At 72.2% G+C, this 57,671-nt stretch carries 43 protein-coding genes and 2 pseudogenes (2 of these 45 only partly in view); 16 read left to right on the forward strand and 29 right to left on the reverse strand.

What is annotated here, in order from left to right; translation table 11 throughout:
• The 4 genes from GA0070607_RS30755 to GA0070607_RS30770 all read right to left on the reverse strand — a co-directional run.
• A protein-coding gene (locus GA0070607_RS30755; RefSeq protein ID WP_089022212.1) for a phosphotransferase enzyme family protein crosses the window boundary here: on the reverse strand, nt 1-789 show its 5' portion. 228 nt of this gene lie to the left of the window's left edge; the window shows 789 of its 1,017 coding nt (coding positions 1-789); it begins with the start codon at nt 787-789; its stop codon lies off the left edge, out of view.
• A 33-nt stretch (nt 790-822) separates the two neighbouring features.
• Entirely contained in the window at nt 823-1,296 is a 474-nt protein-coding gene (locus GA0070607_RS30760) for an SRPBCC family protein (protein ID WP_089021328.1), read from the reverse strand.
• Nucleotides 1,280-1,624 carry an ArsR/SmtB family transcription factor gene (locus GA0070607_RS30765; RefSeq protein WP_089021329.1) on the reverse strand — a complete coding sequence of 115 codons (345 nt, stop codon included), beginning with the start codon at nt 1,622-1,624 and terminating at the stop codon, nt 1,280-1,282. Before GA0070607_RS30765 ends, GA0070607_RS30760 begins: the two co-directional genes overlap by 17 nt.
• A 95-nt stretch (nt 1,625-1,719) precedes the next feature.
• Entirely contained in the window at nt 1,720-2,211 is a 492-nt protein-coding gene (locus GA0070607_RS30770) for a type II toxin-antitoxin system PemK/MazF family toxin (RefSeq protein WP_089021330.1), read from the reverse strand.
• A gap of 95 nt (nt 2,212-2,306) precedes the next feature.
• Between GA0070607_RS30770 and GA0070607_RS30775 the strand changes: the two genes are divergently transcribed.
• From GA0070607_RS30775 to GA0070607_RS30785, 3 genes are read left to right on the forward strand one after another with little or no spacing between them, the layout of a single operon-like run.
• Nucleotides 2,307-2,744 (forward strand): OsmC family protein, encoded by a 438-nt coding sequence (locus GA0070607_RS30775; RefSeq protein WP_089022213.1) that lies wholly within the window; start codon nt 2,307-2,309, stop codon nt 2,742-2,744.
• Complete coding sequence (locus tag GA0070607_RS30780) at nt 2,737-3,252, forward strand: NUDIX hydrolase (protein ID WP_172899135.1); 516 nt, start codon at nt 2,737-2,739, stop codon at nt 3,250-3,252. Before GA0070607_RS30775 ends, GA0070607_RS30780 begins: the two co-directional genes overlap by 8 nt.
• Before the next feature lie 49 nt (nt 3,253-3,301).
• Nucleotides 3,302-4,546, forward strand: a complete 1,245-nt coding sequence (locus GA0070607_RS30785; RefSeq protein WP_089021331.1) for a serpin family protein — start codon at nt 3,302-3,304, stop codon at nt 4,544-4,546.
• Between the two features lie 20 nt (nt 4,547-4,566).
• On the opposite strand, the gene GA0070607_RS30790 is transcribed toward GA0070607_RS30785, so the two are convergent.
• Nucleotides 4,567-5,304, reverse strand: coding sequence for a VOC family protein (locus GA0070607_RS30790; RefSeq protein WP_089022215.1), 738 nt, complete (start codon nt 5,302-5,304; stop codon nt 4,567-4,569).
• Between the two features lie 209 nt (nt 5,305-5,513).
• On the reverse strand, nt 5,514-6,470 hold the full coding sequence (locus tag GA0070607_RS30795; protein WP_089021332.1) for an EamA family transporter: 957 nt from the start codon (nt 6,468-6,470) through the stop codon (nt 5,514-5,516).
• A gap of 79 nt (nt 6,471-6,549) precedes the next feature.
• On the opposite strand from GA0070607_RS30795, the gene GA0070607_RS30800 reads away from it, so the two are divergent.
• The 3 genes and pseudogenes from GA0070607_RS30800 to GA0070607_RS34240 form a co-directional block, all read left to right on the forward strand.
• On the forward strand, nt 6,550-7,455 hold the full coding sequence (locus GA0070607_RS30800) for a LysR family transcriptional regulator (RefSeq protein ID WP_089021333.1): 906 nt from the start codon (nt 6,550-6,552) through the stop codon (nt 7,453-7,455).
• Nucleotides 7,456-7,590: 135 nt separating this feature from the next.
• Entirely contained in the window at nt 7,591-8,157 is a 567-nt protein-coding gene (locus GA0070607_RS30805; RefSeq protein ID WP_089021334.1) for a GNAT family N-acetyltransferase, read from the forward strand.
• Between the two features lie 188 nt (nt 8,158-8,345).
• Nucleotides 8,346-8,576: pseudogene (locus tag GA0070607_RS34240) on the forward strand (DUF3558 family protein); the annotation flags it as partial.
• A 133-nt stretch (nt 8,577-8,709) separates the two neighbouring features.
• Here the strand turns inward: GA0070607_RS34240 and GA0070607_RS33690 are convergent.
• Together GA0070607_RS33690 and GA0070607_RS30820 are read right to left on the reverse strand one after the other, a co-directional pair.
• The gene (locus tag GA0070607_RS33690; protein WP_231930570.1) at nt 8,710-9,402 is read right to left on the reverse strand and encodes a hypothetical protein; all 693 of its coding nucleotides are present in this window, start codon (nt 9,400-9,402) and stop codon (nt 8,710-8,712) included.
• A gap of 92 nt (nt 9,403-9,494) precedes the next feature.
• Nucleotides 9,495-10,451, reverse strand: a complete 957-nt coding sequence (locus GA0070607_RS30820) for a sulfotransferase family protein (protein ID WP_172899136.1) — start codon at nt 10,449-10,451, stop codon at nt 9,495-9,497.
• 299 nt (nt 10,452-10,750) lie between these two features.
• Here GA0070607_RS30820 and GA0070607_RS30825 point away from each other — a divergent pair, with 299 nt between their 5' ends.
• Nucleotides 10,751-11,551 carry a maleylpyruvate isomerase N-terminal domain-containing protein gene (locus tag GA0070607_RS30825; RefSeq protein ID WP_089021338.1) on the forward strand — a complete coding sequence of 267 codons (801 nt, stop codon included), beginning with the start codon at nt 10,751-10,753 and terminating at the stop codon, nt 11,549-11,551.
• A 12-nt stretch (nt 11,552-11,563) separates the two neighbouring features.
• Here the strand turns inward: GA0070607_RS30825 and GA0070607_RS32640 are convergent.
• The 3 genes and pseudogenes from GA0070607_RS32640 to GA0070607_RS30835 all read right to left on the reverse strand — a co-directional run.
• A pseudogene (locus GA0070607_RS32640) lies at nt 11,564-11,689 on the reverse strand (IS5/IS1182 family transposase); the annotation flags it as partial.
• 35 nt (nt 11,690-11,724) lie between these two features.
• A complete protein-coding gene (locus tag GA0070607_RS30830; protein WP_089021339.1) occupies nt 11,725-12,375 on the reverse strand; it encodes a Type 1 glutamine amidotransferase-like domain-containing protein in 651 nt (216 codons plus the stop codon).
• A 204-nt stretch (nt 12,376-12,579) separates the two neighbouring features.
• The gene (locus GA0070607_RS30835; RefSeq protein ID WP_231930573.1) at nt 12,580-13,191 is read right to left on the reverse strand and encodes an alpha/beta hydrolase; all 612 of its coding nucleotides are present in this window, start codon (nt 13,189-13,191) and stop codon (nt 12,580-12,582) included.
• 361 nt (nt 13,192-13,552) lie between these two features.
• Between GA0070607_RS30835 and GA0070607_RS30840 the strand changes: the two genes are divergently transcribed.
• Together GA0070607_RS30840 and lepB are read left to right on the forward strand one after the other, a co-directional pair.
• Nucleotides 13,553-14,905 carry an IS110 family RNA-guided transposase gene (locus tag GA0070607_RS30840; RefSeq protein WP_157743323.1) on the forward strand — a complete coding sequence of 451 codons (1,353 nt, stop codon included), beginning with the start codon at nt 13,553-13,555 and terminating at the stop codon, nt 14,903-14,905.
• Between the two features lie 82 nt (nt 14,906-14,987).
• Entirely contained in the window at nt 14,988-15,731 is a 744-nt protein-coding gene (gene lepB / locus GA0070607_RS30845) for a signal peptidase I (protein ID WP_157743324.1), read from the forward strand.
• Nucleotides 15,732-15,810: 79 nt separating this feature from the next.
• On the opposite strand, the gene GA0070607_RS30850 is transcribed toward lepB, so the two are convergent.
• Complete coding sequence (locus GA0070607_RS30850) at nt 15,811-16,188, reverse strand: hypothetical protein (protein WP_089021343.1); 378 nt, start codon at nt 16,186-16,188, stop codon at nt 15,811-15,813.
• Nucleotides 16,189-16,634: 446 nt separating this feature from the next.
• On the opposite strand from GA0070607_RS30850, the gene GA0070607_RS30855 reads away from it, so the two are divergent.
• From GA0070607_RS30855 to GA0070607_RS30865, 3 genes are all read left to right on the forward strand, one after another.
• Nucleotides 16,635-17,779 (forward strand): IS3 family transposase gene (locus GA0070607_RS30855; protein WP_089021344.1). Its coding sequence is split into 2 segments (ribosomal slippage): nt 16,635-16,908 and nt 16,908-17,779, totalling 1,146 coding nucleotides; the frame shifts between segments, so codons are not numbered across the junction.
• 46 nt (nt 17,780-17,825) lie between these two features.
• Nucleotides 17,826-18,644: a hypothetical protein gene (locus tag GA0070607_RS30860; RefSeq protein ID WP_089021345.1), complete on the forward strand. Its 819-nt coding sequence runs from the start codon at nt 17,826-17,828 to the stop codon at nt 18,642-18,644.
• Nucleotides 18,645-18,862: 218 nt separating this feature from the next.
• Nucleotides 18,863-19,957, forward strand: a complete 1,095-nt coding sequence (locus GA0070607_RS30865; protein ID WP_157743325.1) for a hypothetical protein — start codon at nt 18,863-18,865, stop codon at nt 19,955-19,957.
• Nucleotides 19,958-20,272: 315 nt separating this feature from the next.
• On the opposite strand, the gene GA0070607_RS30870 is transcribed toward GA0070607_RS30865, so the two are convergent.
• Nucleotides 20,273-20,464 (reverse strand): DUF397 domain-containing protein, encoded by a 192-nt coding sequence (locus tag GA0070607_RS30870; RefSeq protein WP_089021347.1) that lies wholly within the window; start codon nt 20,462-20,464, stop codon nt 20,273-20,275.
• Nucleotides 20,455-21,222 (reverse strand): DUF5753 domain-containing protein, encoded by a 768-nt coding sequence (locus GA0070607_RS30875; protein ID WP_089021348.1) that lies wholly within the window; start codon nt 21,220-21,222, stop codon nt 20,455-20,457. The genes GA0070607_RS30870 and GA0070607_RS30875 overlap by 10 nt, the downstream gene beginning before the upstream one ends.
• A gap of 270 nt (nt 21,223-21,492) precedes the next feature.
• On the opposite strand from GA0070607_RS30875, the gene GA0070607_RS30880 reads away from it, so the two are divergent.
• Nucleotides 21,493-21,771 (forward strand): hypothetical protein, encoded by a 279-nt coding sequence (locus tag GA0070607_RS30880; protein ID WP_089021349.1) that lies wholly within the window; start codon nt 21,493-21,495, stop codon nt 21,769-21,771.
• A gap of 83 nt (nt 21,772-21,854) precedes the next feature.
• On the forward strand, nt 21,855-22,013 hold the full coding sequence (locus GA0070607_RS33695; protein ID WP_231930576.1) for a hypothetical protein: 159 nt from the start codon (nt 21,855-21,857) through the stop codon (nt 22,011-22,013).
• Nucleotide 22,014: 1 nt separating this feature from the next.
• Here the strand turns inward: GA0070607_RS33695 and GA0070607_RS30890 are convergent, their stop codons facing one another.
• From GA0070607_RS30890 to GA0070607_RS30960, 15 genes are all read right to left on the reverse strand, one after another.
• Nucleotides 22,015-23,337 carry an FUSC family protein gene (locus GA0070607_RS30890; RefSeq protein ID WP_231930579.1) on the reverse strand — a complete coding sequence of 441 codons (1,323 nt, stop codon included), beginning with the start codon at nt 23,335-23,337 and terminating at the stop codon, nt 22,015-22,017.
• Nucleotides 23,338-23,342: 5 nt separating this feature from the next.
• Entirely contained in the window at nt 23,343-28,853 is a 5,511-nt protein-coding gene (locus tag GA0070607_RS30895; RefSeq protein WP_089021351.1) for a non-ribosomal peptide synthetase/MFS transporter, read from the reverse strand.
• Nucleotides 28,850-31,966, reverse strand: a complete 3,117-nt coding sequence (locus tag GA0070607_RS30900) for a non-ribosomal peptide synthetase (protein ID WP_089022217.1) — start codon at nt 31,964-31,966, stop codon at nt 28,850-28,852. The genes GA0070607_RS30895 and GA0070607_RS30900 overlap by 4 nt, the downstream gene beginning before the upstream one ends.
• Before the next feature lie 5 nt (nt 31,967-31,971).
• Entirely contained in the window at nt 31,972-32,160 is a 189-nt protein-coding gene (locus tag GA0070607_RS30905; RefSeq protein WP_089021352.1) for an MbtH family protein, read from the reverse strand.
• Nucleotides 32,160-33,113 (reverse strand): TauD/TfdA family dioxygenase, encoded by a 954-nt coding sequence (locus GA0070607_RS30910; RefSeq protein WP_089021353.1) that lies wholly within the window; start codon nt 33,111-33,113, stop codon nt 32,160-32,162. The genes GA0070607_RS30905 and GA0070607_RS30910 overlap by 1 nt, the downstream gene beginning before the upstream one ends.
• Before the next feature lie 23 nt (nt 33,114-33,136).
• Nucleotides 33,137-38,620 (reverse strand): type I polyketide synthase, encoded by a 5,484-nt coding sequence (locus GA0070607_RS30915; RefSeq protein WP_089021354.1) that lies wholly within the window; start codon nt 38,618-38,620, stop codon nt 33,137-33,139.
• Between the two features lie 14 nt (nt 38,621-38,634).
• A complete protein-coding gene (locus tag GA0070607_RS30920; protein ID WP_089021355.1) occupies nt 38,635-42,156 on the reverse strand; it encodes a non-ribosomal peptide synthetase in 3,522 nt (1,173 codons plus the stop codon).
• Nucleotides 42,153-44,462 carry a lantibiotic dehydratase gene (locus GA0070607_RS30925; protein ID WP_089021356.1) on the reverse strand — a complete coding sequence of 770 codons (2,310 nt, stop codon included), beginning with the start codon at nt 44,460-44,462 and terminating at the stop codon, nt 42,153-42,155. The genes GA0070607_RS30920 and GA0070607_RS30925 overlap by 4 nt, the downstream gene beginning before the upstream one ends.
• A complete protein-coding gene (locus tag GA0070607_RS30930; RefSeq protein ID WP_089021357.1) occupies nt 44,459-47,524 on the reverse strand; it encodes a thioesterase domain-containing protein in 3,066 nt (1,021 codons plus the stop codon). Before GA0070607_RS30930 ends, GA0070607_RS30925 begins: the two co-directional genes overlap by 4 nt.
• Nucleotides 47,521-51,033, reverse strand: a complete 3,513-nt coding sequence (locus GA0070607_RS30935) for an AMP-binding protein (protein ID WP_089021358.1) — start codon at nt 51,031-51,033, stop codon at nt 47,521-47,523. The genes GA0070607_RS30930 and GA0070607_RS30935 overlap by 4 nt, the downstream gene beginning before the upstream one ends.
• A 417-nt stretch (nt 51,034-51,450) precedes the next feature.
• Nucleotides 51,451-51,954, reverse strand: coding sequence for a DUF2267 domain-containing protein (locus GA0070607_RS30940; RefSeq protein WP_089021359.1), 504 nt, complete (start codon nt 51,952-51,954; stop codon nt 51,451-51,453).
• Between the two features lie 42 nt (nt 51,955-51,996).
• Nucleotides 51,997-52,395, reverse strand: a complete 399-nt coding sequence (locus GA0070607_RS30945) for an NUDIX hydrolase (RefSeq protein WP_089021360.1) — start codon at nt 52,393-52,395, stop codon at nt 51,997-51,999.
• Between the two features lie 52 nt (nt 52,396-52,447).
• A complete protein-coding gene (locus tag GA0070607_RS30950; protein ID WP_089021361.1) occupies nt 52,448-53,806 on the reverse strand; it encodes an MGH1-like glycoside hydrolase domain-containing protein in 1,359 nt (452 codons plus the stop codon).
• Nucleotides 53,803-54,624: a sugar phosphate isomerase/epimerase family protein gene (locus GA0070607_RS30955; protein ID WP_089021362.1), complete on the reverse strand. Its 822-nt coding sequence runs from the start codon at nt 54,622-54,624 to the stop codon at nt 53,803-53,805. Before GA0070607_RS30955 ends, GA0070607_RS30950 begins: the two co-directional genes overlap by 4 nt.
• A complete protein-coding gene (locus tag GA0070607_RS30960) occupies nt 54,624-55,661 on the reverse strand; it encodes a zinc-dependent alcohol dehydrogenase (RefSeq protein WP_089021363.1) in 1,038 nt (345 codons plus the stop codon). The genes GA0070607_RS30955 and GA0070607_RS30960 overlap by 1 nt, the downstream gene beginning before the upstream one ends.
• A gap of 116 nt (nt 55,662-55,777) precedes the next feature.
• Here GA0070607_RS30960 and GA0070607_RS30965 point away from each other — a divergent pair, with 116 nt between their 5' ends.
• Both GA0070607_RS30965 and GA0070607_RS30970 read left to right on the forward strand, forming a co-directional pair.
• Nucleotides 55,778-57,172: an ABC transporter substrate-binding protein gene (locus GA0070607_RS30965; RefSeq protein WP_089021364.1), complete on the forward strand. Its 1,395-nt coding sequence runs from the start codon at nt 55,778-55,780 to the stop codon at nt 57,170-57,172.
• Nucleotides 57,169-57,671 carry the 5' portion of a carbohydrate ABC transporter permease gene (locus tag GA0070607_RS30970; protein ID WP_089021365.1) on the forward strand. The gene runs 454 nt beyond the window's last position, so only the first 503 of its 957 coding nucleotides appear in the window; its start codon is at nt 57,169-57,171; the stop codon falls past the right edge of the window. The genes GA0070607_RS30965 and GA0070607_RS30970 overlap by 4 nt, the downstream gene beginning before the upstream one ends.

Consider the following 57,671-nt stretch of genomic DNA (forward strand, 5'->3'; position numbering starts at 1 on the left):
GGCCGCCCGCTGCTCGGCGGTGACCGGCGCGAAGGCGAGCACCCCGTCGGTGACGAACATCAGGTCGCACTCGGGCGGGGCGAGCACGGCATCGTCCCAGTCGATCAGCCAGACCTGACCATCCGGGCCGAGCAGCAGGTTGCCCAGGTGCGGGTCGCCGTGGCAGACCACGACCGGCCGGTCGCGCTGGCCGGCGGCGAGCCGCTCGACCGCACCGCCCAGTGTGGACACCTGGTCGGCCACCGCGGCCCACACGGCCGCCAGCTCGGCGACCGGCGGACCGGCCGGGTCGGCCGGTCCAGGCTCGCGCAACCGCTCGGCCGTCGCGCGGGTCGCGGCCACGATCCCCGGGTACGTCACGCCGCCGCGCGGCAGCAGCCGCACCAGCTCGTCGGTCACCGGCACCGCGTGCACCGCGGCCAGCAGTTCGCCGTACGCGCGCCAGTGCGCGTCAGTCATCGGACCGTCGAGCGCCCGCTGGTCGGAGACCCACGGCACCACCGAGAGGCGGTGACCGCCGCGGTCGGCGTACAGCCGCTCGTCGCGGGTGCGCAGCGGCGCGGGGATGCCCGGCACTCCCTGGCCGGCCAGGTGCGCCGTCACGACCAGGCCGGCCGGAGTGCCGCCACCGCTCAGCTTGACCGCGTACCGGTTGCCGTCGGCGGCGTGCGCCAACCACAGTCGGGCGTGCTGGTCGGCGCCGTGGGTCACCTCGTCCACGCGGGTCAGGTCGAGGCCGAAGTCCGTGCGGACCCAGCCGGTCACCTGCCGCGTCGCGTCCTCGATCACCGGCACACCATGCCATCGGGTGGTGCGTCCCGGTCAGCGCAGGGTGGCGAGGTACCGGTCCAGTGCGTTGTACGACTCGGCCGCGCCCTGCGCCATGCCGGACTCGGCCATGCCGTCGCGCTGCTCAGTGGTGTCGAACCGGGTGGTGCCGGTGACTGCGGTGCGGCCATCGGTCTCGGTGAAGACCAGCGTCTCCACCGCCACCTGGCCGGGCATGCCCTCGTACTCGAAGGTCTGCACGATCCGCTCAGGCACGACGATCTCCCGGAACTCACCGCGGAAGCCGTAGGCGTTGCCGTCGGTGGCGTGCTCGACGAAGCGGTAGCCGCCACCCACCTTGAAGTCGATCTCGACGTCCAGCGGGTTGCCCCGCCCCCACCAGTGCTTCAGGTGCTCGGCCTGGCTGTGCGCGGCCCAGACCAACTCGCGCGGGGCGTCGAAGGAACGGATGAGGGTGATCTCCCGGTCGGACGGCATGTCGATGACCAGGTCACGAAGCTTGTCCATCGCTGTTCTCCTTCAGGTCGCGTAGGTAGTCGTCCAATGTGTCGTAACGCTCGTCCCAGAGCCGGCGGTACTGCTCGACCCATTCGGCCAGCGTGCGCAGCGGGGCCGGGTCGAGCCGGCAGCGACGCCACTGCGCCTCGCGGGTCCGCACGATCAGCCCGGCGCGCTCCAACACGTTGAGGTGCTTGGAGATCGCCTGAACGCTGATCGGGAACGGCTCCGCCAACTCGTTGACCGTCGCCTCGCCGGTCGCCAGCCGGGCCAGGATGGCCCGACGGGTCGGATCGGCGAGGGCGGCGAACACGGCGCTGGTGGGATCTGCTGTCATCTGACGCTCTCAACCATATGGTTTGTAAACCGCTAGGTTGAATATACAGCCCAGCGCTGCTCCGTCAACAACTTCGACACAAATCCAGCGTGCGGTCAGCGCCAGCCGTAGCCCGCGCGCAGGGCCTTCCCGACCCGGTCGAACCGGGGCCGGTCCAGCACGGCGCCCTCGCGGCGGATGCTGTCCTCGCGCATGGTGAGCACCCGGTCCAGCCGAACCCAGCTCGGCCGGTTGTCCCGGTCCCAGTCGCCAGGCCCGAGGGCGAACCAGTGCCGCTGGCCGTCCCGCTCGCTCTGACTGGACAGCATCAACCCGAACAGCGTTCGGCTGTGCCGTCCGACGACCAGCACCGGCCGGTCCTTGCCCTGGCGGGGGTCGTCCTCGTACGGCACCCAGGTCCAGACGATCTCCCCCGGGTCGGCCTGGCCGTCCCGCTCCGGGGCGTAGGTCAGCTCACGCCGCTGCAACGCGCTCACCTGGCGACGGCGAGCCACTTGCGCCGGGGCCGGCCCGGTACGTCGCGGGGAGGGGATCACCGCGCCCACCCGAGAGATGCGCGCCGCCACGTTCCTCAACAGACCAGCCACGGCGGGCAGCCTACCGGTCCCCACGCCGGCCGCCGGGGCGGGCGGCGCTGCGGCAGACTGGTGCCCGGCAGCGGGACGACGTGGAGGTGCTCACAGTGACCATTGAGGTGCGTACCAGGACTCTCCCCGGGACGGCGACGGCGCTCGGTTCCGCCGGGGCGTACACCCTGGTGGTGGACCGGCCGGCGGACGCCGGCGGCGGCGGGCTCGGGTTCAACGGGGGCCAGCTGCTCTACCTCGCGGTCGCCGGCTGCATCTCAAACGACCTGTTCCGGGAGGCGCAGGCAGCGGGCCTCGACCTGCACCGGGTCGAGGTGACGGTCCGGGGCGACTTCGCCGGTGAGCCGGCGGTGTCCGGCGAGGTCCGGTACGACGTCCGGGTCGAGGGCGACGCCCCGCCGGACCTGCTCCGCGCTCTGGTCGAACGGGTGGACGCGATCGCCGAGATACCCAACTCGCTGCGCGGTGGCACCCCGGTGCGGCTGGGTCGCACCGAGGTCGCCGGTGCCGGAGCGCGGGCAACCGATGATTGAGCTGCCGGGCGACCTGCCGATCCTGGAGCGACGCGCGGTGCGGGTGGTGGTCGTCGACCACGCCGACCGGGTGCTGCTGTTCCACACCCGCGACCCGGACCGCCCGGCGCGGGGCACCTGGTGGGAGCTGCCCGGCGGCGGCATGGACCCCGGGGAGACGTACCACGACACGGCGGTACGGGAGCTGCGCGAGGAGACCGGCATCGCGGTCACCGCCGACCAGGTGGGCGCGCCGACCTGGCGTCGGCGGGCGACCTTCCCGCACCGTCAGTTGCGCCACGTCCAGGACGAGGTGGTCGTCGCGGTACGGCTGGACGGCCCGGGCCCGGACGTGGACGAGACCGACCGGCTCGATTACGAGCTGGAGGACTACTTCGGCTTCCGCTGGTGGCCGCTGCCCGAGGTGGTGGCCAGCTCGGCCCGCTTCTACCCGGGACAGCTCCCCCGGCTGATCACGCCCTTCCTGGCCGGCGAGGAGATCGACGAGCCGTTCGAGTTGTTCTCGTGACCAGGCCGGCGAGGATGCCGGAGGGCGCGGGGGCGTGCAGAGTGGGGGCATGACGAGCGACCTGCACGGCCCGCTGTCCCGGTACGCCGCACGGCTGCACGGCGCGATCGGCGCCGAGCACCACGTCGCCTCCCCGCTCGGCGCGTGGCTGCTGCTCGCGCTCTGCGCCACGACCACGACCGACCCGGAGCCGGTGAACCGTCCGGCCGCCGACGGGCTGGCGGACGCCCTCGGCACCGATCTGACCAGCGCGGCCGAGGTCGCCCGCGCGCTGCTGGACGCCCCGCACCCGCTGGTCGCGTCCGCCACCGCGCTCTGGCTCCGGCCGGGTCAGGGCGACGGCGAGCCGTCCGATTGGCGGGCGGCACTGCCCGCGACGACCGAGGTCGGCCCGCTGCCCGACCAGGCCGGGTTGGACGCCTGGGCGCGTGAGCACACCCTCGGCCTGATCGAGAGGTTCCCGCTGCGGGTCGGGCCGGACGTGGTGCTGGCCCTGGCCAGCGCGCTGGCGACCCGGATCTCCTGGACGGACCCGTTCGAGGTCGCCGACACCGGCGCGCTCGGCTCGGGTAGCGCCTGGGCGGGCCGGCTGCGCCGGGTGCTGCGCAGCCCCCGCCGCGGTCACCGGGGCGCCATCGTCTCGACCGCGCAGGCCGGTGACGTGATCGTGCACTCCGCGCTCGCCCAGGCGGCCGACGGCGCGGGGCTGGTCGTCCTCTCGGTGGCCGCCGCGCCGCACGTGCCGCCGGCCGAGGTGCTGGCCGCCGCGTACCAGCTCAGCGCCGGCGCGGCTGACGGAGCTGAGCCGGTTGGCCGCCGCTCGCTGTTCGACCTGCCGCTCGGCGACACTCCCCTGTGGACGCTGCGTGAGGAACAGGTACGCACCCGGGCCCGCGACGGCCGCGAGGAGCGGCACACAGCGGTGCTCCCCTGCTGGTCGGCCCGCAGCGAGCACGACCTGAGCGCGCCCGCGCTCGGCTTCCCGGCCGCGTCGGCGGCACTGGCCACGGCGCTGGCTCTGCCGGTGCAGGACTTCGAGGCCCGCCAGGCGGCGATGGCCCGGTTCGGTCGGTACGGCTTCGAGGCGGCGGCGGTCACCGGCATGTTCGAGCTGACCAGCATGCCGCCGGAAGGCGTCGCCCGCACCGCCGAGCTGCACTTCGGCCACCCGTACGCGGTGGTGGCGGTCGCCACCGACAAGCGGGCCGACGGCAAGACCGGGCCATGGCACGGCGTGCCGGTCTTCTCCGGCTGGATCACCGAGCCGGAGGAGCTGCTCGAGGCCGACGGGTGAGCGGCTGACGAGGTTTCGGGTCAGGCTGGGGTGAGGAGGCAGAACTCGTTGCCTTCGGGGTCGGCGAGGACGGTCCACGGGATATCGCTCTGGCCCAGGTCGACAGCGGTGGCGCCGAGAGTCCGCAGTCTGGCCGCCTCGGCCTCCGGGTCGTCACCTGGGTATGGGCGGACGTCGAGATGGACGCGGTTCCACACGGTCTTCACGTCCGGTGTGCGGAGGAACTGCAGATACGGGCCGACGCCCTTGGCGGAGCGCAGTACCGCCCTGTGGTCGGTCACCTCGTGCACGGTCCAGTCCGTGGCCTGGCCCCAGAAGCGGGCCATGGCTCGCGGGTCCGCGCAGTCGACCACTACCGCGGCGATCGGTCCGGTGTCCTGGTAGAGCGGTCGGGGGTCCAGGACGCAGAACTCGTTGCCCTCCGGGTCGGCCATGACCGTCCATGGGACGTCGCCCTGACCCACGTCGGCCGGTGTCGCGCCGAGATCCTTCAATCGCGTGACCACCTCCGCCTGATGGGCCGCCGAGGTGGTGGCGAGGTCGACGTGCACGCGGTTCTTCACCGTCTTGGGTTCCGGGGAGACGACGAGGTCGATGCAGACCGCGACGGGGTCGGGGTAGACGAAGCCCTCGGGTTCGAGGTTGGTCACGCCGGGTCCCTCGCTGGAGACCTCCCAGCCGAGCACCTGCGCCCAGAAGCCGCCCAGCGCGGAGTCGTCCCGAGCCTTCATGTTGATCTGCACAAGCCGCGTTGCCATGCCGACGATGTTAGCGGCATTCCGGCAAATCAAGATCAGCCAGATCGATCGCGTGCGGTCGTCCGCGTCGCCGGCGACGGCGGTTACGCCGCGAGGCAGTGCCGCCGGTCTCCGGCTCCGGAAGATGGCGATCGGCTCGTGTCCCCGGTCGGCGGCCTCGTCGACGACGCGCGAACCGACCATTCCTGCGGCTCCGACTACGGCGATCTTCATCGAGTTGTCCCTTCCGGTACAAGCTGCACGCCCGTGTGGCGTGGGCGGGCTGGCGCGGGAAGCTGCCCCGCGACGATTGCGGCCAGCGAGAGCCCGAGCCCGAGAAGCTCGATTGGGCCGAGTGTCTGATCGAGCAGGATGGCGCCGAGCAGCGCGGCGACCAGCGGCGAGAGCAGACCGAGAACCGCGACGGAGGTCACGGGCAGCGTGGTGACGCCGCGGAACCACAGGACATACGCGGCCAGGCCGCCGAACAGGCCCAGCCAGAGGTAGCCGAGAGTGGCGGGCAGGTCGATCACTGGTGGCGGCCCCTCGACGAGGAAGGTGATGGGCGCCAGGAAGAAACCGCCCGCGCTGAGCTGCCAGCCGGCGAAGGCCATCGGACTCACCCCGGCGGGACGTCCCCAGCGCTTGGTGAGCGTCACCCCGAGCGCCATCGTGGCCGCGCCGACGAGTCCGGCCGCGATTCCCGCGACGTCGAGCGCGGCATCCGGCCCGATCACCACCAGGCCGACGCCCAGCACCCCGGTCACGCCCCAGACGGCGCGCCAGACGGAGAGTCCCTCCCGCAGGAGCGTCGCGGCCATGACGGCGACGACCAGCGGCTGCACCGCGCCCAGGGTCGCCGCGACGCCTCCCGGCAGCCGCTCGGCCGCGACGAAGAGCAGCGGGAAGAAGAGTCCGATGTTCAGTACGCCGAGCGCGGCCGCCTTTCCCCACCATGCCCCTCTCGGCAGCGTACGGGTGACCGCCAGCGCCACCAGACCGGCGGGCAACGCGCGCAGGAGTCCCGCGAACAGCGGGTGGCCCGGCGGAAGAAGCTCGGTGGTGACGACGTAGGTGGTGCCCCACGCCAGCGGGGCGAGCGCGGTCAGGGCAGTGCGCGGCAGGTTGCCGGGGAACGTGCCGCCGCCGGCTGCGCGAGGGAGTCTCTCCGCTCCGGAACTTGTCATATCGGAAGTCTCGGCGCGTGCCTATCAATGAGTCCAACACATGTTTGTCATCCGATCGATCTACAGAGAAGATGGATCAATGGAGCTCCACCAGCTGCGCTACGTCCTCGCCGTCGCCGAGACGAGCAGTTTCACCCGGGCCGCCGAACGCTGCCTGGTCGTCCAGTCCGCGTTGAGCCACCAGATCGCGCGCCTGGAACGGGAACTCGGCGCGAGGCTCTTCGAGCGGACCAGCCGCCGGGTGCGGCTGACTCCGGCGGGTGTGGCGTTCCTCCCCGCCGCCCGCCAGTGTCTGGACGCCGCCGAACGCGCGGCCGCCGAGGTCGCGGCGGCGGTGGGAGAGGTACGGGGACGACTGACGGTGGGTCTGATCCCCACGGTTGCGGCAGTCAACATTCCGGCCACACTTCGCGCGTTCCGGGAGCGGTACCCGTACGTGCGCGTCGGCCTGCGCGTCGGCGGCAGCGACGAACTCGTGGAACAGGTCAAGCAGGGCGTCATCGACGTGGCGTTTCTGGGGCTACCGGAAACGGTTCAACCGAAGGGCGTCGACGTGCACGAACTCGCCCGCGACCGGCTCGTCGCCGTGGTCGCCCCGGATCATCCGCTCGCGCCGGAACCGGCAGTCGACCTCCACCGGCTCGCTGCCGAGGCCTTCGTCGACTTTCCGGTTGGAAGCGCCGGGCGGGCCCAGACCGATCAGGCATTCTCCGCCGCCGGCCTTGCCCGCGACGTCGCGTTCGAGGTGAGCGCCGCCGACCTGATGGCTGAGCTCGTCGCTGCGGGGCTGGGCGTCGCCATGCTCCCCTCCGCCTACGTGCCACGACTCACCGGCGTGACCACCATTGACGTCGCCGATGCGCCGGCCCGGGTCGAGCACCTCGTCTGGAGCCGCCTGGGCCGGACCCCCGCGGTAAACGCCTTTTTCACTGTTCTGAAGATCCCGCCCGGGACGGCCCCGGAGCGGCAGCCACCCGGCCCGTGAGCCGAGCATGGCCTGCGTCCTGGCAAAAGCCGGTGGCGCTCGAAGGCGGCCAGGCTGCGACGTCATGGCAACGCTCCCCCGAGTTGCCGCGGAAAACCGTTGGGCTGCCCGAATTGCTTCAGACATGATCGGCTCGTGGACACCTACCTGGAGACCGAGCGCCTGGCCCTGCGCCGTCTCACTGCCGATGACGCCGACCTGCTGATCGAGCTGGACAGCGACCCGGCGGTGATGCGCTACCTGACCGGTGGCAGTCCGACCGCGCCGGAGCTTGTCCGCGAGCGCCACCTCCCGAACATCCTCGCCGGCTACGCGAAGTGGGACGGCGACCTCGGACTGTTCGCCGCGCACGAGAAGGACGGCGGTGCGTTCATCGGCTGGTTCATCCTGCGTCCCGAGCCGGAGGGCCCGCTGGACGAAGTCGAACTCGGCTACCGCCTGCGGCAGGCGGCTTGGGGCAACGGTTATGCCACCGAGGGCTCGCGGGCCTTGCTGGGCAGGGCGTTCACGGAGTTGGGTGTGCGCATGGTCTGGGCCGAGACGATGTCCGTGAACCACGGTTCACGCAACATCATGGAGAAGCTCGAAATGACGCTCGCGGACACCATCCCTACTCCCTCCGACATGGAGATGATCCAGGGCTCCGAGCATGGAGGCGTACGGTACGAGATCACCAAGGAGCAGTGGGAGCGGCGGCAGTAGCCACGGCACGAACGGCCCGTTCTGCATCCACGCCCACCGGAACGTCTGCCAAGTGACCTGCGACATGCGCGCGGATCGCGGCAATTCCGGAAGGAGAATGCGTCGTCAGTAAGGGGGCCGTCAGCGGTCAGGCAGTGTGCCACACTCCCCCGGTGCGCGCCCTCATCATCATTGCCGCGAGCCTCGTGGTGCTCGCTGGATGCTCCACGGCGGACAAGCCACAGGCCTCCTCAGCATCTCCCGACCGCGAGACGGAAATGTCCGCTGCCACCGCCTCGGCGAACGCGGGGCCAGGGTCCGATCTCTGTGACTTGCTAAAGCCCGGAGAGTTAGAGCGGCTACTCGAGGAACCCGTCGGTGACGCGAAGCCCGGGATGGTGGGTGGCCTGCCAAACTGCCAGTGGACGGCCGCCGATGGCCGCTTTGTCCAACTAGCCGCAGCGGATGCGTCGTACTGGGCGCAGTCACTTCCGGAGATACTCCGAGTGCTCGAAGCATCGGGAGCACTCAGAGACTCCGAGAACGTCAGCAAGCTGCGCGCGGGTACAGCCCTCATCGAAGCCGGACAGGACATCGACCCCGACCAGGCTTGCTCCCTGTTCTCCCAGATGGTCGAGCTTCAGGGTCGGCCGCCGGGGACGTCGTGGATCGTGGGTCGGCCAGCCCGTCCAACGCCCTGACGTGCTCCCACGAGCTCAGCGCGTCCGCGTCGGCGAAAACGAACCGTGCGTGGTCGACCCCCAGCTCCCCGAACACCCACGAGTCGGCCACCGGCGCGTCACCGAACTCGATCCGCATGGACTGCCAGCCGTACTCGCCGGGGACGGCGGTGACACGCAGCGGGCGATCAGCTGGTACCTCGATCGGCAGCACCGGAACGCCCATGACGATGAATCCGTGTTCCCGGGCCGCGACCGCGTGCCGGACGCGTTCCCGGTGCGGGACCTGCTGCTTGAACGCGCGCAGGCTTGCGCCGTGCCCATGCTCGCGGCAGTGTTCGTCGAACGTGGCGGTGAACTCGGCGACGGCGTGGGCGGGGACGTCGTATAGCCGGGTTCCGGTCTGCCGGTCAAAGGAGTCCGCCGCGGCCTCGGCGTCCGGCCCCACGATCGCGAAGTCGGTTGCCGGGCGCTCCTCGTCGTCCGGCACCCGGTCGCCGGACCACAGTTCGAGGTAACCACCGTCCATGATCACCAACTGCCCGGATGGACACGTCACCTCACCGAGCACCACTTCGACCGCCATGATCATGGAGTGTAGGGTCGGCAACGTCGTTCAGGTAGGCGAGGCGACGGGCCTCTGCTGCTAAGCGGCGTCAAGGTGGAGAGCCAGAACCGTCACTCATATCCCATGGCCGGGATGACCTTGCCGAGTGCTTCTTCGATGAACTCGCGGGTTTCGTCATCGAATTGGTCGTTGCGGTTCGTCAGCTTGTGCGACTGAAACGTTGAAGGGGTGACGACGTCGCCGACGTCGAGCCGTTCGAACAGGGCGCGGCGCTGCCCGGGCCAGTCGGCTGCGAGATCTTCCGCTTTCACCTCGATGTATCGCCTGCCCGTCAGGTCGACCGTGTTCTTCCAGGTAAGCCATCGGTGGTAGACCGGCTTGAGGTAGGCGAGCGCTCCGTCGACGGTGGACGGCGCCCACGGCTGGGCCAGGTGGGATGCGAGCACTGAGACCGGGTGACGCTTGATGTGCACGATGGTCGCTTCGGGCACAAGTTCCCAGAGGAACTCCATGCACAGCAGGTTGAACGGTGTCTTCTCGCACCAGGTCGGCTTGCCCGCGTCGGCGGCTGCTCCGCCGAACATCGTGTCGATCAGCCCCCGCAAGATTCCGAGCAGTTCGCCCCGGTCGCTGAAATACCTGGGAACTACCCTCCGGCGGCTCAGCGGCTCGAACGGCCCGGCCGGCCGGTCGGCGTTCCCGAATCCTTCCGCGGGCGAAGGTTCGTCGTATGTGTACGCGATCAACTGCGGCCAGAGCTGTTGAACCGCGTCCCGGTAGCGCCGCGCGCCAACCAGCTCGGGAACGGTTCTGCCGCGATCGTCGCGCCGGCCGGGCACTCGTACGGTGAGGAAATCGCTCAGCCGGTGCAGAGCATCCTCACCGACGGTGGGGTCGTATCGATCGGTGAGCGCGTCGGCCAGGTCCCGCAGGCCACCCGGGTCGATGAGAAACCTGGTCTCCATGGGAATCCGATGGATCAGCGGATGTTCGCCAATGATGTCGGCGATCCGTGACGTTCCCGAACGACCCGTACCCGCAACGAAGATCGGCGAGGGGAAAGGCATGGCGAGCAGTCAAACTCTCAGCCCGACGCCTGTGCAAGCCAATTGCCCTCTTCACCCGCTGCTACGGGCCGGACCCGCACCCGCCGCGCCGAGTGCGTGCCGCACGGTCGCCTCCAACAAGCGAGCAACGATTTGTCGAAGCTCCCCAACGCGTCGCATCCCTCACACACTGAGCCTTTTTCATCGTGACGGTGCAGGTCACGGCAGGTGGAGCCCTGGCGCGCCAGTGCCGCGGCGCCCGCGGCGTCGGCTGTGAAAATCGCTGTACGGCTATCGGAGCACACTGGTAGAAAGCCGGGGTGCAAAAGACTTTGACGTTCTCTGATCATCTGCGGCTGATTGACGAACGGTCGACCGCCTTCCGTGCCGCGGTCGCTGCGGCGCCCAGCCTCGACGTGCCGGTGCCGAGCTGTCCGGGGTGGACGCTGTTCGATCTCGTGCAGCACCTGGGCATGGGCCGCCGCAGGTCGGCCGCCATCGTTGCCGCAGGGCCGGCCGACGCTCCCCCGGAGAAGTCCGCCTGGGAGGACGGCACGGGTGCGCCCCGGGAACGGGAGGCTCTCCTGGCCTGGTGGACCGAGTCCGTCGAGCGACTGACGAGCGCGCTGAGTGAGGCCGGCCCGGATCGCGGTTGTTGGACGTGGTGGGGTGACTCGCAGTCACCGGAAACCTCCGGTGCATGGGCTCGGCGCCAGGTTCCGGAGATCGCGGTGCACACCTACGATGTCCAGCTCGCCGTGGGTGACCCGGAGCCGCTGCCGGACGAGGTCGCCCTCGACGGTTTCGACGACTGCCAGTTCACCCTCTGCTCGACGGATGTCGCCTGGCCGCACGAACCCGCGGTCGTCGACTACTACGCCACCGAGGGCCGCTCTTGGCGCCTGCGGCTGTCCCGCGACGGCGCATGGGCCGCCCGCCTCGGCGCGCCGGCTACCAGCGAGGACCCGGCCACGGACAAGGCCGACGCCTCCGCCCGGGGCACGGCCAGTGACCTGGTCCTGTTCTTTTACGGCCGCATACCGCTGGATTCGCCGAAGCTGGAGCTGGACGGTGACCGTCGCATCTTCGATCAGCTCATCGCCTGGGACCCGTCCGTGTAACAACGATCCCATTTACCCTGCGTAGGGCGGGTTCTCGACGTGGTGCAGAACCAGGATCGCGGTGGCGCGGTGTGGGCAACAGCGCAGTTTCGTCAGAACTTTCCAGGTTTTGAGGGTGGCGTTGGCGCGTTGACCGATGGGTGGTTCGCCACGCCGATCACTGTTGGTCGCGGCTACGAGGGGAAGAGCTTCCAGTGCCCCTCGGAGACGACCTCGGTGCCGTCGGTCACCTTGATGGCCGTGTGGTCGTCGATTGCGTACGCCGGACCCGCGATCTCGGCCGCCCATTTCTCGGCATCAGCCATGGTGTTGTCCGGCTCGAGACCTAGGTGCGGGAAGATCGAGAAGTCGACGACCCCCAGTGTGCGGTCGTCGGGCGCGGACGGCCACTCGACGAAGTCCGCACCGATCCGGGGGGTCAGCACCATGCTCCCAGCACTCAACCCCACCCAGACGGTGTCCCGTAGCGACGGCAGGAGGTCCGCCAGCCCGGACTGCCGCATCCAGTGGCACAGGTACGTCGCATCGCCGCCGGCCACGAGCATGACGTCAGCCTCCCGGACCCAGGGGACCCACCGTTCCTCGCCGATGCTGGGCAGCGCTGTCAGCTCGAGGACGCCCAGCGACTTCCAGCCCAGGCCGCACATGGGTAGCGGCGTCTCACCGGTGATGAAGCTCCAGACCGAGGCTGGCCCGCCCATGGGGTGGGCCGCCGTAGGGATGCAGAGGGCACTGGAGTCGGCGATCGGCTTGCCCAGCAGGTCGACCAGCGCATCGCCGATGCTCGGGTTCGTGACGCCCGCGGACGTGAGAAGAAGCTTCACGCTTGCCTCCTGTACGTAGCGCTCATGACGCTCTCCTCGAGAGTCGGGAGATCGGGTGTGGGAATACAGACTGGACACCGCAACGAAACTCATCGCCGTTGCGACCCCTCAGGCCCCCACACGCACATCGGCATGAAGAGGCGGCGCAGTCCGTCGGGCATCGGTGAGAGGCCGCCTCCCGGTCAGCGGCATGAGCGTGCGTGGTCAGCCGGCTGGCGAGCACCATTCATCTGCCATGGCGATGATGCGAGCGGTCACCGTGTCCGGATCCACAAGTTGATGCAGGTGAAGCCCTGGAACATGGTCGAAGTCCCAGCCGCGTTCCCGCGCGTCCTGCGCGGCTTGTTCGTACGGCGGACCGAACAGCAGATACCCGCATGGCGCGTCGTCCCAGCCGTCCGGAACGGGAACCCTCTCCTCGTAGTAGCTCAACGGCAGGCGCGGCTGCTCGGACGAGACGACACGCCGGGTCTGCGGATCCGGAAACATCGGCGCGACATCGGACTCGTCCCACCACGCCGTCCATTGCGGCAGCCTGCCACCGGTCGCTTGGGGACGCAGAAAATCCAGCAGCTCGGGCGGCGCCACCGCCGTCGGCCCGCTGCGAGCGGGCAACGCCGCGTCGACGAACAAACAGCCGGCCACCGGACGCCGGGCAGCCTCGACGATGACCGGGACAAAGAGACCGGCGTTGCTGTGCGCGACCAAGACGACCGGGATGTCCAGCGGCAACTGGTCGGTGGATCTGCCGACGGTCTCTGCGACGGACGGCCAGAACGGCGGTCCTGCATCCGCCACGCCGAGCAGCGAAGGCACCAGCGTAACCGCACCCGAGGCCTTCAGCCTCGTCGCCACAGGCGCCCAAGTCAGAGGACCCACCGATGGGCTGTGCACAAGAACAATTGCGGCATCCACCGGTTCACCGTGCCTGACGTCGCCTGCTGGCCGCCACCCCATTCGTCACGCCAACGGCGAACACGGCAGCCGTAGATCCGCACGCTCACGCATCACCGGCCACCGCCCGCTCATCGACATGACCGCGCAGCGCAGTGGGCTGGGCGCAGCCAGCGCGCGGACAGCGGCATAGAAAGACGTTCTGCGTGTCGATGCAGGACGTAGGAACGTCCCCCTGATGCGCTTGTCGGGCTTGGTGTCCCATCGCAGGAGGAGGACGTTCATGGGTAACGGTAGCGGTGTGTCCCGGGGTGATCGCAACCGCAACGCGCGGCTTGCTCGGCTGCGGGCGCTGGTGCCGGTGACCAACGCGATCGTGGGGATCGACTTGGCCGACGCGAAGCAGATGGTCGTGGTCACCGATCACGACTCGAAAGTGTTGGCCCGTAAGACATTCCGCTGCCGCGCCTGGAATCTCGGGGCAGCGTTGGACTGGGCCGCCGAGCGGGCCGCGGCGAAAGGGTGGGCGGGGGTGACGGTGGCGTGCGAGCCGACCGGGCACCGCTGGCGGGTCCTCGGTCAGCTCGCTGCGGACCGGGCGATGCCGTTCGTGTGCGTGCAGCCGATGCTGACCTCGTGGGCGCGGCGCAGCGAGGACCTGACCTCGGACAAAACCGATGAGAAGGACGCGGTGCTCATCGCTCGGCTGACCGCGCAGCTGCGCTGCTACGTGCCGGAGCCGATCGATGAGACCTGGGGCCGGCTGCGGCATCTGGGCGCCCGCCGCGAACAGCTCATCATCGAGATGGTCAGCCAGGTCCAGCAGATCCGCGCGCTGCTCGAGTGTGTCTGGCCCGCCGCGCTTGATACCGCCAAGCAGCCGTTTCGGTCCCGCACCTGGGCTGCAGCGATGACGGTGATCTGCCAGCGTGACGGCGGCGACCTCGCCCGCACCCGACGCCTCGGCGCGGCCCGGTTCGAGCAGGCCGTGCGCCGTGAGATCACCCGCCGCGGCGGGTGCAAACCCTCGCTGCGCATCCTGCGGCACCTGTTCACCGCCTTGGCCGACCCCACCGGGGTGATCGCCCACCGGCCCGGTGCACTGGAGCGGGTCGCGTTCCTGCTGCAGGACTGGCACACCGCCACCGACAAACTCACCGACACCGAGACCCGGATGACCCGCGTCCTCGACGAGCTCAAGCTGACCGATCTGGCCACCTCCATCCCCGGCCTATCCGCGGTTGGCGCCGCGGCGATCCTCGCCGAGACCGGTGACCCGAACCGGTTCGCCACCGCCCGCGCCCTGGTCAAGCACGCCGGCCTCGCACCGCGGGAGAAACTGTCCGGCACGTTCGTCGGCCGCACCAAACTCACCGGCCAGGGCCGACCCGCGCTGCGTCTGGCCGCCTGGCGGGCAGTCTGGGGCGCCCAGCGCAGCAATGCCGTCTATGCCGCCCGCTACCAGCATTTGACCACCCGGGAGACCAACAAGCTCACGGCGACCCAAGCCCAGACCGTCATCGCCGCGGCGATCCTGCGCCAGTTGCACGCCGTCATCACCACCGGACGAGCGTGGAACGCCGACATCGCCACCTACGGCAGCCACCACCGCAGGCAGGTGGCTCTAGCCGCCTGATTCTTCGTCGCGGCGTTCAAGCTGACGGCCGGGGCGAGCCCTACGCGGCATTGAGACACGCACTGTGATCTCGCCTGTCATCATGGGCAGCCCCGGCCCGTCGTCTCATCAACCCGATTACACGCTGCTGGGGACCAACCCCATCACCGCTATGCAGGGACAGACGACGGCCGAGGCACCGACCAGAAGCTTGACCAAAACGACTTACGCTGATGACAGACCATGTGACCTTGGGGCACCAGCGCCGGGTAGCGCCGCGCCCGGCGGACCGCACGGCACCGCCTCTTCTGGCAGGATCCGTCGGATGCGCAGACTGATGGTGCTCCTTCTCGTGATGGCTGTTGCCGCCTGTGGCGACGGTGACGCGACCGAGACGGGAGCCACCGAACAGTTCACCCAGGGCGGCGTCAGTATGGAGCCGACGGTCAAGGCCGGCCAGGTTGTCACCGCACGGACAGTCACCGGCACGTACGAGGCACGGCGCGGCGATGTCGTCCTGATCCGTTCCCCCGGCGGTCTCTGGGGTGACCGTAAGGCGCCGCTGCTCAAACGCGTCGTCGCGATCGGCGGCGAAACCATCGCCTGCTGCGATACCTCGGGCAAGTTGACGGTCGACGGCAAGCCGCTGGCCGAGCCGTATGTGGCTGAGGACGCGTCGCTCGACGAGCCGCCGAACCCGAACTACTGCGGGCCGCGCCGGTTCGCCGCGGTCACCGTGCCGGCCGACTCCGTCTTCGTCATGGGCGATAGCCGCGCCCGGTCGAACGACTCCCGGTGTGCCGGGCCGGTGCCGGTGTCGTCGGTCTTCGCCGTAATTGTCGACTGACCAAGGCGCACCTGACACCTTGCGACGGACGTACCGAGGTGGCCGACGGTAAGCGCTCGGACGGCGGCATGAGCGATCATCAGGGCACCTCAACCCAGCGGGCGGCCGCGTCGAACGTGTCCGTCGGGGTGGCGTTGAATGCGATCGCTGCGTCGGGCGCGTGCCGCCGCACCAGATTGACCACCAGCTCGAACAGTTCCGGCTGATTGCGCACCCCGCCACCAATGACGACGCACTCCCAAGGCTGGGCGCAAAGGGCAGTGGTGACGACCGCCTCCACATCGTCGCTGCCGTCGAGGCCGAACAGGCAGAACTCAGCCCCCACGCCGTGTTCGACGAATCGGGCCCTCCCAACTTCGATGCCGTCTGCGACTGGCTTGGGGTCCCACGGCCCCGGCACCCGATACGGATCCAACCCGATCACCAGCACGCGGGGCGTGAGGGCCGTTGTGTCCACTGTTGAAGACTACGTCTTGCGGTGCACGGTCATTGGTATGTCCGCACGCCGACCAGCCGGGCCGAGGCGTCACGTAGCGTAGCGATCGGATCGCGGCAGATGTACGCGCCGCTGCACCAGGGTCGAATGCCGAAGTACACTTCAGGGACTGCTTTCAGTTGAACGTGAACGAGTTCGGCGGTGGACATCTGACAAGCATTCCACGGGGCCGTCGGGTCCTCAGTGATCCGGTGATCGATGCTTGGCAGTGCGCGCATGTCGAGGCACCACACCACTTAACCGCCCTTACCCGAGACACGTAGCAAACGGCTTGTTTGCCCGACAACGAAAGAACTAGGGTCCGCTCCAGCATCGAAGTACCAACGAGCGGAGTCGCATGGGACTGCCCCCGGTTCGGTTGACTCCTGACCTGTGAGGATGCGTTCCTCGCTGGAAGGATGTCTGTCATGCCGAAAGCGTTCCCCCTGGAGTTCCGCCGTGACGTCGTCGCGGTCGCCCGTAAGGGCGAGGCCCCCATCGCCCAGATCGCGAAGGACTTCGGGATCTCCGACGCCTGTTTGCACCGCTGGCTCAAGCTCGCCGACGTCGAGGACGGCATCCGTCCCGGGACCACCAGCAGCGAGTCGGCGGAGCTGCGGGAGCTGCGCCGCAGGAACAAGGTGCTGGAACAGGAGAACGAGATCCTGCGGCGGGCCGCGGCGTACTTCGCCAAGGAGATCTCCCCAAAATGATGTACCCGCTGGTCGGTGACCTGGCCGCGGACGGGATCCCCGTCGCGGTGACCTGCCGGGTGCTGGGGTTCAGTAAGCAGGCCTACTACGCGTGGCGCGCCGAGCCGGTCTCGCAGCGACACCTCGACGACGCTCACCTGATCAACGCCGCCCTCGACATCCACGCCGACGACCCGGCGTTCGGCTACCGGTTCATCGCCGACGAACTACCCGCCCACGGCATCAGCGCCGGCGCCAACCGGGTCGCGCGGCTGTGTTCACAGCAGCGCATCTGGTCGGTCTTCGCCAAGCGCAGAGGCCTGACCAGGCGGGCCGGACCCCCGGTGCACGACGACCTGGTGCAGCGCCGCTTCACCGCCGACGCCCCCGACCAGCTGTGGCTGACCGACATCACCGAACACCCCACCGCCGAGGGCAAGCTCTACCTGTGCGCGATCAAGGACGTGTACTCCGGCCGGATCGTCGGCTACTCCATCGACACCCGCATGAAAGCCTCGTTGGCCGTCGCTGCGCTGTCGAACGCCACCCGGCTGCGGAACCCGGCCGCGACGATCGTGCACTCCGACAGGGGCAGCCAATTTCGGTCCAGGAAATTCGTGAAAGCGTTGCACCGCAACGGGTTGACCGGCTCGATGGGCCGCGTCGGCGCCTGCGGGGACAACGCCGCCATGGAGTCGTTCTTCGCCCTGCTGCAGCGCAATGTCCTGGACCGGCAACGCTGGCAAACACGCCACGACCTACGCCTGGCGATCGTGACCTGGATCGAACGGACCTACCACCGCCGGCGACGGCAACGCCGCCTCGGCCGGCTCACGCCCATCGAGTTTGAGACAATCAACCAGCCCGCACACGCGGCCTGAACCACTCAACCCCGCGAGTCAACCAAACCCGGGGCAGTCCCCATTCATGTTCGACGACCTCCTCCGCGCCAGCGCGGCACTGCTCCATGACGTCAGCGTGCAGGTTCAGGACGTGCGCCACAACGAGCCCGCCCCCGGCTCGGTGTGGCGTCGTGAGACGGCGCTGGATGCGACAGTTGGCGACGAGGGTTTCCCAGTGCCTTACAGCTTCGCCCACCACGTGCACCGCACGCTCAACTACGCTGCTGCCGAACGCCTCGAAACTCTTTCGTGGTGTGTGCAGCCCGGCTTCCCGCAAATCCTCAGCGCCATCGACTTGGCCCGCGCCGCAGCAGAAACAGCGAGTCTGGCGGCGTGGCTGGGTCGTCCGGAAGCGGACGGCGAGGCTCGGCTTCGTCGTCTGATGTTCATGGTGCAACGGGCGGATGGGGAGCAACGTGGATTGCAGACAGCGCTGGGCGTAGAGCTGTCATCGAGTTCGAAGGCGATCCTCGACTGGGCTGGCCGCAGGAGGCTGCGTGCCGAGCGATACCCGTCTCGTGAGGCGCTGCTAGCTGCCGTCGATGAGGATGCCGGCTCCATACATTACAAGCGGCTGAGTTCGTTTACTCACGGCAACCTCGACGCCATGATGGCCCTCTACATCGAGATTGAGCAGGCTCAGAAGGGCGATAGCCGGCTCCTTGAGGTGCATGCCTTGTCGGTTGCGACTGTGGCAGCGAGTTACATGCTCGGGGGGTTAGCCTCGCTGGCCCGAATTACTGGTATCGGGCAGCCGGAGCTGGCTGCTCTCGACGAGAGGGCCGAGGAGATGGAGGAGGCTTTGGAGTGGGCCGCGGAACAGGTGCCCGACTTGGCGAGGTAATTGGCGCCCGGTCCTCCACTTCTCCACGGTAGAAGTGGCTGATCACCAATATTGGGTCCGATTCGCAGCACACGCACTGCGGCAGATCCGGGCGTCCGGCGATGGGTGTTGCCGCGTGATGCTTGGTCACCCCACGCCCTTGCCCTGTTCGGGGGGAGGCTGCCGAGGTGGACGGCTTGCCTTGCCGAGTGTGTCGCCCCGTGTGATGGAATGACTGCATGACGATCTTCTCTGTCACACCCCGAACGGATCCGTCACCGGCCGGCCATAGAGACAGTCACTTCCAATTCCTCGATCGCGTGTCTGGGCCGTATTGGGACCAGGTCCGTGACCTGATCGAAGACTGGTTCTCCCGCCTCTGCCCCGATGCGCAAGCCGACGTTCAGGGCCGTCTACGGTCCAAGGACGACCGCCAGTTCAGGGGAGCTTTCTTCGAGCTGTACCTTCACGAGTGCCTACTCCGGATGGGCTACTCCGTAACCTGCCACCCGCAACTTGAGGGGACGAGCAGGCGGCCGGACTTCCTTGCCCAGAAGGACGGTCGGTCCGTCTATGTCGAAGCTCGGTCGGCCTCACCCAGCGACGTCGTGGTCGGCAAGTCAGCCCGGGTAAACGCGGTATACGAGTCGCTCGACAAGTTGGTTAGCCCAAACTTCTTCCTCTGGATCAACGTTGCTATGCACGGTGAAGCCCCGCTCCGCGTGCGGCCGCTGCGGGGCCGTTTGAAGAAGTGGCTTGGCGGGTTGGACCCGGACGACCACACCCTGGAGGGCAAGCATCGCGACGACCTTCCTGGGTTCATCCACGAGGACGCGGGTTGGAAAATCGACTTCCGTGCGATCCCCAAGTCGCCCAAGGCCCGCGGCAGGAAGGGTGCAAGGCCGCTCGGCATTTTCGGGGGTGGCGAGGCCCAATGGGTACAGGACGAAGAGGGGATCCGAGGCGCGTTGGCCGACAAGGGCTCGGCCTACGGCTCGCTCGATGCGCCGTTCGTCGTCGCAGTCGCCTCGAGCAGCATCTCTCTGGATGACTACGACGTGATCAACGCCCTGTACGGCACCGAGGTCGTCGAGATCCGCACCTACGCCGACGGTACGCAGTCAACCGCAATGGCCCGCAAGCCCGACGGCTACTGGTACAGGGGCAACCGCTGGGATCACCGTGGTGTGTCAGGGGTCCTCGTGGTCAAGAATCTTCACCCCGCCTTCGTCGGCAAGCAGCAGCATACGATCTGGGAGCACCTAGCCCAGAGCACACCGTTGATGCGTTGCCCATGTGGCGGCGTGCTGTCCCGGGTTCGGACGGGGACATGACGTTCGTCGAGCCCGAGCGCTCGCAGGCTTATTGGTTCGGCGTTGGCGACCCGTGGCCCGTGGGCGAGCCCTTTCCGACAGAGTGAGCGCTCGCGGACGCCAGGCGGCTTCAGCATCTTCAACACGGTTCCCGCGACACCGACCGGAGCGGGCGCAGTACCCGAGGTCGACTTACTCACATCGGCTAGATCCGTTTACGCGGCGAAGGTCTCGACCCGTGACACGGCGTCGTCCCGAGGTCCGTACAACCGTGAGGACACCGGAACGGTGCGCGTAACCCTGACCGACGGCCACTTCGGGTACGCCCTGGTGCGGTTACGGCCGCCGGGCGAGCTGGGCGACGAACGCACGCCACGACGTCGGGCCGAAGACCAGGGTGCCGCCATTGCGGTTCTTCGTGTCACGGACCAGAACGACGCCGGGCAGATTGTCCGCGACCTCGACGCAGTCGCCGCCGTTGCCGCCACTCTTCGTGCTCTTGCGCCAACGTGCGCTGGTCATGTCCATGATCTCGCCGCTTCTGTGAGGAGTTCCAGGGAACGCCCTCGGGGAAGGGCCTCGCCCCGGATGCGTTCCCACCGCCGCTCCAGCGTAGCAATCTCGGAAGCCTGGTCGATGATCTGCGCGCGTGCCTGGCTGTCCACATGCGCCGCTCGTGTCCCGCCGGGCAACTCGGCGAGCGTGAAAGGCCCGTCGAGTCCCGGATACGTCGCCGTGCCCTGCGGTACGACGTGGAGTTGCACGCTCGGTAGGTCGGCGCATGCCACGAGGTGAGCAAGCTGCTCGGCCATCAGTGCCCGGCTTCCGGCGGCCGGACGGCGAATGATTCCCTCGTCGATCACCGCGACGAGCAAGGGTCCTCGCTCACGGCTCAGGATCGCTTGCCGGTCGAGCCGCGCGGCGACCAACTCGTCAACCTCGTCCGGCGTCAGCGCCTGGCCGTTGAACGTGGCGCGTGCGTACGCCTCGGTCTGAAGCAGGCCTGGAACCCAGGCGAGCTGGAACGCCCGCAGCGCGACCGCTTCACGCTCGATGTCGACCCACGGTCGGAACCACACCGGCTCCCGGCGGTTGAGCACGTCCGGCCATAGGTCCACCACGTCCTTTCTGAGGATCTTTGCTACCTCAGCACGATGGCGGGTCTGCGGGATGCGTCCCGGGTTCGCCCATCGGGCGACGGTCTTCGGGTGCAAACCGATGCGATCGGCCAAGCTCTCAGCCGTCTCGCACGCCTCGGCGAGCGCCGCGACGAATGCGTGGTTCATGCCCGCGTCCCTTCCGGAGCCAATGAAACGTACCGAAGAAATCATCTAACGCTGTGTGATTGTCACGCAACCCTCGGCAGGGTGCTGCGTAGACGGCGCGAGCGGTGGAGGCGACACAAGCCCGGCGTGCGCGTCCGTAGCGGGGGCCCGGCCGACCCGGCGGCGAGCACCGAGGCCGGGCCCCCTTCCCATCAACGGATGCGAGGGGGCGCCGTGCCCGACACACCCAGGCTGCCCGACCCGAGGCCTGCGAGGCGAGGTACGGCAGTGATGACACGGTCGATCCAGTCGGGCGACCTGCTGCGCCTGACGCGGGACGCGAGCCCGCAGTTCGTGCGAGCGGTCACGGTCCGGGTGATCCGTGTTCTGGTCGACCGGCACACCTACCACGGTTGGCTGTGGATCGAGTGCTACGAGCTGGCCCCGAACGGCGACGCGGTGGCCCGCCGCGAGCTGTACCTGATGCCCGCGGGCGTGCGCTGGCTGACGGCGCTACCGGAGCCGACCAGCCGTCGTCGGCCGGCCGTAGCCCGGCGGGTGATGGTGTGAGCCGCCGCCGGCTCCACCTCCCGTCCCGGCCCACCTGGCGCTGTCAGGCGTGCGGGATCGCATGGCCGTGCTCGCCGGCGAAGGTGCGCCTGCTCGCCGAGTACCGGACCGACCGAGCGGCGCTGCTGACCCACCTCGCGGCGTTGGGCGTGGAGGCCGCCCGCGATCTCGCCGGGCTGGGCCCGGACACCCCGCCGACCGACCTGGTCGAGCGTTTCACCGGATGGGCCTCGGCCCGGTGACTCAGTCCGGCGGGCCACCGGATCGAACGGAGTCCTCGCCCCGCTGCACCGCGTCGCGTACCTCTTCGTTCGCCGTTGTCGCGTCGCACCCGATGGGGCGAAGAAGGTCGCTGGCGGCGGGACGCACCTGGGTCACCACCGCGTCGCCGAACTCGTCGACCCGCTGGGCTCGGGCTCGGGCAGCCTGGAAGACGGCGGCGCGTACCGCTTGCCGGGTCTTTTCGGTGGGGCGCCCGGCGCGGTGCTCACGGCGCAGCAGCTCGACCGCGTCGGCGAGTTGTCCGACGCTCGCGGGCAGCTCGGGAGGAACCCGTTCGTTGTACTGCAAGGCCAGCGCTGACCTGCGGGCCACTCCCCGACTGTGCTCGATGACCCGTTCCATCCGCTGACTTGCACGCGCGAACCGCTCCACATCCTGACGGCGCAGCCAACGGGCCGGCGCGAGGCTGACGACCTCCTCGGCGCCGCTGAGTGCCTCGTGCATCCGCTCAAGGTCCGGTCCCATGCCCCGTAGGGCGTCCAACGCGCGAACCGCCCGCTGCTGATCACTCGTCGTCAGCGCCGCGGAGACCTCCCGCAGCTGACGGGCGAGACAGTGGAAGATCGGGGCCGCGTCACGGTCGAGGATCCGCATCGGGTTCAGCGGTATCAGCAAGGCGACCACCACGAGGCCCACTGCTCCGCCGACCATCGCCTCGACGATGCGCGGCCATTCCAGGTCCTTCTGGGCCGGCGCCAGGGTGGCGAGCAGCACCGCCGTGCCGCCGGCCTGGCCGACGGCCGCGCCGCTGCGTCCGAAGAGCACCAGCGTGGCGAGGATGGCGCACCCGACGACGAATCCGGTCTGCCAGAACCCGGTGCCCAGGAAGGACAGCAGAAAGTCGGTGGTGGCGATGCCGAGCCCGACTCCGAGCAGCAGTTCGACCGTGCGGTGGGCGCGCTGCCCGAGTGAGGCGACGATCGTGCCCACCGCGGCGGAGGGGGCGAAGATCGGCGCGGGGTTGCCCAGCAGATCGTGCCCTATCGACCAGGCCAGAGCCGCGGCGAGTCCGGCCTGTACGGAGATGACCAGGGCGACTTCCAGTTGATTGAGCCGCAGTCGTCCCGCCCGGCCACCTCGGCCCCCAACCCGAGCGGCAGTTGCCTTCGCACGTGCCACCAGCCGGTCGCGCGGTGGCGGGCTGCCGCCGGACCGGCGGCGGCCATCAGGATTCACCGAGCACTCGTACCACGGCGCAGCTCGGGAGGTCCGGCCAATCCCGAAGATGATGTCGTACGCGGTGGGTGCCACCACGGTGCCGTGCGGCACGACGGTGGCACCCACACCCGTCACACCCCGACCGGCACCCGCTCCTCCTCGCGTTCTGCGGCGCGGGCGGCCAGGCGGCGTTCCCGCTCCTGCGCGCCGATCAGGTCGTCGGGCAGCGAGTCCGGCACCTCCAGGTCGAAACGGCGCAGTAGCCGGATCGCGAAACCGCCCAGGCTGATCAGGACCAGCGCCGCGCCGAAGCAGACGTACGCGAAGCCGATCCCCCGGCCCGGGCCCGTGCCGATCACCGCGCCCACCGACCCGGCGAGCGCCCCGTCCGAGGCGAGCATCGGCTCGAACAGACCGGTGGCGGCCGGGGCGAGCAGCGCGAAGCCGATCGGCAGCGTCGACCAGGAAATGGTCTGGTTGAGGCTGAACACCCGGCCGTGGAAGCGCTGCGGCACCTTGACCTGGACGATTGTGGCGTAGATCGACTGCGCTGTGGTCATCGACATGGCCAGCCAGAAAGCGCCGACGCAGATCATCGCGACCGACGCGTCCAGGCCCACCAGGACGCAGCCGACGGCGGTGCCGAGGTTGCCGATCAGCACGCCGATCATGCGTCGGTGCCGGGGCCCGCCCCACAGCGACATGAGCACGCCACCGGAGACCGCGCCGAGCGCCTCGGCGAGAGCCACCTGGGCCACCTGTGTGGCGCTGCCGAAGGAGAGCACCAGCGGTGTGGTGAGCACCAGCGCGGGGGCCAGGAAGATGTTGCCGAGCGCGAAGTAGCCCAGCATCAGGCGGAAGCCGCGGTGGCGCCACGAGTAGCGCAGGCCGTTCGCGATCGCCACCAGCAGCCGCTCCCTGGGCCGCCAGCCGAGCAGGTCGGGGAAGCGGACCACCGACAGGGTCACCACCGCGACCAGGTAGCTGACGACGTCCAGCAGCAGGATGCCCTTGAGGTCGATGGCGGCCAGCAGGCCGGCGGCGAAGACCGGCATGAGCAGCATGGCGAAGCCGTTGGAGAGCTGGGTGATGCCCATGGCGTGGCCCAGGTAGCGCTTGGGCACCAGCTGCGGCACGGCCGACTGGAACGCGATCCGCTGGAACGAGCCGGCCACCTGGCTCAGCGCCACCAGGGCGTAGATGTGCCAGAGCACCAGGTTGTCGGTCCAGAGCAGTGCGGCGAGAATCAGCTGGATCGAGCCGGCGCTGCAACTGGCGATCATCATGATCTTGCGGCGGCTGACCCGGTCGGTGATCGCGCCCGCGACCGGCAGCATCAGTACACCGCAGACCAGCGCGAGGGCCCAGAGCAGGCCCAGGTTGGCCACCGATCCGGTGCGGGTGAACAGCCAGATCGGCAGGGCGAACGCGGTCAGCGCGGAGCCGGTGCTGGAGACGAGTTGCCCGGCGGTGACCGCCACGAACCGGGCCATGCTCGGCCGGACCAACGGCTGTTCCGGGCCGGTGCGGGCGTCCACGCCCGTGGTGTCGGCCACCGCCCAGCCGGCGTCCGCACCGCGTGCCCGCGGGGTCAACGCGTCGACGTCACCGGCGATGAGCGCCGGGTGGACCCGGGTGACGATCTCGGCCAGTTCCTCGGCCCGGTACTTGAGGAAGAAGTGCCCGGCCTGGTCGAGGACGACCAGGCCCAGCCGGTCGCTGAGGAACTGCCACTCGGCGTACCGCTCGGTGTGGTAGTCGGTGACCGGGTCCTCCGAGCCGACCACCGAGATGATCGGGGCGCGCAGCTTCTCCGCACGCCGGTCGAGCAGATCCGTGAAGTACTCCTCCGACGCCCGCGAGTCGGCGCGCATGTTGCTGATGATCCGGTCGGCCTGCTCCGGGTCCAGCTCGTCGGTGTCCACCCCCATCGACTTGAGCCAGCTCGCGTAGTGCTTGTTGCTGCGCAGCTTCTCCAGCCGGGTGCGCAGCGCCGCGAAGAGTCCCTTCGGGCGGGCGAACGGGAACATCGCGCCGATGTAGAGCGCGGTCAGCTCCCGTCCGGCGGCCTCCACCTTGCGGGCCACCTCGGCGACGATCGCGCTGCCGACGCCGCAGTGGCCGTACAGGGCGAGCGGGCCCTCGACGCGCTCCAGGATCTCCTCGGCGACGCGGGTGGTCAGTTCGTCGAAGGGCAGCGCGTCCTCGGTGAGCCCCACGTCGTGACCCGGGATGGCCAGCGACCAGAGTGCGTGCCCGGCCGGCAGCGCGTCCGCGAGGGGCTGGTAGACGATCGCGCTGCCGCCGCCGTACGGCACGCAGACGTAGGTGATCACCCGCTGTGCCGCCGGGATCGGCTTGGTCAACTCGTAGAGCAGCCGGCGCGGCCCGTCGCTCTCGCCGCCGCCGGACATGAACGTGGCCAGGTCGCGGATGGTCCGCTGCTGGAACAGGTCCATCACGCCGACGGGCCGTCCATCGTGCCCGGCCTTGCGGATCCGGGCCACCACCTGGGTGGCGAGCATCGAGTGGCCGCCCAGGTCGAAGAAGTCGTCGTCGATGCCGAGGGTGGGCACCCCGAGCACGTCGGACCAGATGCCGGCGAGCAGCCGCTCGGTGTCGTCGCGCGGCTCGACCAGCGCCACCGACGCGGCGCGGGTGACCACCGGGGCGGGCAGCGCCTTTCGGTCCAGCTTGCCGTTCGGGGTCAGCGGCAGGGCCTCCAGCGTGACGAACGCGGCCGGCACCATGTATTCGGGCAGGGTCTCCTTCAGCGCGGCCTTGACCGCGTCGTGCTCGGCCGCGCCGACCAGGTACCCGGTGAGCCGCTTGTCGCCGGGGGTGTCCTCGCGGACCAGCACCACCGCCTCGGTCACCCCGGGCTGGGCGCGCAGCGCGCTCTCGATCTCGCCCAGCTCGATGCGCAGCCCGCGCAGCTTGACCTGGTGGTCGATCCGCCCGAGAAACTCCAGCACCCCGCCGGGTCCGCCGTCGGGCGCGGTACGCCAGCGGGCCAGGTCGCCGGTGCGGTACAGCCGGGCGCCCGGCTCGGTGGCGAACGGGTCCGGCACGAACCGCTCGGCGGTCAGCGCGGGCCGACGGTGGTAGCCCCGGGCCAGCCCGACGCCGCCGATGTGCAGCTCACCGGCGACGCCGACCGGGCACGGGTTGCCCCGGGCGTCCAGCACGTGCAGGCGCAGGTTGCTGATCGGTGCGCCGATCGGCACGCTGGTCAGCTCGTCCAGCAGCGCCGGGTCGCACGCCCAGGCGCTGACGTCGATCGCCGCCTCGGTCGGGCCGTACAGGTTGTGCAGGCCGCAGCCGGGCAGCCGGGCGGTGAAGTCCCGGGCCGCGGTGAGCGGCAGTTCCTCGCCGCTGCAGATCACCCGACGCAGCGCGGTGACCGCCTCGACGCCGTCCTCGGCGAGGAAGACGGTGAGCATGGACGGTACGAAGTGGGCGGTGGTGACCCGCTCGGAGATCAGCAGGTCGCGCAGGTAGCCGGTGTCCTTGTGACCGCCCGGTTCGGCCAGCACCAGCCGGGCGCCCTCGCGCAGCGGCCAGAAGAACTCCCACACCGAGACGTCGAAGCTGGCCGGGGTCTTCTGCAACACCGCGTCCTCGGCGCCGAGCCGGTAGGTGCGCTGCATCCAGTCGAGGCGGTTGACGATGCCCCGGTGGGTGTTCGGCACGCCCTTGGGCCGGCCGGTGGAGCCGGAGGTGTAGATGACGTACGCCAGGTTGGCCGGGCCCGCCGTCGGCGTCGGATCGGTCGCCGGCTGGTCGGCCCAGACCGACTCGTCGTCCAGGGCGAGCACGCTCGCGTCGGTCGCCGGCAGCACGTCGCGCAGGTGCTCCTGCACCAGCACCACCGGCGCCGCGGCGTCGCTGACCATGAAGGCCAGCCGGTCCGCCGGGTATTCCGGGTCCAGCGGAAGATAGGCGCCGCCGGCCTTGAGCACGCCGAGCAGGCCGGCGACCAGCTCCACCGAGCGTTCCGCGCAGACCCCGACAAGGGTCTCCGGGCCCACCCCGGCGCCGTGCAGGCGGTGCGCCACCCGGTTCGCGGCCGCGTTCAACTCGGCGTACGTCACCGAGCGGCCGGAGAACCGCAGCGCCACCGCGTCCGGCGTACGGGCGGCCCGCTCCTCGATCGGGGCGTGCAGCGTCTGCTGGCGGGGGAAGTCACCGGCGGTGTCGTTCCACCCGGCCAACAGCTCCCGCTCGGCCGGGGCGAGCAGGTCCAGCGCGGAGACCGGCAGGTCCGGGGTGGCGACCACGGCGCGCAGCAGGGTGGTCAGCCGGTGCGCCATCCGCTCGACGGTGGCCCGGGTGAACAGGTCGGTGTTGAAGACCAGCTTGCCCCAGAGCCCGTCGCCGGTCTCCACGGCGTGCAGCTCGAAGTCGAAGCGGGTGGCGCGCAGCTCCATCGGATGCCACTCGAAGTCGACGCCGGCGTCCTCGGCGACCCCGGCGAACCGGCCCATCTCGTAGTTCTGCAACACGAACATCGCCTGGAACACCGGCGAGCGGCTGACATCGCGCGGCAGCCCGAGCTCGTGCACCACCCGGGCGAACGGCACCTCGGCGTGCTCCAACCCGTCCAGCACCGCGCGCCGGGTCCGCTCCAGCAGCTCGGTGAAGGTCGGATCGCCGGTCAGCTCGGCGCGCAGCGGCAGCATGTTGACGAACATGCCGACCACGTTCTCCAGCTCCGGCGCGGACCGCCCGGCCACCGAGGCACCCACAGCGAAGTCGTCCTGGCCGGCGTGCCGGGCCAGGAACACCTGGTACGCGGCGAGCAGGGTCATGAACAGCGTGCCGCCGTAGGAGCGGGTCAGCGCGGCCAGCCCCTCGGTGGCGGCCGCGTCCAGGGTGAACTCGACGAAGTCGCCCCGGTAGGTCTGGGTGGCCGGCCGGGGCAGGTCCAGCGGCAGCTCCAGCGGCGTGATCCCGGCCAGCCGTCCCTTCCACCAGTCCAGGTGCCGGCGGGCACTCGGCCCGGTCAGCTCCCGCCCCTCCCAGACGGCGAAGTCGCCGTACTGCACCGGCAGGGCGGGCAACTCCCCGTCGCGGTAGCGGGTGATCAGGTCGCGCAGCAGCACGTCCACCGACCAGCCGTCGCCGACGATGTGGTGCTGGCCGAGGAAGAGGACGTGCTCGGTCGGCGCCAGGCGGATCAGCAGGGCGCGCAGCAGCGGCCCGTTGGCCAGGTCGAACGGCTCGGCCGCCGCCCGGTCGACCAGCGCCCGCGCGGCGGCCTCGTCGGCGGCGTCGACCACGGTCAGCGGCACCTCGACCGCGTCGTCGAGCACCACCGTGGGCCGCCCGTCGGAGTCGGCCGGGAACCGGGTGCGCAGCGACTCGTGCCGCCGGGTCAGGTCGGCCAGCGCCCGGCGCAGCGCCGCGACGTCGAGCGGGCCACGCACCCGCAGCGGCACCGCGATGTGGTACGCCGCCTCGCCGGGGGCGAGCTGGTCCATGAACCAGACCCGCTCCTGGGCGTACGACAGTGGCACCTCGGCGTCCGGCGGGCGTGGGGTGATCCGCGCGGCGGGGGTGCCGCCCGACCGGCGGCGCAGCCGTTGGGCGATCAGCGCCTGTCGTGCGGCGTCGCGGGTCGGGTCCTTCACGTCGGTCATGTCGGGGTGTCCTTCTCCGCCGCGAGCAGCGCGGCGACCTCGGTGTCGGAGAGCTCGTCGAACTCGGCGGCGATCCGCTGCTCGATCTGGGCGGCCAGGTCGGCCACCACCGGGCTGCTGAACAGCGCCCGCATCGGCAACTCCACGTCCACCTCGGCGCGGATGCGGGCCATCGCCCGCATGCCGCGCAGCGAGTTGCCGCCGAGGGCGAAGAAGTCGTCGAGCGCGCCGACCTTCTCCAGCTGGAGGATCTCGGCGTAGATCTCGGCGACCAGCGCCTCGGCGTCGGTGCGCGGGGCGAGGAAGCCGTCGGAGGTGGCGGCGGCCGGGGCCGGCAGCGCGGCGCTGTCCAGCTTGCCGTTCGGTGTCAGCGGCAGCGCGTCCAACCGGACGAGCGCGCTCGGCACGAGGTGCGCGGGCAGCTCAAGGGCCAGGTCGGCGGCGAGCGCCGTCTCGTCGACCCGGCCGACCAGGTAGCCGACCAGCGTCGGCTCGCCGGCGTCGGCGCGGACCACGACCGCGGCCTCGTCCACGCCCGGGTGAGCGCGCAGCACCGACTCGATCTCGCCCAGCTCGATCCGCATGCCCCGGACCTTGACCTGGTTGTCCCGGCGGCCCACGTACTCCAGCGTCCCGTCGGCCCGCCAGCGGGCCAGGTCACCGGTGCTGTACATCCGCTCCCCCGCCGGCCCGTACGGGCAGGGCAGGAAGCGCTCGGCGGTGAGCGCCGGCCGGCGCAGGTAGCCCCGGGCCAGTTGCGACCCGGCGATGTACAGCTCGCCGACCACGCCCGGCGGCACCGGGGTCAGCGCGGCGTCGAGCAGGTGCACGCGGGTCGTCCAGGTGGGCTGGCCGATCGGCACCGGCCCGGCGGGCACCGGCTGCCCGGGGGCGATCCGGGCCGCGACGCAGCCGACGGTCGCCTCGGTCGGGCCGTACTCGTTGATCACGGCCACCTCGGGGTGGGCCCTCCGCCAGCCGGTCAGCTGCTCACCGGCCAACGCCTCGCCGCCGATCACCAGGTCGGTGCTGGGCGACAGCGCGTCGTCGAGCAGCGGCAGGTGGCTGGGGGTGACCTTGAGGAAGGTGGGCGGGCCGCCGGCGCGGGCCGCCGGCGTGTCGATGCCGGCCAGCCGGACCGTGCCGCCGGCGGTGAGCGGGCCGAGCAGCCCGGTCACGGTCAGGTCGAACGAGACCGGCGAGTGCAGCAGCGCGGTGCCGGCCAGCCCCGGGTAGGTGTCCCGGGCCCAGGCCAGGTAGGCGGTGACCGCGCGGTGCTCGATCAGCACTCCCTTGGGTCGGCCGGTGGAGCCGGAGGTGTAGAGCAGGTACGCGGGGTGCTCCGGGCGCAGCGGCGACAGCCGGTCGTCGTCGGTCAGGTCGGCGTCGTCCAGGTCCGCGGCGGTCGTCGGGCCGAGCACCAGCGCGTCGGTCGGGGCCAGCGCGGCCGTCCGCGGGGTGGCCAGCACCAGCGCCGGCTCGGCGTCGGCCAGCAGGTAGCCGATCCGGTTCGCCGGGTAGCCGGTGTCCACCGGCAGATACGCCGCGCCGGCCTTGAGCACCGCGAGGATGGCCACCACCAGCTCCACCGAGCGGGGCAGCAGCAGCGCCACCCGGGTCTCCGGGCCGGCACCGCGCTCGACCAGCAGCCGGGCCAGCCGGTTGGCCCGGGCGGCCAACTCGGCGTAGCTCAGCTGCATCCCGTCGCAGACCAGCGCGACCGCGGCCGGGGTGGCCGCGGCCTGCCGCTCCACCTCGGCGACCAGGGTTGCCGGGGCCACCTCACCGCCGGTGCCGGTCCAGGTGAGCAGCACGGCGCGTTCGGCGTCGTCGAGCAGGGGCAGCGCGGACAGCCGCGTCGCCGGGTCGGTGACGGCGGCGGCGAGCAGCCGCAGGTAGCGGGCGACGACCGACTCGGCGGTGGCCCGGTCGAACAGGTCGGTGCGGTAGACCAGCCGGCTGGTGCCGGCGGTGATGTCGAAGGCCAGGTCGTCCTTGGTGGTGCCCAGCGGCACCGGGTCCAGGCCGGAGTCCGGAATGAAGTTCAGCGCGGTCTGGAACACCGGCTGCACCGACGGGTCACGGTGCGGGGCGACCGCCTCGACGATCCGCTGGAACGGCGTCTGCCCGTGCTCCATAGCGTCCACCAGGCCGGCACGGATCCGGCCGAGCAGCTCGGTGACGCTCGGGTCGCCGGCCAGGTCGCACCGCAGCGCGACCGGGTTGACGAACATGCCGATCAGCGGGGTCAGCTCGGCCGTGTCCCGCCCGGCGGTGGAGACCCCGACCACCACCTCGGGATCGCCGGAGATCCGGGACAGCAACGCCGCGAAGGCGGCCAGCAGCACCATGTACGGGGTGGCCGAAGCGCCGGCGGCCAGCTGCCCGACCCGGTCCAGCAGCCCGTCGGGAAGGTCGAAACGCACCTCGTCGCCGGCGAAGCCGAGCTGGGTGGGGCGCGGCCGGTCCAACGGCAGGCCGGTCACCGCCGGCGCACCGGCCAACTGCTCGCGCCAGAAGGCGAGCTGGCGTGTCAACTCGTCGCCGGAAAGCTGGTCACGCTGCCAGACGGCGAAGTCGGCGTACTGGATGGGCAGCTCAGGCACGTCGGCGGGCGCGCCGGTCAGCGCGGCCCGGCTGAACGCGGCCAACTCGGCGTCGAAGAGCACCGCGGAGTGGCTGTCGAAGACCGCGTGGTGCACCACGAACTGCAACCCGAGCCGGTCGGCCGCGAAGCGGACCAGCCGGGCCCGCCACGGTGGCGGGGCGTCCAGCGGGATCGGGGTACGGGCGAGCTCGGTCATCGTCTCGGCGGACCGGCGCTCCTGCTCGTCGGCGGGCAGGCCGGTCAGGTCCAGCTCGGGCAGCTCCAGCGGCTCGGCGGCACGGACCACCTGCACCAGCGCGCCGTCGACCATCCGCAGGTGGGTACGGAGCGACTCGTGCCGGGCGACCACCTGGGCGAGCACGTCGACCGCCTGCGCCGCGGTGACGCCGGCCGGGAACCGCCACGGCGCAGAGACGTTGTAGACCGCTGAGCCCGGGTCGAGTTGGTTGGCGGTCCACACCCGCTCCTGCGCGAAGGAGGCCGGGAAGGTCCACTCGCGGGTCATCGCGTTCACTGGCTCGCCTCGCGTACCGAGCGGGGACGCATGTCGGTCCAGACGGTGTCGATGTGCGCCAGGCACTCCTCGCGGGTGCCGGCGAACCCGGCGTCGTGCCATCCCGCCGGGAGGTCCCGGTCGGCCGACCAGATGGAGTACTGCTCCTCGTCGTTGCGTACGACCAGGAATCGGGGTTCGGCCATCACTGCTCTCCAACGCTGTCGGGGGTGTGCGGTTCGGCCATCGCGACGGCGATTTTGCGGGGGCCGGTGAACGGCTCCCGCCCGTGCGCGGCGGTCATGTTGTCGACCACCAGCACGTCGTCGCGCTTGTAGTCGAATCGGACGCTGGCGGCCCGGTACGCGGCACGCAGGTGGTCCATGACGTCGGCGGGAATCTCGCCGCCGTCGCCGTAGTAGGTGTTGGACGGCAACCCGTCGGCGCCGAACATGGCCAGCAGCCCCTCCTGGATGTCCTTGGCCAGGCTGCTCACGTGGAAGAAGGTGGCGTGGTTGAACCAGCGGGGGGTGTCCGAGCCGGGGCGGTGGTGCACTGCGTCGCGGACCGCCCGGGTACGCAACCCGTCGCGGCCGGTCCACTCCAGACTGATCCGGTTGGCCGCCGCGTACGCCTCGACCTCGGCCCGGTCGTCGGTGCCGAACACGTGCCGCCAGCTCGCGCCGAAGTCCTCGTGGAAGTTGCGCATCAGCATCCAGCGGCGGCGGACGAACTCCTCGCGTACCGCCGGGTCGATCTCCCGGTAGACCTGACGGATGTCGGCCAGGGGTGTGGCGCCCAGCGTCTCCGGCGCGGTGATGCAGTAGAAGAACAGCGTCAACGGCCAGCGCGCCTGGTACGAGTTCTCGTTGTGCAGGAAGATCTCCTCGTCCGGCGGGTAGTCGGTCGAGGTGTACACCCGGCCCTTGATGGCGTGCCGTGGTGAGGACCGCTCGGTGTAGGTCAGCGGCTCACCGGACAGCGCCCGGACCACCTGGTCGAAGCCGTCCACCCCGCCCACGTCGAAGCCGCGGAACAGCAGACCACCCTGCTCGGCGAGGGTGGCCCGCAGCTCGGCGCGGCGCTCGGCGATCAGCTCGGTCAGTGCCCGACCGTCGGATTCGACGACCACGGGCAGCGTGGCGATCGTGTCGCTCATGGCTCTCTACTCCTGATTTCTCGTCACGCGCGGGGCAGTCGCGGAATGGCGGGGATCGGTGCCGGGCTGGCCGGCTCGTCGGTGGTCGTGCCGCGCAACTCCTCGATCCGGGCGGCCAGCCCGGCCACGGTGGGGGTCTCGAAGAGGCTGCGCATCGGCAGCTTCACCCCGGTCGCCCTGCGCATCGCCGCGATGAGCTGCACCGCGACCAGGGAGTTGCCGCCCAGGGCGAAGAAGTCGTCGTCGACGCCAACCTGGGGCACCCCGAGCGCGTCCTGCCACACCCGGGCGATGGTGGTCTCCAGCTCGGTGCCCGGTACGGCGCTGCCGTCGATGCCGGGCTGGGCCGGGTCGGCGACCGCGTCGCCGGTGAGGTTGCCGGTGGTGACCCGCCCGGCGCGGCGGCGGATTTCGTCCACCGTCCGGGTGGCGATGACCACCTGGGCGCCGAGGCCGGCGGTGAGGCTGCGGCGGAACGCCTCCGCGCCGTCCACCGGCCGGATGTCCTCGGTCGAGGTCGGCGCGGCAGAGCCACCGTCAGCGTCGGACGGTCCGGTCAGGCCGCCGGTGACCGCACCCTGGTCGACCCGGCGCAGCACGAAGTCGCTGATCGCGACCAGCTCCCGGCCGTCCGGGTCGCGCAGCGACAGATCGGCGGCGACGACCTCGTCGGTGTCACCGGCCCGGTGCCGCAGTTCGCTGGTGAACCGGGCCGGCAGCGGCCCCCGCACCACGATCCGGCCGTACGACAGCGGCAGGTAGGTGCCGCTGCCCTGGCCCCGGCCGAACGCGGTCGCCACGTCCAGCAGCGCCGGGTGTAGCCCCCAGGCGGGCAGGTCGCCGGCGGCCGCGGCGGGTGCCTCGACCACAGCCAGTTCGGAGCCGTCGGCCAGGTGATGCTCGCCCAGCGCGGCCCAGCGCGGCCCGAAGGTGAGCATGCTGGTCCGGCCCCGGCCGAAGGAGGCGTCGTCGTCCACCCGGCGGCCGGCCGGGATGGCCGGGGCAGCCGGTGGGGCCGGCTCGTCGGTCCAACCGGCCGCGCCGCGCACGTGGGTGCGCAGTCGGCCACCGGCCAGGCTGCGGACCGCGAAGTCCGTGCCGCCGTCGTCGGCCGGCGTCAGCTCCACCCGGTACTGGGCGACCGTGCCGTCGGGCACAGCGAATGGTTCCAGGAACACCACGTCGCGCAGCTCCACGGCCGCGCCCGGGCCGGGGGCGGGCAGCGCGGCGGTCACCGCGGCGCGCACCGACTCCAGGTGGGCGGTGCCCGGCACCACCGGCACCCCGCCGATCCGGTGCTCGTCCAGCAGCCAGTGGGTGCTGGCGGAGACCAGACCGTGCAGCACGGTCTCCGCCGGCCCGGTGACCTTCGTGGTGAGCACCGGGTGCTCGACGGTGCTGGTCACCGTGTCCCGCCCGGCCGCCCGGAACCCGGCCGGCACGGCGGTCTCCACCGCCATGCCCACCTCGGCCCAGCCACCCCAGTTCTGCGACAGCACCGGGGCCCGCCAGCCCGCGCCGGAGCGGGCGTGCGCGTCCAGGAAGGCGTTCGCGGCGCAGTAGTCGACCTGCCCGAAGCCGCCGACCACCGCGGTGATGGACGAGCAGAGCACCACGAAGTCCAGCGGCAGGTCGCCGAAGACCTGGGCGAGGGCGAGGGTGCCGGCGAGCTTCGGGGCGAGCACACGTACCGCCTCGGCCCGCTCCTTGACCTCGGCCATCCCACCGCCGGGCAGGCCGGCCGCGTGGACGATGCCGTCGATGCCGCCGTACGCGGCCGTCGCGGCGTCGCGGACCCGGCGCAGGTCGGCCGGGTCGGTGACGTCGGCGGCGAGCACCAGCACCTCGGCGCCGGCGGCCTCCATCCGGCGGATCGCCGCGATGGCCCGGCCGGCCCGGTCATCGCCGTGCACGGCGAGGTGGTCGTCCCACCGCTCGCGCTCGGGCAGCCCGGAGCGGGCCAGCAGCACCAGCTTCGCGCGGGCCCGGGTGGCGAAGTCCTCGGCCAGGGTGATGCCGATGCCGCCGAGGCCACCGGTGATCACGTACCGGCCGCCGTCGCGCAGTGCGCCCGGCTCCCCCTCGGCGTCGATCGTCACCTGCTCGACATCGGCCACCCAGCGGCGGCCGCCCCGCAGAGCCACCTCGGGCTCCCGGGGACGGCGCAGCTCGGCGACCAGCGGGCCGGCGTCGTCGTCGCTCGGGTCCGCGTCGATCAGCCGGACCGTCAGCCCGGGCAGCTCGGCGGGCAGCACCCGGGCCAACCCCGCGAGGGTGGCGTGCTCCGGGCGGCGCAGGTCGTCGCCGCGCACGTCGCCGGTGCCGGCGGTGAGCAGGTCCAGGGTGAGGCCGTGCTCCTCGCCGGTCAGGCCGGCGCCGGCGAGCGCCTGCACCAGGTGCAGGGCGCTGAAGAAACCCAGGTCCTGGGCGGCCCAGGTGGCCGCGATGTCGGTGCCGGTGGGCGGGCCGTCCAGGGTGAACGCGTGTACCAGCCGGGTCGGCGGTGCGGCGTCGGCGGTGAGCGCGGCGACCAGCGCGTCGTGGTCGGCGCGTGCACCGGGGCGCAGCCGGTAACCGCCGTCGGTGGCGGCGAAGGCGTCGCCGGGGCGTACCGGCACCGGGTCGGCACCGGCGGCCCGCAGGCCGGCGACCAGCGCGTCACCGCGCGGACCCGCGGTGAGGACCAGGCAGCGGCCCAACGACCCGGACGGTGGCAGCGGCGCGGCCTGCCGCCAGACCGGCACCGCGAACCACTCGGCCAGCGGTCGCGGCCCGGTCTCCACCGGCACGGCGGCGAGGGGCTGCTGCGGGTCCGGCTCGATCCAGTAGCGGCGGCGCTCGAACGGGTACGTGGGCAGCGGCACCCGGCGGGCCGTGGGGTCGGCGTCGACGCGCACCGGCAGCCCGGCGCACCACAGCGCGCCGGCGGTGGCCAGCAGGGCGGCCAAATCACCTGTGCTCTCCCCGGCGGCGGGCAGGCTGGTCAACGGGGTCAGCGCGCGCTGCTCCGGCGCGGCCTTGGCGACCTGCATCCGGGCCAGGCTGGCCAACTGCCGGCCGGGACCGCACTCGACCAGCTGCCAGGTGCCGGCGGCCAGCAGGGTGGCCACGCAGTCGCCGAAGCGGACCGGCTGACGCAGGTGCGTCGCCCAGTACGCCGGGTCGGTGGCCTGCTCGGCGGTGATCCAGGTGCCGGTGACGTTGGACAGGAACGGCACCGCCGGCGGGCGCAGCGGCACCGTGCCCATCAACGCGGTGAACTCGGCGAGGATCGGCTCCATCATCGGCGAGTGGAACGCGTGCGACGTGCGCAGCGCCTTCGACTTGCCCTTCAGCATCGCGGCGAACGCCTCCACGGCGTCGGTCCCGCCGGCCACCACACAGGTGCCCGGGCCGTTGACCGTGGCCACGGAGAGCCCGTCGGGCAGCAGGTCGGCGACGACCGACTCGTCCAGCGCGACGGCGAGCATCGAGCCGGCGGGCAACGACTGCATCAGCCGGCCCCGGGCGGCGACCACCCGCAGCGCGTCCGGCAGGCTCAGCACTCCGGCCACGGTGGCCGCGACGTACTCGCCGATGGAGTGTCCGATCATCGCGGCGGGCCGGACTCCGGCGGCCTGCCAGAGCGCGGCCAGGGCGTACTCGACGGTGAACAGCGCCGGCTGGGTGTAGCGGGTCTCGGTGAGCTTCTCCCCCGCCGCCGGGTCCCGGCCGAGGATCAGGTCGCGCAGGTCCAGGCCCAGGGCGGGGCGGAGCAGTTCGGCGCACTCGTCGACGACCGCGGCGAAGCGGGGCTGCTCGGCGTAGAGCTGCGCGCCCATTCCCGCGTACTGGGCGCCCTGCCCGGAGAACAGGAACCCCACTGTCGGGGCTGGACGGTCGGTCAATGGTCGCGGTGCGGGCTGCGCGCGCTTGGGGTTGCGCAGGGCCGTGACGGCGCTCGGCAGGTCGGTGGCGACCACGGCGCGGCGGTGCGGGTGGGGGCGGCGGCCGACTCGCAGGGTGTGCGCGACGTCGGCGAGGTACGCGGGCCCGGCGTCGGCGGCGCCGTCCAGGTGCGCGGCGAGGCGCTGCACCGCCGCGTCCAGGGCGCTCGGGGTGGCCGCGCTGACCTGGAGCAGGTGCGCCGGGGGTACCCGACGGTCCGTGCGGTACGCCGCCGGCGCCTCCTCCAGCACCACGTGGGCGTTGGTGCCGCCGATGCCGAACGAGCTGACGCCGGCCCGCCGGGGCCCGCCGTCGGTGTCCCACTTGGTGAGGGTGTTCGCCACGTAGAACGGGGTGTCGGCGAACTCGACGGCTGGATTCGGCGTCTCGAAGTTGATCGTCGGCGGGATCAGTCCGTGCTCCATTGCGAGCACCGTCTTGATCACGCTGACGATGCCGGAGGGTTGGCTGAGGTGGCCGATGTTCGACTTCACCGAGCCGATGCCGCACCAGCCCCGCTCGTCGGTGTCACGGGCGTACACGGCGGAGAGCGCCGCCACCTCGATCGGGTCACCCATCGCGGTGCCGGTGCCGTGCGCCTCGACGTAGCTGATGGTGCGCGGGTCGACGTCGGCCATCGCCACGGCCTGGGCGATGGCCGCCGCCTGCCCGTCGATGCTGGGTGCGGTGAAGCCGACCTTGCCGGCGCCGTCGTTGTTGATCGCGTTGCCGAGCACGACCGCGCGGATCGCGTCCCCGTCGGCGATCGCGTCGGAGAGCCGCTTGAGCAGGGTCACCCCGACGCCGCTGCCCCACACCGTGCCGTTGGCGGCGGCGTCGAACGGGCGGCAGCGGCCATCGGGTGAGGTGAAGCCGTCCATGCCGAGGTAGCCGACGTGCGGCAGCTCGATGTTCACACCACCGGCGAGCGCCATGTCGCACTCGCCGTTGCGCAGCGCCTCGCAGGCCAGGTGGAAGGCGACAAGCGACGTGGAGCAGGCGGTGTGCACGGTCAGGCTCGGCCCGCGCAGATCCAGCCGGTACGACACGTTTGTGGCCACATAGTTCGGCGAGTTGCCGGTGGCGATGGAGACCGCGCCGTGCGGGTTGCCGCCGACCCGCCGGTTACGCAGCACGTTCCGGTTCAGGTACGTGTTGCCGCCGGTGCCGGCGTACACGCCGATCGCGCCGTCGTAGCGGGTCGGGTCGTAGCCGGCGTCCTCCAGCGCCGTGTGGCAGGACTCCAGGAACAGGCGGTGCTGCGGGTCGGTCAGCTCCGCCTCCCGGCCGGTCATCCCGAACAGCGTGGCGTCGAACTCGTCGTAGCCGTCGACCAGTGGGGCCCGACTGACCCAGCCCGGGTCGTCGACCTCCTCGATCTTCGCGCCCCGGGCCAGCTGCTCCTCCCGGGTCAGGTCGGTGACCGACTCCACCCCGTCGACGAGGTTGCGCCAGAACTCGTGCACGTCGGCCGCACCGGGCAGGCGCGCGGCCAGGCCGACGATCGCGATCGGTTCGATGCCGTCGTCGGGCAGGTCGGTGACGTCGTCGGGCAGGTCGGCTGCGGTCGGGTTGCTCATCAGGCTGTCCTTCGTCACGCGGTGCCGCCGGGGCGGCGGGGAGGGATACGGCGGGTACGGCTGCGGCGGGCGGCGGCGCGCAGAGCGGCCCGCGCCAGCTCCGGGCGGTCGGCGGCCCCGTCGAGGCTGGCGGCGAGCGCCCGGATGGTGGGGTGGCGGAACAGATCGAGCATCTTGATGGACCGGCCGGTGGCGGTGGTCAGTCGGGCGTGGACGGCCGCGAGCGCCAGCGAATGCCCACCGATGTCGAAGAAGTTGTCGGTCACCCCGACCCGCTCGCGCTCCAGCACCTTCCGCCAGATCCCCGCGATCAGCTCCTCGGTCTCGGTGAGTCCGTCCGGACCCGCGGGCACCAGCGCCGGCCGGTCGCCGCCGGCCACCGTCATCGCGCCGAGCTGCGGCACCCGCACGGTCGGCCGGGGCAGGGCGGCGGCCACCTCGCGGGCCGGCGTGTCAGGTGCGCCGGCCAGCGCGCCCACCAGCTCGGCCAGGTCGGCGAGCAGGTCGTCGATGCGACCGGCGTCGAACAGGTCCGGGTTGTAGACCACCTCGACGCCGGTGCGGCCGTCGGGCTGCACCACGTAGACGGTGATGTCGAACGGGGAGCCGGGTTTGGGCACCGGGACCGGCTCGGCGGTCAGCCCGGTCAGCGTCAGCCGTGGTGGCGCGAAGTTGAGCACGTTGAACAGCACCTGCACCAGTGGCGCGCGGGCGGTGTCCCGGCCGGCGCCGAGCGCCTCGACGATCCGTTCCAGTGGCGCCCCGGGATGGGCGGTGGCCTCGTGCAGCTCCCCGGAGCACCGGTCGACCAGCTCGGCGAAACTCGCCCCGCCGGTACGGACCCGCACCGGCACCGTGTCGATGAAGAAGCCGATCACGTCGTCGAAGGCGGCCAGCCTCCGGTCGGCGACGATCGCGCCGAGCACGTGGTCGTCGCCGCCGGTGAGCCGCGCGATCAGCTCACCGAACGCGGCCAGCAGCACCGACGCCACGGTGGTGCCGCGCCGCTCGGCCAGCTCGCGGACCGCGCGGTCGGTGTCCGCGGGCAGCCGGACGGCCGCCTCCGCGCCGGCGTAGGTCTGCACCGCGGGTCGGGGTCGGTCCCGGGGCAGGTCCAGCACCGTCGGCACGCCGTCCAGGTGCGCCGTCCACCAGGCCAGGTCCGCCGCGCCGCGCAGCCGGTCCCGTTCGGCCCGCCAGACCGCGTAGTCGGCGTAGTGGGCGGGCAGCTCGGGCAGCGCCGGAGGCTGGCCGGCCACCGCCCGGGCGTACCCGGCCGCCAGATCGTCGTAGCAGACCCGTTCGGACCAACCGTCGAAGACGGCGTGGTGCCAGGTGGCGGCCAGCACGTGCTCGGCCGGGCCGAGCCGGTAGACGGTCACCTGCCAGGGCGGCCCGGTGGCCAGGTCGAAGGGGTGCGCGGCGCCGGCCGCGAGCATCCGGGTCAGCTCGGCCTCGGGCTCGACGCTGCCGGTCAGGTCGACCACCGGCACGGCCACGTCGGTCGGCTCGGCGCAGACGGCGTACGGCACGCCGGCGGTCTGCGGGATCCGCCAGCGCAGCACGTCGTGCCGCTCGGCGACGGCCCGCAGCGCCGCCCCGAGCGCGGCGGTGTCCAGCGGGCCACGCAACCGGTGCGCCACCGCGATGTTGTACGGCGCGCTGGACGGCGCGAGCTGGTCGACGAACCAGAGCCGGCGCTGCGGCGGGGAGAGGGTGGGTGGGTTACCGGTACGCAGCCCGTCCCCGCCGCTGGGCGCGGCGGCCACCCGCTCGACCAGCCGCCCGAAGGTTCGCTGGGTGAACACCTCGCGGGTGTCGAGCTGCCGGCCCAGCTCGGCGCGGAGCGCGGCGACCAGGCGCATCGCCGCGATGGAGTTGCCACCGGCGGCGAGGAAGTCCGTCGCCGGCTCGGGTGCCACGCCGAGCAACCGGGTCCAGATGTCGGCCACCGCCGCCGCCACGGATCCGTCCGGCGTGGCCGGACCGGCGGCGGGGGTGGTGGTGTCGGCGGAGGGGACGAGCGCGGCGGCGGCCAGCGCGCGCAGCGCCGGCCGGTCCAGTTTTCCACTGACCGCGCTGACCGGCAGCGCGCCGCGGCGCAGCACCCGGGCCGGCAGCATCGCCGCGGTCAGCCGGCTGCCGGCGTACCCGCGCAGCCGGGCGTCGTCGGGCGCGTCCGCAGGGGTGAGGAACGCGACCAGCTCGACACCGGCGGGGCCGGGCACCGCCTCGACCGCGACCCCGGTCACCCCGGGCAACTCGGCCAGCACCGCCTCCACCTCGCCCAACTCGATGCGCTGCCCACGGATCTTGACCTGCCGGTCGGCCCGGCCGAGGTAGGCGATCCGCCCGTCCGGGTCGAGCCGGACCAGGTCGCCGGTGCGGTACAACCGCTCGCCGGGCAGCCCGGAGAACGGGTCCGGAACGAAGCGTTCGGCGGTCAACGCGGGCCGGCCAAGATAGCCGTCGGCCAGCCCCGGCCCGCCGATCAGCAGCTCACCGATCTCCCCCGGCGGCACCGGGTCGAGCGTCACGTCCACCACGTACGCCCGATGGTTGGGCAGTGGCCGGCCGATCGGCACCGGCTCGGTCTCGGTGGCGCTCAACGGGCCGCTGACCACCAGCACCGTCGTCTCGGTGGGGCCGTAGCCGTTGAAGAATCGACGGCCGGGCGCCCAGCGGGAGGCCAGGGCGGCCGGCACCGCCTCGCCGCCGCACAGCACCGTGCGCCAGGCGGGCAGCTCGGTCGGGTCCAGCATGGCCAGCAGGGTGGGCGTGACGAAGCCCCAGTTGACCTCGTGCGCGGCGATGAACTGTGCCAGCCGAACCGGGTCGGCGCGATCCTCGGCGCCGAGCAGCTGCACCGCGCCGCCGAGCAGCAGCGGCACGAACAGGTCCATGGTGGCCGCGTCGAAGCCGAGCGAGGCGATGCCGAGGCTGCGTACGCCGGCGTCCGCGCCGGTGAGCGCGACCACGCCGGTGAGGAACTCGACCACGTTGCGGTGGCTGGTGAGCACCCCCTTGGGTCGGCCGGTGGAACCCGAGGTGAACAGCACGTACGCCGGATCACCGGGGCGGGCCGGGCAGGGCGCGAGCGGGGCCGGGCCGGGCAGCCCGAGCGCCTCGACGCCCGGCACGTCGCCGAACTCCGCCTCGGCGGCGTCGCCGACCACCAGGGACACGCCCGCGTCGGCGGCGATCCCGCGCAGCCGCCGACGCGGGCCGCCCGGCTCCAGCGGCACGTAGCAACCGCCAGCCAGCAACACCCCCAGAACGGTGGCTACCAGTTCCGGCCGGCGGGCGCCGCACACCCCCACCCGGCTCTGCCGGTCGACGCCCCGCACGCGCAGTGCCGCCGCCACCCCGGCAGCCCGGGCCACCAGCTCGGCGTAGGTGAGCCGGCTGTCCCACTGGCGCACCGCCACCGCGTCCGGGGTACGGGCGGCCTGCGCGACCACCAGCTCGGCGATCGTCGCGTCCGGCCAGGGCAGGGGCTCACCGGTCACGGCGCTGATGGACAGGATGTCGGTCACCCGTTCCCCCCGGGGTAGCTGCTCGGATCGGTGACTTGCAGACGCAGCTCGCTGACGTGTCCGCGCCCGTGCGCATCGGTCACCCAGCTCTCGCTCGGTGCCGGCAACAACTCAGTGACGACGACCGCGACGTCCGGCCCGGTGCGGGCCGCGGCGTCGACCATCGCGCACAGCGACTGCGCGTGGAGCGGGCCGGTGAGGTCGACGTAGCAGGGCTTGACCTCGGTGCCGACCTTCACGAACACCCGCTCGGGCAGGCCGAGCCGGGCCCGCCACCGGCGCACCGCGAGGAACCGCTCGGCCTCTCCGGTCACCCCGCCCAGCCCGCTGTCCGCGACGGTGGTCCGCCAGGTGCGGCGGGCCACGACCAGCCGGTCGATGGTGATCCTGGGTGTGTGCGCCGCCGGGTCGAGCAGCTTGAAGGCGTCCACCAGCAGCGAGCCGAGCAGGTTGGCGAAGACCTCCACCAGCGGCCAACGGCTGCCGTCGGGCAGCACAGCCGCCAGCCGGTCGCCGACCGGCACCACCCGCACCTCGGTCGCCGGTATCAGCCGGTCCACCTCGCCGCCCCGGGCGGTGTCGATGCCGAGCTGCCGGTCAGCCGGGCCGGTCAACCCGTACGTGGTGCGGGTGGTGACCCGGGGGAAGCCCTCCGGGTAGAGCACCCGCACCCGGGCCGGACCCAGGTCGGTGTCCAGCCCGGCGCGCAGCGCCGCCGGGTCCGGGTGGAACGGCACGAAGACCGCGCTGTCGAAGGTGGGGGTGGCCGGGTGCAGCTCGCCGAGCACGAGCAGGAACTCGCCCCGGTTCAGCGCGGCCAGGTCGACGGCGCTGATCTGCACGTCCGGGCTGTGGATCCGGGCCGACGGCCAGCCCGGCGCGTCCGCCGGGAACACCCGCCGGGCCCGCTCGGCCAGCTCCGTGCCGCGCAGCCGCAGTTCGGGCTGCCCGGGCGGCAGCGCGGCCAGGTCGAACAGCTCGGCCCAGCGGGCGGTGAAACCGGCCCCGGCGGCGGCCAGCGGCCCGTCCTGGGCGACCAGCAGCCCCTGGGCCAGCGACCAGACGTCCGCGAGCCGCACCGGCCCGTCGGCGCGCAGCTCCTCGTACAGCTCGGCGAGGAGGCGCTCGCAGGCGGCGCCGATCTCGGCGGTCAGCCACCGGGCGGCCTGGAGCAGCACGGCCAGCGGCGCGGCGAGGGCGTCGAGCACCGCCGCGCCGACGGTGACCGTGAGATCGCGGGAGGTCTCCTCGTAGACGACGGTGCGGCCGGCGTACATCTGACCGGCCTGCCGGGTCGCGGGTCGGCCGGTGACCGCGGTGAACTCCTCGTTCAGCGCGGCCAGCGCGGCGCCCAGCCGGTCCGGGTCGCCGGCCGCCGCGGCGACGTCGTCGCGTGCGGCGCAGAGCCGGTCGAAGCCGGCGCTCACCTCGGCGCGCAGCGTCGGGTCGCCGATCGCGGCCAGCCGCTCGCGCAGCACCTGCTCGGCCCGAGGGCTGATCGGCAGGCCGGCGTCCCAGGTCAGCAGGCCCCGCTCGACCAGTCGATCGAGCAGCAGGAACGCGTCGTCGGCGGTGCGCAGGCCGGTATCGCCGGCGGCGAGCACCCGCTCGACCAGCCGTACCGCGGGGGTGCGCCCGTCGGAGCAGGCCAGCAACCGCGCCTCCGCAAGGGGCAACTCCACCGGCGGGTGCAGCGGCCGGTGCAGCAGCCGGCCGACCACGCTCAGGTGCGGCGGCAACGCCGGCGCCCACCAGCGGCGTACGGCCGGGTCGTCGGCGAGCCGGTCGGCGTACGCGATAAGCGCCCACGCCTCGAAGTGCACCTCCCGCCTCGACAGCGTCGTCGGCCCCGGCCGCAGCCGGGTGGACGGGTCGGCGGGGTCGAAGGTGCCCCAGCACACCGGGCCGAAGAAGCCGATCGTCTCGGCCTTGCCGCAGTAGCGCTGCCAGTAGCGCAGCAGGCTCAGCTCACGCTTGCGCCGCCGGACGTTGCGCACCGTGGGGTCGGTGCGCAGCAGACCGTCCAGGGCGATCAGCATCTCCGGGTTCTGCCAGGTGACCGCCTCGCGCAGCAGCGGGTCGGCGGCGATCCGGCCGGCGGTGGCCGACGCGTCGGCGAGCGCCTCGGCGAACGCCTTGTCGAACACCTCGGCGGCGACCTCACCGGCCAGCAGCGCGTCGGCGGCGTCGGCCGCGTCCGGGGCGGCGAAGGCGTCCAGCCCGACCGCCGGGAACCCGGCGGTACGCAGCACCACGTCGCGCCACACCGACCAACCGGTCTCGCCGAGCGGCAGCCGGTGGCTCATCGGGACGACTCCGGCTCGGCGGCGTCCACGATGTGCAGCCGCAGCTCACTGAAGTAGCGCCGGCCCGCGGCGTCGGGCACCCAGGCGTCGTCCGGAGTGGGCAGCATCTCGCTGACCACCAGCGTGACGTCGTCGCCGCCGTCACGGCGGGCCGCCCGGACCATTGTGCAGAACAGGCTGGCGAACGCGGGGCTGCTCAGGTCGACGAAGCACGGCTTGGTCTCGGTGCCGAGCTTGACGTACACCTGCTCGGGCAGGCCCAGCCCGCGCCGCCACTCGCGCACCGCCAGGTAGCGGGCCCGGTCGCCGGTCACCGTGGCCAGGCCGCACTCCCCCACCGTGGTACGCCAGGTCTGCCGGGCCACCACCAGCCGGTCCAGCGTGATCCGGGGCGTGCACGGTGCGGCGGCGACCAGCTTGAACCCGTCGACGGCATGGGTGCTCAGCAGGGCGGCGCAGACCTCGGTCAGTGACCAGCGCTGCCCGTCTTCGGCCGTGACGACCAGCCGGCCGGCCTCGTCGTGCACGGTGAGCGCGACGGTGGGCAGCACCCGGTCGTCCTCGGCGCCAGGTGCCGCGGCGAAGGCCAACTGCCGGTCGGTCGGGCCGGCCAGCGACTCGGCGACCCGGCTGGTGCGCCGCGGCCAGTCGGTCGGGTATAGCAGCCGGATCCGGCGCGGGCCGAGGTCGGCCGCCAGCGCGGCGCGCAGCCGCTCCACGTCGGGGTGCGACGGGGTCACCGCGTAGGTGTCGAACGACGGCCAGGCGGCATGCAGCTCGCCGAGCACCACTGTGTACTCGCCGCGGGTCAGCGCGTCCGCGTCGGCGGCGCAGATCTGCAGGTCGGGGCTGTGCAGCCGGGCGGTGGACCAGCGTGCCGGCGGCGGCGGGAACGCCTCGTCGACCCGGGCGGCCAGGTCCGCCACGTCCAGCCGGACCTCGGTGACGCCCGACGGCTGCTGGGCCAGGCCGAACAGCTCGGCCCAGCGGACGGCGAACTGCGCGGCCACGGCGTCCACCGGGCGCTCCCCGGTGCCCCAGAACAGGCCCTGCACCAGGAACCACAGGTCGGACAGGGCGACGGGGCCGTCACCCGCCTCGGCGCGCAACTCGTCGTACAGCTCACGGAAGACCGCCCCGTACGCCTCCTCCAGCGCACCGGCCAGCCAGCGGGCGGCCCGCAGCAGCACGGCCAGCGGCGCCGCCAGCTCGTCCAGCAGCGGCGCGCCGAAGACCACGTCCAGGTCCCGGCTGGTGTCCTCGTAGCAGAGTGTGCGGCCGGCGTACATCTGCCCGGCCCGCCGTTGCGGCGGCTGCCCGGTCAGCTCGGTGAACGTCTCGTCGAGCGCGTCCAGGGCGGTCCGCAGCCGGTCCGGGTCACCGGCCGCCGCGGCGACCGCGTCCCGGGCGGCACACAGCCGGTCGAAGCCGGCCTCGGCGGCGGCCCGGGCCGGGGCGTCGCCGATCGCCGCGATCCGCTGGCGCAGCACCTCCTCGGCCTGCGGGTTCACCGGCAGCGCGGCGTCCCAGGTGATCAGCTCTCGCTGCACTAGTCGGTCCAGCAGCTCGTACCCGTCCTCGGGTCGGCGCAGCCCGATCGACCCGTCGGCGATCACGTCGCGGGCCGCGCGGCGGCCGTCGACGGCGGCCAGCAGCGCCGCCTCGACCGGGGACAGCGGCACCGGCGGCCGGGCCGGACGAAGCACCTCGCGCCCGGCGAGGCGCAGGTGCGGGGCGAGCCGGGGCGCCCACCACCGGCGCACCGCCGGGTCCGCGCCGATCCGCTCGGCGTACGCGGCCAGCGCCCACGACTCGAACCACACCCAGCGGCGGCGGGTCAGCGCCGCGCCCGGGCGGACCTCGGCGGCGGCCGGCAGGTCTGGGTCGATGGTGACCCAGCAGCTCGGCCCGAAGAAGCCGACAGTCTCGTTCTTGCCGCAGTACCGCTGCCAGTACTTCAGCAGCGCGCGTTCCCGCTCCCGCCGGCGCACGTTGCGGGTGGCCTCGGCGCCACCGCGGACCAGCCCGTCCAGGGCGGGCAGCGCACCCCGGTTCTGCCAGGTGACGGCCTCCCGCAGCAGCGGGTCCGCGGCCAGGTCGGTCAGCCGACCGGCGCTGGCGAGCAGGGCCTCGTCGAATTCCTTGTCGAACTGCTCGACCCCGGCGCCGGTGACCAGCAGTTCGTCGGCGGCCGCGGCGGCCTGCGGCGCGGCCAGCAGGGTCAGCCCGTCGGCCGGGAACCCGGTGCTGCGCAGCAGGGCGTCGCGCCACACCGACCAGCCGGTGTCGCCCAACGGCACCCGGTGGGCGCCGGCCTCCGCGGCGCTCCCGGCGACGGCCGCGCGCAGGTCGGCGCGGATGGTGGCGGCCAGCGCCGGCAGCGCGTCGTGCAGGAAGAAGTGCCCGGCGTCCAGCTCGTGCAGGGTGAAGCCGGCGGTGGTGTGCTCCCGCCACGCGGCGCTCTGCTCACGGGTCACCGCCCGGTCGGTGCGGCCGCTGAACGCCACGATCGGCACCGGCAGCGGCGCATCGGGCCGGTAGCGGTAGCCGTCCACCCGGTCGAAGTCGGCACGCAGCAGCGGCATCAGCAGCTCGACGAGTTCGGGGTGCTCCAGCAGCCCGGCGGGGAGCCCACCCCCGGCATCCAGGCGGCGCAGCAGCTCGGCGTCGTCCACCTGGGACAGTCCGTCGAAGACGCTGGGCTCACTGACGTGCGGGGCGCGGGCGCCGCCGACGTAGAGGCGCAGTGGCAGCGGCCGGCCGGTGCGGCGCAGCTCGCGGACCACCTCGAAGCCGACCCGGCCGCCCATCGAGTGCCCGTAGATGGCGTACGGCCGGTCGGCCCGCCCGGCGATGGCCCGGGCCACGTCGGCGATCTGGAACCGCGGGTCCTCGCTGATCCGGTTCTCTCGGCCGGAGAGCTGCACGGGCAGCACCTCGACGTCCGGGCCGAGCCGGTCGGGCCAGTGTCGGAACGCGCTGGCGCCGGCACCGGCGTAGGGCAGGCAGAACAACTGCACCGGCGCCGGGTCGCGGCTGCCGGCGGAGATGAACCAGTTCACCGCACGCCTTTCTGAGGGGGGTCGATCCAGTACCGCTGCCGTTGGAAGGGGTAGGTGGGCAGCGAGGTTCGCCGGATGGTGCCGGCGGGATGCAGGGTGGTGAGGTCAGCGTCGCGCCCGGCCACCCAGGCGGCGGCCAGCTCACGCAGCGGCCCGGAGTCGCCGGCCACCCGCGCGTCGGTGGTCAGCAACTCGTCGAGGGCGGCGACCGCGCCGGCCGGGTCGGTGGCCACCACGGCGGCCCGGTGGCGGAACGCGCGCCGGCCCAGCGCCAGCGTCGCGGCCGCCTCGGCCAGCGCCGGGGTGGTGCCGGCGAGGTGCCGCCGCAGCCGGATCAACGCCGCCCGCAGCGCCGCCGGGGTACGCGCCGACACCGGCAGCAGGTGCGCCCCGGCCGGCGCAGGGTCGACCGGCTCGGCCGGCGGGGCCTGCTCGACCACGACGTGCGCGTTGGTGCCGCCCAGTCCGAACGAGCTGACCCCGGCGACCCGGCGCGGCGCGTCCGGCCAGTCGCGCACCTTGGTCGGTACGTAGAACGGGCCGGCGGACAGGTCGATCTCCGGGTGCGGGCGGGTGAAGTGCAGGTTCGGTGGGATGACGCCGTGCCGCACGGCGAGCACCGCCTTGATCAGCCCGGCGATGCCGGCGGCGGCGTCCAGGTGGCCGATGGTCGTCTTCACCGAGCCGAGCGCGCAGGTCTCGGCGGGCGCGGTGCCCTGATACACCTCGTGCAGCGCGGCCACCTCGATGGCGTCGCCGAGCGGCGTACCGCTGCCGTGCGCCTCGATGAAGCGGACCTCGCCGGGGGCGACCTCGGCGGCGGCGAGCGCGCCGGCCACCGCGGCGGCCTGGCCGGCGGGCCCGGGAACGGCGTAGCCGGCTCGGTCACCGCCGTCGTTGGTGACCGCCCAGCCGGGCAGGACCGCGTAGATCCGGTCGCCGTCGGCCTGCGCGTCGGCGAGCCGGCGCAGCGCCACCACCCCCACACCGGAGCCGAAGCCGGCCCCCTGGGCGGCCTCGTCGAACGCGCGGCAGCGGCCGTCCGGGGAGGCCAGGCCACCGGTGGTGTGCCGGTGCCGCGGCCAGGTGACGCTCACCCCACCGGCCAGCGCGATGTCGCACTGGTAGTCGGCCAGGCTCTGCGCGGCGAGGCAGACCGCCACCAGCGAGCTGGAGCAGGCGCTCTGCACGGCCACCGCCGGCCCGGTCAGCCCCAACCGGTACGCGACCTGGCCGGGCAGGTGGTCGGTGAGCTGCCGCCCGACGAGCCGGGCCTCCCAGTCGTCCGGGTCGACGTCGCCGACCACTGCCGGGTTGTCCATGAGGTGGAACAGGAAGTAGCGGTTGACCGAGGTGGCCGAGTAGACCCCGACCAGGCCGGGGAACCGGTCCGGGTCGTGACCGGCGTCCTCCAGCGCCTCCCAGGCCGTCTCCAGGAAGAGCCGGTGCTGCGGGTCGGTGCGGGCCGCCTCCCGGTCGCCGAAGGCGAAGAACTCCGCGTCGAAGTCGGCGACCCCGTCGAGCCGGCCGGTGGCCTTGACGTGCCGGGGGTCGGCGCGCAGCCCCGGGCCGACGCCGAGCGCGGCGAGCTCCTCGTCGCTGTGGTCGTGGATGGCGTCCACCCCGGCGCACAGGTTCCACCAGAAGGTGGCCACGTCCGGCGCGCCGGGGAACCGGCCGGCGAGACCGACCACGGCGATCTCGTCGCCGGTGTACTCCCGCGCGCCGGCCGGGGCGGCGGGCGGGCTGCCGACGGTCGGCGGCGCGGCGGGCAGGGTCGACGCCGAGGCAACCGGCGGCGCCGGGGTGGTTGGTGTCGGCGGGTCGACCAACCGGGCCTGGGCGGCGATGGTCGGGTGGTCGAAAAGCCGCAGCAGCGGCACCGCCACACCGAACCGTTCGGCCAGCCGCTGCTGCACCTGGCCGAGTAGCAGGGACTGCCCGCCGACGTCGAAGAAGCTGTCGGTGCGACCGACCGCGTCCCGGTCGAGCACGGCGCACCAGATGTCGTGCACGACCCGCTCGGTCGGCGTGGCGGGCCGGTCCCCGGGTGGCACCGCCCGGGCCGGGTCCGGCAGCGCCCGCTCGTCGACCTTCCCGCTGGTGGTCAGGGGGAACTCGGCGATCGGCACGACCGCCTGGGGCAGCGCGTACTCGGGCAGTTGCCGGGCCAGGGCGGCCCGCAGCGCCGCCGGGTCCAGCGGCGGCCCGGCCGGCCGGACGTACGCCAGCACCTCGCCGTCGCGGACGATGGCGCGCACCTCGGCGATGCCCGGCTCGGCGGCGAGCACCGACTCGATCTCGGTCAGCTCGATCCGGAACCCGCGCACCTTCACCTGCCGGTCCAGCCGGCCGAGGCAGCGCAGCTCGCCGGTGGGCAGCAGCTCGCCCAGGTCGCCGGTGCGGTACAGCGGCACGCCGTCGGGGTCGTGGCCGAACCGGTCGCTGGCCCGGTCGAGGTAGCCGGGGGCGAGGTGCCGGCTGCGTACGACTATCTCGCCGTCCGGCGCGAGCCGCAGCGCGTACCCGGGCAGGGCGGTGCCGATCGGCAGCGGGCCGGTGGCCGCCGGGTCGACGTCGGCCAGCGGCAGCGCGTACCGGGCGGCGAAGGTCATCTCGGTGGCCCCGTAGCCGTTGACCAGGACGCAGCCGGGGGCGAAGCGGCCCCGGGCGCGGGCGGCGTCGGCGTAGTTGGCCTGCTCGCCGCCGAGCAGCACCACCCGGATCCGGTCCAGCCGCTCGATGCCCGGGGTGTCCAACAGGTACCGGAAGACGGTCGGCGTGGAGTGGTAGACGGTGACGCCGTGCCGGGCCAGCTGCTCGACGGCGTACGTCAGCCCGTGCCGGCGCAGGTCGACCGGGACGACGGTGGCCCCGGTGAGCAGCGCCGGGTGCAGGTCGGGGATGGCCGCGTCGAAGCTGAACGAGGCGAGCAGGCTCAATCGGTCGTCCGGCCGCAGGGCGAGCAGGGCGATCTGGTTGTCCACCACATGCGTCAGGTTGCGGTGGCTCTGCCCGACCGCCTTGGGCCGCCCGGTGGAACCGGAGGTGAACAGCACGTACGCGAGCGCGTCCGAGGCCACCGGCACCGGCCGCAGCGGCGCGGGCCGCACGTCGACTGCCGGAACGACCCGCAGGCCGGGCCGGTCGGCGGCGAGCCGACGCGCCAGCTCGGTGTGCTCGCCACCGCAGAGCAGGACTGTGACGTCGGCGCCGTCGAGCAGGTGCCGCAGCCGCTGCTCGGGGAAGCCGGGGTCGAGCGGCACGTAGGCGGCGCCCGCGGCGAGGGTGCCGAGGATGGCCGCGATGGTGCCGGCGCCGTGCGCGGTCAGCAGGCCGACCCGGTCACCGGGCCGGACGCCGGCCGCGGCCAGCAGGCCGGCGTGCCCCCCGGCCAGGCCGGCGAGGGCGGCGTAGCTGAGCGGGCCGGTGTCGCCGAGTACGGCGGGATGGTCGGGACGAGCGGCGGCGGCATCGCCGAAGCGATGGATCAGCGTCGAGGTTCCCATTTCAGGACGCGGACACCGATCCACAACAGACGGGCGCACGGCAATCGGCAGGCATGATCATGATCCCCCCCAGGACTTCACAATGGAACGAGCATAGGGTTCGATGACTGCCGGGAAAGATCATCGATTAGAGTCGAGCCAAAGGGTCGACTCCGGCTCGGACGAGGGACGATGAATATCGTCCGATCATCCCCCTGGCGCAACGGCGAATCTTCGCCTAACACGACTGCCAGCGGCCGATTTTGCGGTGCAATGTTTCTTGCGCGGTGGAATTTCCCGATCGACGACAATGAAGTCGCGTGGTCGACAGACCACTCGTCGGATGATCGACACCGATTCGGGGGATTCGAATGTCAGGCATACCGCAATTTCGGCGACCTGGAGTGGATCTCACCCGGAAACGTACGCGTGCGCGGGTCAGCTCCCGTATGGATCGGGCGGGGCGGGCGTGACCTCGCCGTCGCCGTCGCGCGGCAACCGCGCCACCATCTCCCGGAACTCCCGGACGGTCACCGCCTCCCGCAGGGTCGCGAAGACCGCGCCCGTCCCGGTCCGGGCGGTGGCCGGGTCCACCCCGGCGCGCTGACCCACCCGGCGAAGGAACTCCGCCGGCCCGGCGTCCGGCGCCGGCGGGGGCGCGGCGGCGCCGCCGACGTCCAGGCCAACACCGGTGTCCAGCCCGACCCCGCCGCTGTCCGGGCCGGCGGTCGCGGCTGGCGGCGTCGGGTCGGTCAGGTAGCCGTCGAGGTCGTCCGGGAGGTGCCCGGCGAGGGGGTCGGGCGGGCCACCGCTCACCCGTTCGGCCATCGTCTGGAGCACGGCGCGGGCGACGGCGGCGGCCTGCTCGGCCGGCAGGCCGGACCGCCGGGACACCGCGTCGATGAAGTGTGGGAACTGCCCGCCGCCCGCGCTGTCGGTCACGCCCGGGCGCTTACCCCCGGCGGGTGCCGACAAACTGCGCGGTCAGCGCAGCAGGTCGGCCGCCAACAGATGATCGAAAATTATCTGGTCGACCGGGGAGGTGCGGTGCCGGTCGGCGTAGCCCAGCCAGGCCAGCTCGGCGATCTCGTTGGCCGGCCTGAGCTCGCCGTCGTGCTCGGCGCGGTAGCAGGTCATGCGGACCGTCGTGTCGGCGCCGTGACCGTGCGCCTGGGCGGTGAACGTGCCGACGTGTACGGCGCCGGCGACGTCCACCGCGACGCTCAACTCCTCGGCGACCTCCCGGCGCAGCGTGTCCAGGTCGCTCTCCCCCGGCTCACGCTTGCCGCCCGGCAGGTACCAGACATCCTTGCCTCGGGAGCGGGTGCTCAGCACCCGCCCGCCCTCGATGAGGATCCAGGCCACCTTGTCGATCTCGGGCACCGTGCTCCTTCGCGTCGTGGGACGGGGACACCGTACGCCGGCGCAGACGTCCTCAGCCCGGCGCGGTCCCGGCGTCCTCGGCCAGCAGGTCGAGCAGCAGCGCCGCCGTCCAACTGAACGCCGGCGAGCCCAGCCCGGCACCGGTGTCCGGATGGAAGTACTCGTGGCAGCCGGCGCCGGCGACCAGCCCGATCATGGACCGGCGCAGCCCGGCCGCCAGCTCCGGGTGCCCGTGCGTGAGCAGCCCGCGCCGCACCAGCCAGCCGACGTTCAGCCAGCTCGGCCCGCGCCAGTAGCGCAGCGGTTCGAAGTCCGGAGCGGTCCGGTCGTGGCTGGGCAGCGGCCGGTCCATCCGCCGGGCCACCCCGAAGCGCGCCGACCGGGCCTCCACGACCAGCGCCTCGGCCTGCCGGGTTGGCAGGTCGGGCAGGATCAGCGGCGCCAGGCCCAGCACGGTGCGCGCCGGGACCAGCCGGTCGGTGCGCAGGTCGCGGGGGGCGAACCTGCCAGTGGCGGGGTCGTACAGCCGGCGCACCAGGGCCTCGGTGATCCGGGCCGCACGGGCCCGGTGCGGCGCGGGGTCGGCGCCGACCAGCGCGGCGATCTCGGCCAGCGCGTGCTCGGCCGCACCGAACGCCGCGTTGAACAGCGGGCACTCCACCAGGAACGGGTGGCCGTCGGCCAGACCCCGGTCGGAGTAGCCACCGTCCCGGTAGGAGGCGACGATCGCCAGGTAGCGCGCGTAGTCCAGGTCCGTGGGGCGGTGCGCGGCGTCCGCGTGCGCCGTGTCGTGCCGGCGGTACGCGCGCATCACCGTCGCCTCGGCCGGCACCGCGGCCATCGGCTCGTCCCAGGCCGGACTGTTGTCCAGGCCGGACTCCCACGGGTGCACGATGCAGGCCAGCCCGTCGCCGGCCAGGTCCCGCCGCTCGGTGAGGTAGCGCTGCTGGGCCACCAACGCCGGATAGAGACGGCGCAGCGCGGCCAGGCCGGCCGGGTCGGGCGCCCGCCGGTACGCCAGCCACGCGGCGAGCGCGTGCACCGGCGGCTGGACCAGGCCGGAGGTGTCGACGGCCGGCGCCCCCGCGGCAGTCGCCGAGCGCCACAGCTCCGGCCCCGGAAAGTACGCGCCGACCCGTAGCGCCGGGTTGAACACGATGTGCGGCACCCTCCCGTCGGCCCACTGCGCCCGGAACAGGCTGGCCAGCTCCCGCCAGGCCCGCTCGGGACGGACCTGGGCCAGCCCGACCGCGATGAACGCGGAATCCCAGCTCCACTGGTGCGGGTAGAGCGTGCGCGAGGGCACCGTGTGGTCGTGCTCCCAGTTGGCGTCGAGGGTGGCGACCGCGAGTCGGCGCAGCCCGGCGAGGTCGGCCGACGCGCCGGTGCGGGCCGGGGCACCGGCGGTCATGCCGCGGCCCGCCGGGGCAGCGCGTGCCGCAGCACCGTGGCGGCCTGCTGGAGGGCGCGGACCGGATCGCCGCGCAGCCGGCACTCCAGCGCCAGCCAGCCCCGGTAGTCCAGCTCCAGCAGCGTCCGCACCAGCGCCGGCCAGTTGAGGTGCCCGGCACCGGGTTGGTACCGGTTGGAGTCGCTGACCTGCACGTGCCCGAGATACGGCGCGGCGGCGCGCAGGGCCCGGTGCACATCGTCCTCCTCGATGTTCATGTGGAAGGTGTCCGCGACCACCCGCAGCGAGGGCAACCCGACCGCCGCGCAGAGCGCGACCGCCTCGTCGAGCCGGTTGACCATGTGGTCCTCGTACCGGTTGAGGGGTTCCAGGAAGAGGGTGACCCCCTCGGCCCGGGCGTGCTCGCCCAGCTCGCCGAGGGCTTCCAGGAGCACCTGCCGGTCGCCGGTCGGCGGGCGCGGCGGTTCGAACGGTGGCAGCCGCCGGGAGAACATCCCCCACGATGCCGGCGTCATCGCCCCGACGCCGCCCAGCTCGGCGATCACCGAGAGCTGGGAGCGCAGGTTGCGGACCGCGTCGGCGGACCGGGCCGGGTCGAAGTCGCCGATGAAGTGGTCCATCTCGACGCAGACGGTGGGCATCACCACCCCGGCGGCGCGGGCCCGGCGCAACTCGGGCAGCCGGCGGGCGAACGCGAGGTCGCCGCGCCCGCGCAGCTCGATGCCCTGGTAACCGAGGGCGGCGGCGAGGGCGTACTTCTGGATCAGGTCGGTGCCCGGCAGGAGCTGTTCCTGGCAGGCCAGCGCGATGGTGGTCATCAGAACCTCAACACCACTTGAAGGACGTCACCGGCGCCGCGGTCGAGCAGCGCGAGGGCGTCGGCGACGGCGCTGGCGTCGACGATGTGGCTGACCAGCGGCAACGGGTCGACGCTGTGCTCAGCCACCAACTCCATGAAGGTCTGCGTCACCCGGTCACCGGTCCACCGGCCGGCCATGCTCGGCGCGGGGGTGGGGCCGGAGACCTGGGCGGCCACCAACTGGATGCGGTTGTGGTGGAACTCCTCGCCGAGGCCGAGCCCGTCGGCCTGGCCCTGGTAGAAGCCGGCGGCCACGACCCGACCGGCATGGGTGGTGGAGCGGATCGCCTCGTGCAGCGCGGGGTACGCCCCGGACAGCTCGAGGCAGACGTCCGCGCCCCGGCCGCCGGTGGCCTGCCGCAGCACGGCGGCGGCGGACTCGGCAGCGGCGTCCACCGTCGACCGCGCGCCGTAGCGGGCGGCGTGCTCCAGCCGGCCGGGCATCCGGTCGACCGCCACCACCCGGGCGCCGGAGAGCACCGCGAGCCGGGTGGCGAGCAGCCCGATGACGCCCTGCCCGAAGACACCGACCCAGTCGCCGAGGTGCAGGTCCCCGGCGAGCACTGCGGTCAGCGCGATGGCGCCCGGCCGGGCGAAGACCGCGGCGAGCGGGTCCAGGCCGGCGGGCAACGGGCGGACCGCCCCGGCGGCGAGCACGGCCTCGGCGCGGTGCCCCCAGATGCCCCAGACCATCTGCCCGGGGAGCCGGTCGGTGACGTCCGGGGCCACCTCGACGACCTCGCCGACCTCCTCGTAGCCGAAGCCGATCAGCGGGTACGGCACCGGGGTCTGCCGGGGCACGAACATCCGCGCGGCGTCGTCCCAGTCCTTGCTGAGTCGTGGATTACTGCCCCGGTAGAGGGTGAGCTCGGTGCCGGCCGAGATGCCGGAGTAGCAGGTACGCACCCGGACCTGGCCGGGGCCGAGCGGATCCGGTGGGCAGGGCTCGAGGCTGATCCGTCGAGGCCCCGCGAGAGAGACAACCCAGTTGACCATGAGTCACATCCCGGTAGCACTGGGCTCCAGGATAGGCAAAAAATCGTTATATGTCTTGTTATTGATCAATCGAAGGCGTTGAATCCTTCATGTACCCTTCGAGAGGAGTGCCACCGATGTCAACACCTCCGAGGCGGATACTCGCCACCACCCTGATCATGGCACTTACCGCGTCCACCTTGCTGGCCTGCGGCGACGACGAACCGGACAGCGACAGCAAAAAGATCACCGTGTGGAGCCTGGAGGACGTGGCCGATCGGGTCACCGCCACCAAGGCGATCATCGCCGACTTCACCGCGAAGACCGGGATCCAGGTTGAACTGGTCACCGTCAACGAGGACCAGTTCCCCTCCCTGATCGCCGCCAACGCGGCCGCCGGCGACCTCCCCGACGTGGTCGGCTCCGTCTCCCTGGCCGGCATCCGCACGCTCGCCGGCAACGAACTGCTGCACGCCTCGGCTAACACCGAGATCGTCGACGCGCTCGGCAAGCAGACCTTCTCCCCCCGCGCACTGGAGCTCACCTCCGACGACGGCAGGCAACTCTCCGTGCCCAGCGACGGCTGGGGCCAGCTGCTCGTCTACCGCAAGGACCTCTTCGACGCCGCCGGCCTGCCCGCCCCCGACACGTACGAGCGGATCACCGCCGCCGCGGCGAGGCTCAACACCGGCGGCGTCGCCGGGATCACCGCGGCGACCGCCCCCAGCGACGTGTTCACCCAGCAGACCTTCGAGCACCTGGCGCTGGCCAACGGCTGCCAGCTCACCGACGACAGCGGCAAGGTCACCCTGGACTCGCCGCAGTGCGTCGAAGCGTTCCGCTTCTACGGCGACCTGATCCGGACCAGCTCGATAAAGGGCGCACAGGACGTCGACACCACCCGGGCCACCTACTTCGCCGGGAAGGCGGCCATGGTCGTCTGGTCGCCGTTCATCCTCGACGAGCTGGCCGGGCTGCGCAACGACGCCAAACCGACCTGCCCGCAGTGCCAGGCCGACCCGACGTTCCTGGCGAAGAACAGCGGATTCGTCACCGCCATCAAGGGCCCGAACGGCACCGAACCGGCCCAGTACGGCGAGATCAGCTCGTGGGCGGTGCTCGACGGCGCCGCGACCGACTCGGCGAAGTCCTTCGTGGAGTACATGCTCGGCGACGGCTACCCGCGCTGGTTCGGCATGTCGCCCGAGGGCCGCTTCCCCGTGCGCAAGGGCACCCCGGCCGAGCCCGAGGCGTACCTGACCCGGTGGAACACCAGCCAGGCCGGCGTGGACGCGAAGAAGCCCCTCGCGGACGTGTACGGCGACGAGGTGCTGGCCACGCTGCGCCGCAGCCCGGACACCTTCCAACGCTGGGGGCTCAGCCAGGGGCAGGGCAAGCTGGTCGGCGCCATGCTCGGCGAACTGCCGGTGCCCAAGGCGTTGAACGACGTCATCTCCGGCAAGTCCGACGCGGCGGCCGCCGCCGCGCGAGCCACGAAGGACGTCGACGCCATCAAGGCAGGCGTCAATTGACCACCACCGCACCCGGCCCCGGTCGCTCCCCCACCCGTGAGCGACCGCGGCCGGCCCGCCGCCGACCGCTGACCCTGCGTCGTCGAGAGTCCCGCGCCGGGCTCGCGCTGGTCGCCCCGACCCTGCTCGTCACCATCACAGTCATCGGCATCCCGATCGTCTGGACCGTGGTGCTCGCCTTCCAGCGGGTCCGGCTCGCCACGCTGCGCAAGACCGGGCTGTTCGGCGAGTTCACAATGGACAACGTCGACCGGGTGCTGCACACCCCCGGCTTCGCCAGCACCCTGTGGACGACCCTGGTCTACAGCCTCGGCGGCACCGTCGGGTCGATCCTGCTGGGCCTGGTCGCCGCCCTGGTGGTCCGTCGGCCGTTCCGCGGTCGCACAGTGGTCCGGGCGTCCATGCTGCTGCCGTACGTGGCGCCGGTGGTCGCGGTGACCTTCGTCTGGCAGGTGATGCTCGACCCGCAGCTCGGCATCGTCAACGACTGGGGCCGGCG

This window comes from Micromonospora coriariae (genome assembly GCF_900091455.1).
Taxonomy (GTDB): Bacteria; Actinomycetota; Actinomycetes; order Mycobacteriales; family Micromonosporaceae; genus Micromonospora; species Micromonospora coriariae.

Bases quoted from the DNA above. Each gene is read 5' to 3' on its own strand.
- GA0070607_RS30760 (WP_089021328.1), bottom strand. From the start codon at position 1,296: ATGGACAAGCTTCGTGACCTGGTCATCGACATGCCGTCCGACCGGGAG.
- GA0070607_RS30765 (WP_089021329.1), bottom strand. From the start codon at position 1,624: ATGACAGCAGATCCCACCAGCGCCGTGTTCGCCGCCCTCGCCGATCCG.
- GA0070607_RS30780 (WP_172899135.1), top strand. From the start codon at position 2,737: ATGATTGAGCTGCCGGGCGACCTGCCGATCCTGGAGCGACGCGCGGTG.
- GA0070607_RS30785 (WP_089021331.1), top strand. From the start codon at position 3,302: ATGACGAGCGACCTGCACGGCCCGCTGTCCCGGTACGCCGCACGGCTG.
- GA0070607_RS30790 (WP_089022215.1), bottom strand. From the start codon at position 5,304: ATGGCAACGCGGCTTGTGCAGATCAACATGAAGGCTCGGGACGACTCC.
- GA0070607_RS30795 (WP_089021332.1), bottom strand. From the start codon at position 6,470: ATGACAAGTTCCGGAGCGGAGAGACTCCCTCGCGCAGCCGGCGGCGGC.
- GA0070607_RS30800 (WP_089021333.1), top strand. From the start codon at position 6,550: ATGGAGCTCCACCAGCTGCGCTACGTCCTCGCCGTCGCCGAGACGAGC.
- GA0070607_RS33690 (WP_231930570.1), bottom strand. From the start codon at position 9,402: ATGGCGGTCGAAGTGGTGCTCGGTGAGGTGACGTGTCCATCCGGGCAG.
- GA0070607_RS30820 (WP_172899136.1), bottom strand. From the start codon at position 10,451: ATGCCTTTCCCCTCGCCGATCTTCGTTGCGGGTACGGGTCGTTCGGGA.
- GA0070607_RS30840 (WP_157743323.1), top strand. From the start codon at position 13,553: ATGGGTAACGGTAGCGGTGTGTCCCGGGGTGATCGCAACCGCAACGCG.
- lepB (WP_157743324.1), top strand. From the start codon at position 14,988: ATGGGCAGCCCCGGCCCGTCGTCTCATCAACCCGATTACACGCTGCTG.
- GA0070607_RS30860 (WP_089021345.1), top strand. From the start codon at position 17,826: ATGTTCGACGACCTCCTCCGCGCCAGCGCGGCACTGCTCCATGACGTC.
- GA0070607_RS30865 (WP_157743325.1), top strand. From the start codon at position 18,863: ATGACGATCTTCTCTGTCACACCCCGAACGGATCCGTCACCGGCCGGC.
- GA0070607_RS30870 (WP_089021347.1), bottom strand. From the start codon at position 20,464: ATGGACATGACCAGCGCACGTTGGCGCAAGAGCACGAAGAGTGGCGGC.
- GA0070607_RS30875 (WP_089021348.1), bottom strand. From the start codon at position 21,222: ATGAACCACGCATTCGTCGCGGCGCTCGCCGAGGCGTGCGAGACGGCT.
- GA0070607_RS30880 (WP_089021349.1), top strand. From the start codon at position 21,493: ATGACACGGTCGATCCAGTCGGGCGACCTGCTGCGCCTGACGCGGGAC.
- GA0070607_RS30895 (WP_089021351.1), bottom strand. From the start codon at position 28,853: ATGACCGACGTGAAGGACCCGACCCGCGACGCCGCACGACAGGCGCTG.
- GA0070607_RS30900 (WP_089022217.1), bottom strand. From the start codon at position 31,966: ATGACCCGCGAGTGGACCTTCCCGGCCTCCTTCGCGCAGGAGCGGGTG.
- GA0070607_RS30905 (WP_089021352.1), bottom strand. From the start codon at position 32,160: ATGGCCGAACCCCGATTCCTGGTCGTACGCAACGACGAGGAGCAGTAC.
- GA0070607_RS30910 (WP_089021353.1), bottom strand. From the start codon at position 33,113: ATGAGCGACACGATCGCCACGCTGCCCGTGGTCGTCGAATCCGACGGT.
- GA0070607_RS30915 (WP_089021354.1), bottom strand. From the start codon at position 38,620: ATGAGCAACCCGACCGCAGCCGACCTGCCCGACGACGTCACCGACCTG.
- GA0070607_RS30925 (WP_089021356.1), bottom strand. From the start codon at position 44,462: ATGAGCCACCGGCTGCCGCTCGGCGAGACCGGTTGGTCGGTGTGGCGC.
- GA0070607_RS30935 (WP_089021358.1), bottom strand. From the start codon at position 51,033: ATGGGAACCTCGACGCTGATCCATCGCTTCGGCGATGCCGCCGCCGCT.
- GA0070607_RS30950 (WP_089021361.1), bottom strand. From the start codon at position 53,806: ATGACCGCCGGTGCCCCGGCCCGCACCGGCGCGTCGGCCGACCTCGCC.
- GA0070607_RS30955 (WP_089021362.1), bottom strand. From the start codon at position 54,624: ATGACCACCATCGCGCTGGCCTGCCAGGAACAGCTCCTGCCGGGCACC.
- GA0070607_RS30960 (WP_089021363.1), bottom strand. From the start codon at position 55,661: ATGGTCAACTGGGTTGTCTCTCTCGCGGGGCCTCGACGGATCAGCCTC.
- GA0070607_RS30965 (WP_089021364.1), top strand. From the start codon at position 55,778: ATGTCAACACCTCCGAGGCGGATACTCGCCACCACCCTGATCATGGCA.